The sequence below is a fragment of the Novispirillum itersonii genome (assembly GCF_014205675.1).
In the GTDB taxonomy this organism is placed as follows: Bacteria; Pseudomonadota; Alphaproteobacteria; order Rhodospirillales; family Rhodospirillaceae; genus Novispirillum; species Novispirillum itersonii_A.
In genome coordinates this window covers 336550-393439 of record NZ_JACIIX010000002.1, presented here as the reverse complement: position 1 = coordinate 393439, position 56890 = coordinate 336550, and the positions used below count along the sequence as shown (strand labels likewise).

At 64.6% G+C, this 56890-nt stretch carries 50 protein-coding genes (1 of these 50 cut by a window edge); 14 read left to right on the top strand and 36 right to left on the bottom strand.

Going from position 1 to position 56890, the window contains the following annotated elements; all coding sequences use genetic code 11:
* From FHS48_RS04960 to FHS48_RS04930, 7 genes are all read right to left on the bottom strand, one after another.
* Window positions 1-669 carry the beginning of a formate dehydrogenase beta subunit gene (locus FHS48_RS04960; protein WP_184261971.1) on the bottom strand. Its footprint begins 900 nt before the window's first position, so only the first 669 of its 1569 coding nucleotides appear in the window; the start codon lies at window positions 667-669; its stop codon lies off the left edge, out of view.
* On the bottom strand, window positions 666-1247 hold the full coding sequence (locus FHS48_RS04955; RefSeq protein WP_416046499.1) for a formate dehydrogenase subunit gamma: 582 nt from the start codon (window positions 1245-1247) through the stop codon (window positions 666-668). Before FHS48_RS04955 ends, FHS48_RS04960 begins: the two co-directional genes overlap by 4 nt.
* A 202-nt stretch (window positions 1248-1449) precedes the next feature.
* A complete protein-coding gene (locus FHS48_RS04950; RefSeq protein ID WP_184261970.1) occupies window positions 1450-2388 on the bottom strand; it encodes a LysR family transcriptional regulator in 939 nt (312 codons plus the stop codon).
* A gap of 20 nt (window positions 2389-2408) precedes the next feature.
* A complete protein-coding gene (locus tag FHS48_RS04945; RefSeq protein WP_311769081.1) occupies window positions 2409-3068 on the bottom strand; it encodes a winged helix DNA-binding protein in 660 nt (219 codons plus the stop codon).
* 74 nt (window positions 3069-3142) lie between these two features.
* The gene (locus FHS48_RS04940) at window positions 3143-4444 is read right to left on the bottom strand and encodes a TRAP transporter large permease (protein WP_184261969.1); all 1302 of its coding nucleotides are present in this window, start codon (window positions 4442-4444) and stop codon (window positions 3143-3145) included.
* 1 nt (window position 4445) lies between these two features.
* Window positions 4446-4988 carry a TRAP transporter small permease gene (locus tag FHS48_RS04935; protein WP_184261968.1) on the bottom strand — a complete coding sequence of 181 codons (543 nt, stop codon included), beginning with the start codon at window positions 4986-4988 and terminating at the stop codon, window positions 4446-4448.
* 82 nt (window positions 4989-5070) lie between these two features.
* Complete coding sequence (locus FHS48_RS04930; protein ID WP_184261967.1) at window positions 5071-6045, bottom strand: TRAP transporter substrate-binding protein; 975 nt, start codon at window positions 6043-6045, stop codon at window positions 5071-5073.
* Window positions 6046-6294: 249 nt separating this feature from the next.
* Here FHS48_RS04930 and pxpB point away from each other — a divergent pair, with 249 nt between their 5' ends.
* Genes pxpB through FHS48_RS04915 form a run of 3 tightly spaced genes read left to right on the top strand, consistent with a single transcriptional unit; the run spans window position 6295 to window position 8938 of the window.
* Entirely contained in the window at window positions 6295-7050 is a 756-nt protein-coding gene (gene pxpB, locus FHS48_RS04925) for a 5-oxoprolinase subunit PxpB (protein ID WP_184261966.1), read from the top strand.
* Window positions 7047-8129, top strand: coding sequence for a 5-oxoprolinase subunit C family protein (locus FHS48_RS04920; protein WP_184261964.1), 1083 nt, complete (start codon window positions 7047-7049; stop codon window positions 8127-8129). Before pxpB ends, FHS48_RS04920 begins: the two co-directional genes overlap by 4 nt.
* Window positions 8130-8167: 38 nt before the next feature.
* On the top strand, window positions 8168-8938 hold the full coding sequence (locus tag FHS48_RS04915) for a LamB/YcsF family protein (RefSeq protein ID WP_184261963.1): 771 nt from the start codon (window positions 8168-8170) through the stop codon (window positions 8936-8938).
* A 164-nt stretch (window positions 8939-9102) separates the two neighbouring features.
* Here the strand turns inward: FHS48_RS04915 and FHS48_RS04910 are convergent, their stop codons facing one another.
* From FHS48_RS04910 to FHS48_RS04890, 5 genes are all read right to left on the bottom strand, one after another.
* Window positions 9103-10200, bottom strand: coding sequence for an AbrB family transcriptional regulator (locus tag FHS48_RS04910; RefSeq protein WP_184261962.1), 1098 nt, complete (start codon window positions 10198-10200; stop codon window positions 9103-9105).
* A 208-nt stretch (window positions 10201-10408) separates the two neighbouring features.
* Window positions 10409-11512 carry a DUF1513 domain-containing protein gene (locus FHS48_RS04905; protein WP_184261961.1) on the bottom strand — a complete coding sequence of 368 codons (1104 nt, stop codon included), beginning with the start codon at window positions 11510-11512 and terminating at the stop codon, window positions 10409-10411.
* A 3-nt stretch (window positions 11513-11515) separates the two neighbouring features.
* On the bottom strand, window positions 11516-12670 hold the full coding sequence (locus tag FHS48_RS04900; RefSeq protein WP_184261960.1) for an imelysin family protein: 1155 nt from the start codon (window positions 12668-12670) through the stop codon (window positions 11516-11518).
* A 68-nt stretch (window positions 12671-12738) separates the two neighbouring features.
* Complete coding sequence (locus tag FHS48_RS04895; protein WP_184261959.1) at window positions 12739-14199, bottom strand: di-heme oxidoreductase family protein; 1461 nt, start codon at window positions 14197-14199, stop codon at window positions 12739-12741.
* 92 nt (window positions 14200-14291) lie between these two features.
* Window positions 14292-15560: an imelysin family protein gene (locus FHS48_RS04890; protein ID WP_184261958.1), complete on the bottom strand. Its 1269-nt coding sequence runs from the start codon at window positions 15558-15560 to the stop codon at window positions 14292-14294.
* Between the two features lie 192 nt (window positions 15561-15752).
* On the opposite strand from FHS48_RS04890, the gene FHS48_RS04885 reads away from it, so the two are divergent.
* Window positions 15753-17261: a multicopper oxidase family protein gene (locus FHS48_RS04885; RefSeq protein WP_184261957.1), complete on the top strand. Its 1509-nt coding sequence runs from the start codon at window positions 15753-15755 to the stop codon at window positions 17259-17261.
* A gap of 45 nt (window positions 17262-17306) precedes the next feature.
* Here FHS48_RS04885 and FHS48_RS04880 read toward each other — a convergent pair whose 3' ends face one another.
* Complete coding sequence (locus FHS48_RS04880) at window positions 17307-19001, bottom strand: methyl-accepting chemotaxis protein (protein WP_184261956.1); 1695 nt, start codon at window positions 18999-19001, stop codon at window positions 17307-17309.
* A 270-nt stretch (window positions 19002-19271) separates the two neighbouring features.
* Here FHS48_RS04880 and FHS48_RS04875 point away from each other — a divergent pair, with 270 nt between their 5' ends.
* Both FHS48_RS04875 and FHS48_RS04870 read left to right on the top strand, forming a co-directional pair.
* Window positions 19272-21653 (top strand): Tex family protein, encoded by a 2382-nt coding sequence (locus FHS48_RS04875; RefSeq protein ID WP_184261954.1) that lies wholly within the window; start codon window positions 19272-19274, stop codon window positions 21651-21653.
* Window positions 21654-21665: 12 nt separating this feature from the next.
* Window positions 21666-22424 (top strand): metallophosphoesterase family protein, encoded by a 759-nt coding sequence (locus tag FHS48_RS04870; protein WP_184261952.1) that lies wholly within the window; start codon window positions 21666-21668, stop codon window positions 22422-22424.
* Window positions 22425-22428: 4 nt separating this feature from the next.
* Here FHS48_RS04870 and FHS48_RS04865 read toward each other — a convergent pair whose 3' ends face one another.
* Window positions 22429-23253 carry an alkaline phosphatase family protein gene (locus FHS48_RS04865; RefSeq protein WP_184261950.1) on the bottom strand — a complete coding sequence of 275 codons (825 nt, stop codon included), beginning with the start codon at window positions 23251-23253 and terminating at the stop codon, window positions 22429-22431.
* Between the two features lie 191 nt (window positions 23254-23444).
* Here FHS48_RS04865 and FHS48_RS04860 point away from each other — a divergent pair, with 191 nt between their 5' ends.
* The 4 genes from FHS48_RS04860 to FHS48_RS04845 all read left to right on the top strand — a co-directional run bounded on the left by FHS48_RS04860 (window position 23445) and on the right by FHS48_RS04845 (window position 27670).
* Window positions 23445-24590, top strand: a complete 1146-nt coding sequence (locus tag FHS48_RS04860) for an extracellular solute-binding protein (RefSeq protein WP_184261948.1) — start codon at window positions 23445-23447, stop codon at window positions 24588-24590.
* A 111-nt stretch (window positions 24591-24701) separates the two neighbouring features.
* Complete coding sequence (locus tag FHS48_RS04855; RefSeq protein ID WP_184261946.1) at window positions 24702-25793, top strand: ABC transporter ATP-binding protein; 1092 nt, start codon at window positions 24702-24704, stop codon at window positions 25791-25793.
* Window positions 25794-25802: 9 nt separating this feature from the next.
* Entirely contained in the window at window positions 25803-26852 is a 1050-nt protein-coding gene (locus tag FHS48_RS04850; protein ID WP_184261944.1) for an ABC transporter permease, read from the top strand.
* A complete protein-coding gene (locus FHS48_RS04845) occupies window positions 26849-27670 on the top strand; it encodes an ABC transporter permease (RefSeq protein ID WP_184261943.1) in 822 nt (273 codons plus the stop codon). The genes FHS48_RS04850 and FHS48_RS04845 overlap by 4 nt, the downstream gene beginning before the upstream one ends.
* Window positions 27671-27765: 95 nt before the next feature.
* On the opposite strand, the gene FHS48_RS04840 is transcribed toward FHS48_RS04845, so the two are convergent.
* The 7 genes from FHS48_RS04840 to gstA all read right to left on the bottom strand — a co-directional run bounded on the left by FHS48_RS04840 (window position 27766) and on the right by gstA (window position 36302).
* Window positions 27766-28311, bottom strand: coding sequence for a hypothetical protein (locus tag FHS48_RS04840; protein ID WP_184261941.1), 546 nt, complete (start codon window positions 28309-28311; stop codon window positions 27766-27768).
* A gap of 5 nt (window positions 28312-28316) precedes the next feature.
* On the bottom strand, window positions 28317-30335 hold the full coding sequence (locus tag FHS48_RS04835) for a protein kinase family protein (protein WP_184261939.1): 2019 nt from the start codon (window positions 30333-30335) through the stop codon (window positions 28317-28319).
* A gap of 235 nt (window positions 30336-30570) precedes the next feature.
* Window positions 30571-31860 carry an adenylosuccinate synthase gene (locus FHS48_RS04830; RefSeq protein ID WP_184261937.1) on the bottom strand — a complete coding sequence of 430 codons (1290 nt, stop codon included), beginning with the start codon at window positions 31858-31860 and terminating at the stop codon, window positions 30571-30573.
* A 133-nt stretch (window positions 31861-31993) separates the two neighbouring features.
* Window positions 31994-33136 (bottom strand): ATP phosphoribosyltransferase regulatory subunit, encoded by a 1143-nt coding sequence (locus FHS48_RS04825; protein WP_184261935.1) that lies wholly within the window; start codon window positions 33134-33136, stop codon window positions 31994-31996.
* A gap of 291 nt (window positions 33137-33427) precedes the next feature.
* On the bottom strand, window positions 33428-34765 hold the full coding sequence (locus FHS48_RS04820; RefSeq protein WP_184261933.1) for a methyl-accepting chemotaxis protein: 1338 nt from the start codon (window positions 34763-34765) through the stop codon (window positions 33428-33430).
* Between the two features lie 395 nt (window positions 34766-35160).
* On the bottom strand, window positions 35161-35523 hold the full coding sequence (locus tag FHS48_RS04815) for a hypothetical protein (protein WP_184261932.1): 363 nt from the start codon (window positions 35521-35523) through the stop codon (window positions 35161-35163).
* A gap of 173 nt (window positions 35524-35696) precedes the next feature.
* The gene (gstA, locus tag FHS48_RS04810) at window positions 35697-36302 is read right to left on the bottom strand and encodes a glutathione transferase GstA (protein ID WP_184261931.1); all 606 of its coding nucleotides are present in this window, start codon (window positions 36300-36302) and stop codon (window positions 35697-35699) included.
* A 172-nt stretch (window positions 36303-36474) separates the two neighbouring features.
* On the opposite strand from gstA, the gene FHS48_RS04805 reads away from it, so the two are divergent.
* Complete coding sequence (locus tag FHS48_RS04805; protein WP_184261930.1) at window positions 36475-36858, top strand: winged helix-turn-helix transcriptional regulator; 384 nt, start codon at window positions 36475-36477, stop codon at window positions 36856-36858.
* An 8-nt stretch (window positions 36859-36866) separates the two neighbouring features.
* On the opposite strand, the gene FHS48_RS04800 is transcribed toward FHS48_RS04805, so the two are convergent.
* Window positions 36867-37337 (bottom strand): MarR family winged helix-turn-helix transcriptional regulator, encoded by a 471-nt coding sequence (locus tag FHS48_RS04800; protein ID WP_260402339.1) that lies wholly within the window; start codon window positions 37335-37337, stop codon window positions 36867-36869.
* Window positions 37338-37507: 170 nt separating this feature from the next.
* Between FHS48_RS04800 and FHS48_RS04795 the strand changes: the two genes are divergently transcribed.
* Window positions 37508-37933, top strand: a complete 426-nt coding sequence (locus tag FHS48_RS04795) for an organic hydroperoxide resistance protein (RefSeq protein ID WP_184261929.1) — start codon at window positions 37508-37510, stop codon at window positions 37931-37933.
* A 58-nt stretch (window positions 37934-37991) separates the two neighbouring features.
* Here the strand turns inward: FHS48_RS04795 and FHS48_RS04790 are convergent, their stop codons facing one another.
* From FHS48_RS04790 to FHS48_RS04775, 4 genes are all read right to left on the bottom strand, one after another.
* Complete coding sequence (locus FHS48_RS04790; RefSeq protein ID WP_184261928.1) at window positions 37992-38603, bottom strand: 3'-5' exonuclease; 612 nt, start codon at window positions 38601-38603, stop codon at window positions 37992-37994.
* A gap of 18 nt (window positions 38604-38621) precedes the next feature.
* Window positions 38622-40442, bottom strand: a complete 1821-nt coding sequence (locus FHS48_RS04785) for a putative nucleotidyltransferase substrate binding domain-containing protein (protein WP_184261926.1) — start codon at window positions 40440-40442, stop codon at window positions 38622-38624.
* Between the two features lie 147 nt (window positions 40443-40589).
* Complete coding sequence (locus FHS48_RS04780; RefSeq protein WP_184261924.1) at window positions 40590-42263, bottom strand: cation acetate symporter; 1674 nt, start codon at window positions 42261-42263, stop codon at window positions 40590-40592.
* Entirely contained in the window at window positions 42263-42571 is a 309-nt protein-coding gene (locus FHS48_RS04775; protein WP_184261922.1) for a DUF485 domain-containing protein, read from the bottom strand. The genes FHS48_RS04780 and FHS48_RS04775 overlap by 1 nt, the downstream gene beginning before the upstream one ends.
* A 461-nt stretch (window positions 42572-43032) precedes the next feature.
* Between FHS48_RS04775 and FHS48_RS04770 the strand changes: the two genes are divergently transcribed.
* Window positions 43033-44571: a cryptochrome/photolyase family protein gene (locus tag FHS48_RS04770; protein WP_184261920.1), complete on the top strand. Its 1539-nt coding sequence runs from the start codon at window positions 43033-43035 to the stop codon at window positions 44569-44571.
* A gap of 4 nt (window positions 44572-44575) precedes the next feature.
* Here FHS48_RS04770 and FHS48_RS04765 read toward each other — a convergent pair whose 3' ends face one another.
* The 9 genes from FHS48_RS04765 to argE all read right to left on the bottom strand — a co-directional run bounded on the left by FHS48_RS04765 (window position 44576) and on the right by argE (window position 53903).
* Entirely contained in the window at window positions 44576-45886 is a 1311-nt protein-coding gene (locus FHS48_RS04765; protein ID WP_184261918.1) for an HD-GYP domain-containing protein, read from the bottom strand.
* Between the two features lie 154 nt (window positions 45887-46040).
* The gene (gene cysC, locus FHS48_RS04760; protein WP_184261916.1) at window positions 46041-47942 is read right to left on the bottom strand and encodes an adenylyl-sulfate kinase; all 1902 of its coding nucleotides are present in this window, start codon (window positions 47940-47942) and stop codon (window positions 46041-46043) included.
* Window positions 47943-47969: 27 nt separating this feature from the next.
* Window positions 47970-48764: a sulfate adenylyltransferase subunit CysD gene (gene cysD / locus FHS48_RS04755; protein WP_184261915.1), complete on the bottom strand. Its 795-nt coding sequence runs from the start codon at window positions 48762-48764 to the stop codon at window positions 47970-47972.
* A 10-nt stretch (window positions 48765-48774) separates the two neighbouring features.
* Window positions 48775-49527, bottom strand: a complete 753-nt coding sequence (locus FHS48_RS04750; protein ID WP_184261913.1) for a phosphoadenylyl-sulfate reductase — start codon at window positions 49525-49527, stop codon at window positions 48775-48777.
* Entirely contained in the window at window positions 49524-50060 is a 537-nt protein-coding gene (locus FHS48_RS04745; RefSeq protein WP_184261911.1) for a DUF934 domain-containing protein, read from the bottom strand. Before FHS48_RS04745 ends, FHS48_RS04750 begins: the two co-directional genes overlap by 4 nt.
* Window positions 50047-51702 (bottom strand): nitrite/sulfite reductase, encoded by a 1656-nt coding sequence (locus FHS48_RS04740; RefSeq protein WP_184261909.1) that lies wholly within the window; start codon window positions 51700-51702, stop codon window positions 50047-50049. Before FHS48_RS04740 ends, FHS48_RS04745 begins: the two co-directional genes overlap by 14 nt.
* A 2-nt stretch (window positions 51703-51704) precedes the next feature.
* The gene (locus tag FHS48_RS04735; RefSeq protein ID WP_184261907.1) at window positions 51705-52004 is read right to left on the bottom strand and encodes a DUF2849 domain-containing protein; all 300 of its coding nucleotides are present in this window, start codon (window positions 52002-52004) and stop codon (window positions 51705-51707) included.
* Between the two features lie 66 nt (window positions 52005-52070).
* Entirely contained in the window at window positions 52071-52478 is a 408-nt protein-coding gene (locus FHS48_RS04730) for a hypothetical protein (RefSeq protein ID WP_184261905.1), read from the bottom strand.
* Window positions 52479-52751: 273 nt separating this feature from the next.
* Complete coding sequence (gene argE, locus FHS48_RS04725; RefSeq protein WP_311769080.1) at window positions 52752-53903, bottom strand: acetylornithine deacetylase; 1152 nt, start codon at window positions 53901-53903, stop codon at window positions 52752-52754.
* Between the two features lie 318 nt (window positions 53904-54221).
* Here argE and FHS48_RS04720 point away from each other — a divergent pair, with 318 nt between their 5' ends.
* A complete protein-coding gene (locus FHS48_RS04720) occupies window positions 54222-55145 on the top strand; it encodes a LysR substrate-binding domain-containing protein (protein ID WP_184261903.1) in 924 nt (307 codons plus the stop codon).
* Window positions 55146-55206: 61 nt separating this feature from the next.
* On the opposite strand, the gene glpK is transcribed toward FHS48_RS04720, so the two are convergent.
* Window positions 55207-56712 (bottom strand): glycerol kinase GlpK, encoded by a 1506-nt coding sequence (gene glpK / locus FHS48_RS04715; RefSeq protein WP_184261901.1) that lies wholly within the window; start codon window positions 56710-56712, stop codon window positions 55207-55209.
* Window positions 56713-56890 lie beyond the last annotated feature (178 nt).

Below are 56890 nucleotides of genomic sequence, written 5' to 3'. Positions count from 1 at the left end.
ATAGATGTAGCCCTGCGTCGCCCCGACGGCGAGGGCAGCAATCGTCATGCCCTCGATCAGGCAGAACGGATCCCCTTCCATGATCATCCGGTCGGCGAAGGTGCCGCTGTCGCCTTCATCGGCGTTGCAGCAGATAAACTTCTCGTCCGCCTTCGCATCGAGAACGGTGCGCCATTTGATCCCGGTCGGGAATCCGGCACCGCCGCGTCCGCGCAGGCCGGAGTCCGCCACTTCGGTACAGATGTCCGCCGGGGCCATGGTCAGTGCCCGCTCCAGCCCGGCGAAGCCGCCATGGGCCCGGTAGTCTTCCACCGACAGCGGATCGGTCAGGCCACAGCGGGCAAAGGTCAGGCGCTGCTGGTGATGGAAAAACGGAATCTGCTCCGTCAGGCCATGGCCCAGCGGATGGGCACCACCGGTCAGGAACCCGGCCTCGAACAGCTCCGGCACCTGCTCCGGGGCCACCGGCCCATAGGCGACCCGGCCCTGTGCGGTGGCCACTTCCACCAGCGGTTCCAGCCACAGCATGCCCCGGCTGCCATTGCGCACCACCGTCACCGCCTGATGGCGGCGGGCAGCTTCCGCCACAATGGCGGCGGCAACCTCATCGGCACCGACCGACAGCGCGGCGGCATCGCAGGGTACATAGACCGTGATCATCTCCGTCATGACCGCACCCCCGCCACCAGAGCGTCAAACCGGGCCGGGGTCACCCGCCCCACCAGTTTTTCATCCAGTATCAGCGCCGGAGACAGGGCACAGTTGCCAAGGCAGTAGACTGCCTCCAGCGAGAAAGCGCCGTCTGCCGTGGTTTCGTGGAAATCAACGCTGAGGTGATCCTTGATATGGGCAATCAGCGCATCCGCCCCCATCGCCTGACAGGCTTCCGCCCGGCAGACCTTCAGGATATGGCGGCCGGGACGGCTGCGGCGGAAGTCATGATAGAACGTAACCACCCCATGCACATCGGCCCGCGACAGGTTCAGGCTGCGGGCCAGCAGCGGCAGGGCTGCATCGTCGATACAGCCAAAGCAGCCCTGAAGGGCATGCAGCATCGGCAGCAGCGCCCCGCGCTGCCCGGCGAAACCGTCGATGATCTGCTGGGCCAGCGCCGCATCCCACGGGCGGCTGGAGCCGCCCGCCAAAGGCGCGTCCAACAGGCGGCTGGAGCCGCCCGCCATGGGAATGCTGGCAGACAACGGGGCGTTGCCGCCCGCCTCTGTGCCAGAGTGCCGGGGGTCAGTCATGACTCCTCCCATTTTCTTTTCTTCTCTCTTGATCCGGCGGCGGACGGGGCACCCACCCCGCAGGCAACGCCGGTTGTTACCGCATGCTGCGGTCCGGCGGGGTCCGTCTGCAAATTTTTTTTGCCAATACTGCGATAGCAAAAATCTATCAGAGCACCCTCCAGAAAGGGTTCCAATGCCCAATCTGACCGGTCAGGTAATTTTAAAAACCTATGACACCCGTGGTCCGCAGACGGTTCCGGGTGTATTCGGCAATGCGTGTGGACAGTTTATTCTCCGTGGCGGAGGCGGCCAGCGCCTTGGCCATCGGCAGCGGCGGGTCGCGGTCAGCATAGACCAGCCCGACCACATAGGTGATATCCGGGGTGATCAACGGCAGCGCCACCAACCCCTCATCCGCAGGGGTCAGGGTCAACAGTTGCCCCGGCACCACGCTGGACCAGCGGCCATGGCGGACGTTGACGAACAGATTCATCAGCGAATTGGTTTCCAGCGTCGGCGTCACCGTGCATCCGGCCATGCGGAAGGCCCCTTCGGCAATCCGGCGGTTCTGCATGTCCGGGGTCAGCAGGCACAGCGGCACCTGCGCCGCCTCGGCCCAGCTCACGCCGCTGCGACCATCCCAGTCGCGGCGGCGGGTCAGCAGGAAGTACCGCTCGGAATACAGCGGCACCATCCGCACATGCGACAGCGGCTCGTTATCGAGATAGGTGACGCCGACATCGATTTCGAATTCGTCCAGCCCGCGTTGGATTTCCCGCGAACTCAGCGACACCACCGAAATCCGCACATCCGGATACCGTTCGGCAAAGGGGCCGATGACATGGCCGATGGCGGGCAGCGCGGTCGGGATCACCCCCAGCCGCAGGGTGCCGCTGATCCCCTGCTGCAACGCCCCCAGATCCTGCAACAGGCTGTCCCGCTCGGCGAGAATACGGCGGGCATGTTCCAGCACCTTCAGCCCTTCCGGGGTAAAGCCCTGAAATTTCTGGCCCCGTTCAACAATCGGGACCTGAAGATCGGCCTCCAGCTGGCGGATGGCATTGGACAGCGTTGGTTGCGAAACGTTGCACGCCGCCGCCGCCCGGCCAAAATGCCGTTCCCGCGCCAGCGCCATCAGATAGATGTATTTGCGGAACATGCCGCCCCCGGCCCCTGCACTCAGACCGAGGACACCGACCGTGCCGCCTGATCGTAAAAGCCGGACAGACCGCGCAGCATCGTCGCCATCCGGCGCAGATCCTCGCCATCGCTTTCCAGCGAGCGGATCGCCTCGACCAGACAGCGCTCCCGCAGGTCACGGTAGGCCTTGCAGACCTGCTGGCCTTTCTCGGTGGTGCGGTAGAAGCGTTCCTTGCCCTTCCGTTCCCCTTCGACCAGCTCGGCCTTCAGCAGCTTTTTCATCGAATAATTGACGGTGTGCTGGTCTTCAATGTTCAGCACAAAACAGATGTCAGCCAGACGCTTGGCGCGTTTACGGTGGTTGACGTTGTGCAGAACCAGCACGTCCAGCGGACTGAAGTCGGGATACCCGACCGCCGCCTTGCAACGGGTCATCCAGCGGCTGAAGGCGTTGAACGCCACGATCAGCCCGTATTCGTATTCCGACAGTTGCCAGGCTTCGTCCGAGGCCAGATGCTCCGACGAGACAATCATGGTGGCCGGCATCGCCGAGGCGATCCGCGCCACTTCATCCAGCAGTTTGCGCCGGGGGCGTGCAGCATCCCCTTCAGCCGTGGCTTTCGACTTGGCGGAAGCACGGGGTTTGCGGGCCGGTTTGGCCTCAGGCTTGGGATCGGGAGTGTCGGCGGTGCCGGTCACGGGTCTCTCCTGTCAGATCTGGCCCCGATTACAGCACCGCCACACGGACAGCGCAATGGTTGCGCGCCAGACAGTTACATCTGGTTAGGCAGCCACAGGGCAATGTCGGGGATAATGGTAATCAGCACAAGCGCCCCCGCCATGATCAGGAAGAACGGCAGGGTCGCCATCGCGATCGTAAAGATGTTGCGGTTGGTCAGGGACTGGATGACGAACAGGTTGAAGCCGACCGGCGGCGTGATCTGGGCCATTTCCACCACGAACACCAGATAGATGCCAAACCAGATCGGATCAATTCCGGCGGCCAGCACCATCGGCAGGATCACCGAGGTGGTCAGCACCACCATCGAAATCCCGTCAAGGAAGCAGCCGAGGATGATGAACAGAACGGTCAGGGCCGCCAGCAGGGCATAGGGGGACAGATGCAGCTCGGCCACCCACTGCGCCAGTCCGGCGGGAATACCGGTGTAACCCATGGCGGTGGTCAGGAAGTTGGCACCGGCCAGAATGAAGGCAATCATGCACGACATCTGGGTGGCACCGGTCAGGCCCGCCTTGAAGGTCTTCCAGTTGAGATCCCCGGAGACCCGGGCCAGAACCAGCGCGATGGCAACCCCGACGGCGGCGGCATCGGTCGGCGAGGCAATCCCGCTGTAGATCGACCCGATCACCCCGCCGATCAGGATGAACACCGGCCCCAGCCGCTTGATCGCCAGAATGCGGTCGGCCCAGGTCACCGGCACCGCATCTTCCTGCGGCAGGCGGTGACGGTTGATCAGCGACCACACCACCACATAGCCGACGAACAGGGCCAGCAGCAGCAGCCCGGGGATCACCCCGGCCATGAACAGACGGGCAATCGACTGGTCGGTGGCGACACCGTAGACGATCATGATGATCGACGGCGGAATCAGCAGGCCAAGGGTGGCCGACCCGGCCAGAGTCCCCAGCACCATGTTTTCCGGGTAGCCGCGCTTCAGCAGTTCCGGCAGGGAGATCTTGCCAATGGTGGCGGCGGTGGCAGCGGAGGAACCGGACACCGCGGCAAAGATGCCGCAGCCGAACACGTTGACATGCAGCAGACGCCCCGGCAGGCGGGTCATCCACGGGGCCAGACCGGCGAACATGTCGCTGGACAGGCGGGACCGGAACAGGATTTCCCCCATCCACAGGAACAGCGGCAGCGAGGCCAGAGACCACTGGTTGGCCCCGCCCCACAGGGTAGAGGCCAGACTGGTGCCCAGCGGCGCGTTGGAGAACAGCGCCATACAGACGGCCCCGACACCCAGCAGCGAAAACGCCACCCACGTCCCCAGACCGAGGAACCCAAACAGGGCGACCAGAGAGATGATCGCGGCAAGAAGCATTTCCGACATCTCATTCACCTCCTTCGAGGGAATCAAGGGCCGGATCCGCCGTGCCCAGCAGACCGGCAATCAGGGAATCCACCACGGCAACCCCGAGAATGGTGGTCCCCAGCGCCATCACCGCCTGCGGAATCCACAGCTTCACCGGGATCATCCCGCCGGAGACGTCGCCGAATTCCAGACTGTCGCGCACCAGCTCCCATGCATGCCAGGTGGTGAACAGGGTCAACCCGACCGCAATCACCGCGCACAGCACATTGGCCCAGCGGCGCAGCCACAACGGCAAAGCCTGAAGGATCAGCGAGACGCGGATATGTCCACCGGCCCGGAAGGTGGAGGCCAGAGCGAGGAACGAGGCCCCGACCAGAAAGAAGCCGCTGAAATCGGTATACCCGGGAATCGACAGGCCATAGGCGGTCCCGGTGGTCAGCTTGGCAATAAAATCAATACAGTTGGCGATGACCTGCAACAGAATCAGACCAAAGATGACACACAGGCACAGGGCGGCAACCAGCCCGCTTCCTGCATAAAGACCGTCCAGAGTCCGGCGCATGGGGGAAAGCCCTCCGGCATGAGGTAGATACAAAACGGGCGGAGAGATGCCCAAAATCACCGCTCCGCCCGGATCGCAGACCTTACTTCTTGTAGGCCTTCAGGATGGCTTCACCATCGGCACCGGCCATGGCGCTCCATTCCTTCACCAGCTTGTCACCGGCCTGCAACAGCGCCGCGGTCACTTCCGGCGAGGCTTCGCGGACCGCCATGCCGTTCTTCTCAAGCTCGGCGGTCATCGAGGAGGCTTCGGCGAGGCTCATGTCCCAGCCGCGCTTTTCGGCACGGGCAGCGGCATCGGTCACCGCCTTCTGCACATCAGCCGGCAGGGCATCAAAGGCCTTGGCATTGACCACCACGATGTTCTTCGGCACCCACGCCGCCACATCATAATAGTTCTTCACGAAGTCCCACGCTTTGGAGCCGACGCCGGTGGACGGCGAGGTGATCATCGCTTCCACCTGACCGGTGGCGAAGGCCTGCGGAATATCCGGCACCTGCACCTGAGTCGGCACGCCGCCCAGCAGGGTGGCGAGACGTTCGGTCATCGGGTTGTTCGAGCGCATTTTCATGCCCTTGAAATCCCCCGGAACCTTGACTTCGGTCTTGGTGTACAGGCCCTGCGGCGGCCACGCCACGGCGTACAGCACCTTCAGGCGCTGCTTGCCGAGTTCCTTCTCGATCATCGGGCGCGAGGCCTGCCACAGGCTGTTGGCCTGCGTGTAGCTGGTGGCGAGGAACGGCACCGCATCGGCTTCGAAGATCGGGTTTTCATTGCCCAGCGTGGAGAGGAAGAATTCCCCGGCCTGCGCCTGACCGCTGCGGACGGCATTCTTGATTTCCGGATGCTTGATCAGCGACCCGGCGGAGTGAACGTTGATCACCAGCTTGCCGCCGGTGGCCTGTTCCACATCCTTGGCGAATTCACGGATATTGGCGGTATGGAAAGTCGAATCCGGATAAGGGGTCGGCATGTCCCACTTATCAGCGGCCAGAGCCGGAACGGACAGGCTGACAGCCAGACCGGCAGACAGCAGGATTCCACGCAGTTGCAGCATCACGGGTGCTCCCTGTGTTTAAATTTTGAAAGTTGGATTGTGTGCGCAAGTGACGAAAAGATGTCATCATTACGTTGACAACTTGTCAACGTTTTTGTTAGAACGCTTGCAGGAAACAGAGCCTATAACCGATCAGTCCGGACAGGTTTCCACGGCCGCAAGAATGCCGGTAAACCACGGATTCAGTAAAGAAAACTGCTCTCGCTCCGTCATTCCTCACCACACCACTGCGATACTGAACAGGGAGTCATGCCGGTGGAAATCGAGGCTATCCGTCCCCTTGCCGATACGGCTTTTACCCTGGATCTGGCACCTGCCGTCGGGGAAGACGCCGCCCGCCGGGTCCACACCGCCACCTCCGTTCTCAACGCCGCGATTGCCGAAGGCCAGCTGCCCGGCGTCACCGAAGTTGCGGCGGCGTTCCGGTCCGTGACCGTTCATCATGACCCGCTGCTGTCCGACCGGGCAACGGTGTTGAAGACCGTTCTCGCCCTGCTGGAGCGCACGGAGCCGGTCGCCAGCCTGACCGGCACCCTGTGGAGCCTGCCGGTCTGCCATGATGGTGATTTTGCCCCCGATCTGGAAGATGTGGCGACCCGCACCGGTCTGCGCCCGGATCAGGTGATCGAGCGCCATCTGGCCCCGGTCTATTCCGTCTATTGTATCGGTTTCCTGCCCGGCTTCCCGTTCATGGGTGACATTGACGCCTCGCTGCGCCTGCCGCGCCGGACCAGTCCGCGCACCCGCGTGCCCGCCGGATCGGTGTCGATTGCCCTTGGCATGACGGCCATCTATCCGTGGGAAAGCCCCGGCGGCTGGCATCTGCTCGGCCGTTGCCCGGTGCCGCTGTTTGACAGCACCCGCGCCGCCCCGGCCCTGCTGTCCGCCGGGGACCGTGTCCGGTTCCGCGCCGTCGGGCGGGAAGACTACGACCGTTTCGCCGCCGCCGCTGCGGCCGGAACCCTTGACCTGACCCAGTTCCGTCAGGCGGGAGACACCCCATGAGCCGGTCCCTTCAGATTGTCAGTCCCGGTGCCCTGTCGCTGATTCAGGATGGCGGCGCCATCCGCAGCCGGGCCCTTGGCGTCCCGGTAGCGGGATGCCTTGACCGCACCGCCCTGATCCTGACCAATGCCCTGCTGGGCAACCCGGAAACGGTGGCGGTGATCGAGGTCCGGCTGACCTGCCCAACCCTGCGGGCCAGCGGCGGACCGGTGCGGATTGCCCTGTCCGGCACCCTCTGCGGCCATATTCTGGCTGCGGACGACCCGGAAAACCGTCGCGAGGTCCGGCCATGGACCGCCTTTACGCTGTCGGACGGCGAAACCCTGAAACTGGCGGCCCCGGAGCGGGGCGGAGTCGGTGTGATCGCCGTTGATGGCGGGGTGGCGGTGCCGGAGGTGCTCGGCAGCCGTTCCACCCAGATCAAGGCCGGGTTCGGCGGTTTCAATGGCCGCCCGCTTCAGGCCGGGGACGCCCTGCCGCTGCTGCCGCTGACGGAAGAACTGCCGCGCCAGTCCCTGTCCCTGCCGGAAGGGTTTGACCTTGGTGACGGGCCGATCCGGGTGGTTGCCGGGCCGCAGGAAGAGTATTTCACCGCCGAAGCCTATCAGACCCTGACCTCCACCCCCTTTACCGTCAGCCGCGAGGCCGACCGCATGGGGTTCCGTCTGGAAGGTACGCCGCTGAAGCACGACCCGGCCAAGGGCAGCGACATCATTTCCGACGGGATTGCCCCGGGGGCGATGCAGGTTCCCGGTTCCGGCCTGCCAATCATCCTGATGGCCGATGCCCAGACCACCGGCGGCTACCCGAAGATTGCGACGGTGATCAGCGCTGACCTGCCGCGTCTGGCCAACCGGGTGCCGGGCGACAGTATCACCTTCACGCTGGTGACGGTGGAGGAGGCAGAACGCGCCGCCCGGGCCCTGCGGACCCGGCTGGATGCCGCCATTGCCACCATTGCCCCGGAACGCCGCCCCGGCGAGATTGATCTGGACGCCCTGTACAGCACCAATCTGGTCGACGGGATGGTCGATATGAGGCTGGCCGACCATTTCCCCGGCCACCTTTATGATGAATAAGGCGCGGCCTGTTTCCCTTTTTAAGGAAGGACTCCGTCATGCAGATCAATCTGAACGCTGACCTTGGGGAAAGTTTTGGTCCCTGGGCCATGGGCGATGATCCCGCCCTGCTGGAAATCGTCAACAGCGCCAATGTCGCCTGCGGCTTCCATGCCGGGGATCCGCTGGTGATGCTGCGCACCGTCGAACTGGCCCGTGACCGGGGCGTCAGCATCGGTGCCCATCCCGGTTTCCCGGATCTTCAGGGCTTCGGCCGCCGCCCGATGACCCTGCCCCCGGCGGAGCTGGAAGCTGTCCTGCTCTATCAGATGGCCGCCCTGTCCGGGGTTGCCGCCGCTGCCGGGCACCGGATGACGCATGTGAAGGTCCATGGCGCTCTCAGCAACATGGCCTGTGCCGACCGCACCCTGTCGGAGGTGATCAGCCGGTCGATCAAACGCTTTGATCCGTCGCTGATCCTGCTGGCCCCGGCGCTGTCGCCGCTGGCCGCCGCCGGGGTTGATGACGGGCTGACGGTGGCGCTGGAAGTGTTCGCCGACCGGACCTATCAGGAAGACGGTCAGCTGACCCCGCGCAAGCTGCCGGGATCGGTGCTGCATCACCCGGAAGAGTGCGTCGCCCATGTGCTGAAACTGGTGGAGGCCGGCGGCATCGTCACCACCAGCGGCACGGTTCTGCCCTGCGCCTTCCACTCCATCTGTCTGCATGGAGACGGCCCGGAAGCGGTGGCTTCGGCCCGCGCCATCCGCGCCGCCCTGCTGGAACGCGGCCACACGCTGGCTGCCCTGCCCGACCTGTTCCGCGGTTAAGGTTTTCTCCGCGCCCCAGTTACCGGCTGTCCTCTGTGGCCGGTAGTCCTGCCCGGATCCGTGCGAACGGAACCGGGCAGGCCCGGACGTCAGCGTGTTCCCCGTCTGACGCCCTGTTTATGTGTGTTCTTTATCTGTGTTCTTTTCTGAGACTATACGCACCTTCAGCCGCCCGGCGGATCTTCCGTCCGGGCGGTCTTTTTTCCGGTCCGCAATTCAGGAAACATCACACGCACCACCAGCGGCAGGGCAAAAGCGGTGAACAGCACGCGAAACAGGTGATGCCCGCCGACAAAGGCTGGATCGTAGCCCAGCGCCATTGCCACAAACACCATCGCTTCCAGCCCGCCGGGGGCATAGGCCATCACCATCTGCCCGAAGCCAAAACCGGTCAGCCAGCCGACCAGCGCCGCCAGCCCGGTGGCCAGAACCGCCGCGATCAGGGTGCCGCCGACCGCCGTCGGCAACATCTGCAACAGCTGACGCGGAGGGGTCCCGGCGAAGCGGGTGCCGATCATCGCCCCCAGCACCAGCAGGCAGCCGGACAGAACCGGCTGCGGCAGAGTGGCATGGCTGAGGCCGGTTCCATGCAGCACCGCACTGCCGATCATCCCGCCCACCATCAGCGACGACGGCATCCGGCACAGATGCAGCACGCCACCCAGTGCCAACGATGCCCCGATCAGTACGGCAATCTGCCCCGGATCATGCGACAGCCGGGCGGCGGCGGGAGCAACAGTGGCCATCGCCCCGCCCATGGTCACCACCACCGGCAGAATCAGCACCAGCAGGAACAGGCGGATAGCATGGACCAGCGCCACCTGCCGCACATCAGCCTTAACCTCAATCGCCAGCGCCAGAACAAACCCAAGGCTGCCGGGGACCGAGGCCATAAAAGCGGTGATCCGGTCAGCGCCGCTCAGCTTGCGGTAGTATCCCATCAGGGCGGTCATCACCAGCGGCAGGGTCAGAATCACCCCCAGCAGGGTCCACGGCCAGCGCGGCAATTCCGCCACCACCGCAGGCGTCACCGCAGCCCCCATGGCAATGCCCAGCAGCAGCAGGACCGGCTGCCGCAGCTGCTGCGGCATCACCACCCGCACCCCGCACAGGGCCAGCGCCGCCGTCGCCAGCATCGGTCCGGAGACCCAGGCCGCCGGCAGGGCCAGAAGATCAAACCCCAGCGCCGCCACGGTTGATGCCACAACGGTTACCACCCATCCGGTCAGATCGGCGCGGGTGGGCAAGGCTGGCAGCGGCATCGGGGGATCCTCTCCGGTAAGAGCGTGGTCCGGCCCGGCAGACTCCGGCCCGGCGCAGACACAACTCCTGATTCAAGCAGGGAGAGCGTTCACACCCGTTAAACGGTCGTCCTCTGAGCCGGGAACGCTCCGGTTTCTGAAGAGGTTCCAGCCTATCGGCCCAGACAGCCTGCAACAAGTGCCATTGCGGCCCGGTTTTACGACCCCGTCATGCAAAAAGCGCATGGTTGTCCCATTGCACGGTTTCCCGCGCCAGAAGCTCCACCTGCCCCTCCGCAGAAAGCCGGAGCACGTCACCATAGCCGGTGGTCAGCACCACCCGCCTCCCGTCAACGGCCAGACCACAGACATCGGGACGCCGGATCTGTTCCACCCCACCGTTATGCAGACCGTGCAGGGCCAGCCCACCCGGAGGGCTGGTAACAACGAATCCCCCGTCCGCCGTGGCAACGATACTGCCGCAGTACTGCCGCAGCGCAGCCACCGTTTCGGCAGCCACCGGCAGCCAGTCCAGTTCCCGGCCGCGCTGATGCCGGGCCAGCAGGGGCACCGCATCCGCCGGATTGCCCTGATACTGCCCGGCCACCAGCACCGCCCCGTCCGGGGTTTCCGCCAGATGGCGCAGGCTGACCCGTTGCAGCGTTTCCGGCGGACGCACCTGCTCCAGCAGGCGGCCATCAGCGCCGTCGAGATAGACGAGGGAGGTATCCATCGCCCCGAGATTCAACTTCATCCGCCGGGTATCCGGGCTGGTGAGAATCCCACCGTTGGCCACCACCAGCGTCCGGCCATCGGCCATCAGGCGGATTTCATGCGGTTCAATGCCATGGGTCGGCACCTCGCCCAGACGTTGGCCCGAGGCAACCTCCCACACCCCCAACACCCCGGTTTCCCCGTCTTCCAGACGGTCATCGGCCCGGACTTCGGTGGTGTACAGCAACCGCCCATCGGCGGTGAAGGCGGCATGGCCCTGAAAGCTGCGCCCCTGCGGGGCCTGCCACAGCGCCAGAGTCCGGCCATCCTCCGGATCGACCAGCAGCACCGTGCTGCCGGGACGGCGTCCGGGGAAGGCGGCGGTCCGCCGGTCCGGCGACAGGGCCGGGCCATGCGCCCGGGCCGGAAGTGCCTGCCGCCACAGGATTCCCCCCTCCGGGTGCCAGCCGACCGCATAATCACGGCCATCCGTCCCACGGGCGGAGCTGAGCAGCAGCGGCCAATCGTCGCCCTCCGCCGCTGCATGCCCCCGCCCCGGCACCGCCAGAGCCACCCCGGTTGCCATCAGCCCTTTCAGGAGTCCCCGCCGCGACAGCATCGGTCAGTCCCCGTCCAGCGCGTTGAAGCCGATCCCCAGCCCGAGAATGCCATTCACATCCGTCTGGACCGACACCAGCGCCGTCTGAAGGTTGCCGCGCACCAGTTGCAGGGTCCGGTAACCCTCGGCACTCCCCAGCGTTCCCCGCCAGTCCCCCTTCAGAGTCTCCAGCAGGCGCAGGGCTTCGGTCAGGCCATAGCTGACTGACACATCCACATCCTCGCCGTCCGGGTGGCGGCGCACCAGCGTGCGCAGGCTCAGTTCCCCGGCGCTGCTGCCGTAATAGGCGGTCCGCGCCGCCTCGGCATTGGCGCGCAGGGCAGCAAGGGTCAGGTCCGCCCGCCACGCCTCGCCCTTCTCGGCGCGGGCCTTGTCCGGCCCGCTGCCCAACGGCCCGGACAGCTTCAGGTCGGCCATCACCTGCAACCCGGTACTCAGGCTGCCATGCAGGGCCTTCAGGGCCTCCACTGGGGCACGGAACGCCGGGGTCCCGGTTTCCGCCGCCAGCATCTGCTGCCGGAATCCGTCCGGACGGGTCCAGCCGTCCAGCGTGTCAGCCGCCATCGTTTTCACGGTATCGGCAATCGCCGTCACCACCTGACAGCGGCGCTGCGGCGTTCCGTCGGCAGCATCATCCCACAGCAGACGTTCCAGTGCCGGGAACCCCTGCACGGCAATGCTGCCACCCCGGAAACCCCGACCAGGCTCAACCTCTTTCAGGGCGGGCGGATCGGCCTCAGTCAGCAGGGCCTTCAGATGCTTGCCGCCCAGCCCCTTGGGATCCGGCCAGTATTCAATGCGGTGAAACCGGTCCTGCTCCATCACCGGCCCCAGCCGCAGGTGCTGCACCCGCTGCCAGGCGGTGAAGGCCGCCGCATGCGCCCCCCGTACTGCCGGGATCTCCGCCCCGGACAGGGTGCTGTCAGCGCAGGCCTTTCCCGCCTCCTGCGCCAGTGTCGCCGCCGCGACGGAAAACGCCTGATAGCCGGGGATGATCTGATGATCGATCTGAGCCACCACCAGCGCCATCATATCGGCATCAGAGACCACCCGTGGGTTCTCGGTATCCTTCCCGGCCAGAGCCGGGGAAACGGACAGGCCAGCCGCAACGGCGACCCCGGCCATGACGGTCATAAAAGGGGAAGACTTGCGTCCCATCTTGTCTCTCTCTCCGGCTTCAGCGCACCGTGGCAGGAACAGGATTCAACCACGGCAGACAGGAATCATCACAGGGATTTCAGAAAAGCCAGCAGGGCCTCGCGGTCCGCCGTCGGCAGGGCCTGTACCCGGTCGCGGGCGGCAGCGGCCTCGCCACCATGCCACAGGATGGCTTCCAGAACCGTGCGGGCCCGGCCATCATGCAGATATCCGGCCCGCGGGCTGACCACCCCGGTCAGCCCCAGCCCCCACAGCGGCGGCGTCCGCCACTCCCGGCCATTCGCCTGCCCTTCCGGGCGGCCATCGGCCAACCCATCGCCCATGTCGTGCAGCAGAAGGTCGGTATAAGGCCAGATCGTCTGCCCGGCCACCACCGGATCAACCCCGGCATCCCCCCCGGCGCGGGCGGTGCGCTGCTGCGGGGTGTGGCAGGCGGCACAGCCGGTGGCGGTGAACAGCGCCTTACCGCGCAGCACCTGCGGATCTGTGGCGGCAGCCCGGTCCCGGGCCGGGCCGGACAGGGTGCGGGTGTAAAACAGCACCAGATCGGTGACGGCGTGCGGGGCCTCAAGGTTTTCATACTGCGGGCTGTTGCCGCTGGGGGCGGTCAGGCAGTCCGCCTGCGCCGCCGTACAGTCCCCGGAGGCTTTGGGGAACAGCGGGGTCGACAGGCCGATATCACCGTTGAAGGCGCTCTGGTTCTGCTGGTCCAGCGTCGGCTGCCCGGCTTTCCAGCCAAAGCGCCCGATCCGCACCGCTCCGGCGGCCACATCCCACACCCGGTTGGCCCGGCCGGAGATCCCGTCGCCATCGCGGTCATCCGGATCCTCATGGGCCAGAAGATCGGCCTCCGGCACCGCCTCCAGCAGGCCAAGGCCGATCATCGGCGGGGCAACGCGGGGGGAAACCATGACCTGCGGATCCAACGGCCCATAGGCAAGGCCGGTGATCCGGTAGTGCGGCTGGCGCAGCGGAACCCAGTCCCCATCCGCCAGACGGACCCGCTGCTCGGTCCAGTCAATCTCCACCTTCCCCTCCGCCGGGTGGCCCTGCACCGAAGAGGTCTGAAGCTGGGTTCCGTAAACCGGATCGGGGATCACCGCCTGCCGCCCGGAGGCAAGGACCTGCCGTTCGTCCTCCGTGCGCGGCGGCACCGACAGCCGCAGGAAGAAAGCTTCGGACCCCATGGTGCCATCCGGCAGATGGCCGCGCCCGTCGCCGACGTGGCAGCGCTGGCAGGAGCGGGAATTGAACAGCGGCCCCAGCCCGTCCGCCGCCTGTGTTGACGCCGGGGCCGACACCCACAGGCGCCGGAAGAAACTGTCCCCCAGCCGGAACCGCATCATCTGGTCTGCCGTCAGGGTCGCTGCCGGGCGGGTGAAGGCCTTTCTGTCCCGGAGCTGATGATGGGTCAGGTCCCCCGCCGGACGGTCCTCCCCCGGGGTAAAGGCCACAGGCTCCACCGCCCCCGCCGGGGTGGACAGACCGAGGACCGAACACAGAAGCAACGGCAGAACCGCGTATTTCATAGCAATTCCAGACAGAGGCAACCGGAAGGACCAACGGGGGCCGGAAGACTCTTCCGGCCCCCGCGGGCACAACAGCAACAGATCAGGCGGAATTACTTACCGACCGCCGACGGGTTATCGAGGCTGTCAGAGCCTTCAAAGGCAATCTTTTCCAGCCCCATCACCTTGGTGGTGCGTTCGATCACCTTGGTCTGGGCCAGCAGGGCATCAATCGCCGCCTGCACTGCCGCGTTCCCGGCGGCATTGCCTTCACCGATCATCTGGTCATAGGCCTCGCCGCCGTTGGCGCGGTCCACCAGAACCTGCATCTTGGCCACCGAGGCATCCAGCGCCGCCGCCAGTTCCTGCCCTTCGGCGGCCGGAACGATGTCCTTCAGGGCCGGACCGCTGATGACGCTGCCGTCAAGGCGGGTATAGCTGCCGGTGAAGACGCTGCGGATGCCGACGGCATCGTAGTAGTGGGAGTTATGGGTGTTGTCAGAGAAGCAGTCCTGCTCTTCTTCCGGGTCATGCAGCATCAGGCCCAGCTTCATGCGTTCCCCGGCCAGTTCGCCGTAAGACAGGCTGCCCATGCCGGTCAGCATCGCCACCAGCGCCTTTTCCGGCTTGCCCTTGGTCAGGGCCTTGCCGGCGGCACCCTTGGCCGACCACGCCTTTTCCATTTCCGACAGGTCGTCAATCAGCAGATCAACGGCGGTCTTCAGGTACTGGATCCGGCGCTCGCAGTTGCCGTTGGTGCAGGCCTTGGGGTCAAAGTCGGTGACCTTGCGGTCCCCGGCACCCGGGCCGGTGCCGTTCAGGTCCTGCCCCCACAGCAGGAATTCAATGGCGTGATAGCCGGTGGCGACGTTCGCCTCGATCTCGTCGATGCCATGCAGGGTCTTGCCCAGCAGCTTCCTGTCGATCTTGCTGGCGTTGATGGTCTTGCCACCCAGCTTGACCGACTTGTTGGCGATCACATTGGCCCGGAAATACGGGTTTTCGTCCGACTCCTCGCCATATTTGGCGGTGTCGACATAGTCGATCAGGCCTTCGTCCAGCGGCCAGGAATTGACCTTGCCTTCCCAGTCATCAACGATCGGGTTGCCGAAGCGGTAGACTTCGGTCTGCATGTACGGCACGCGGGCGGCCTTCCATGCGTCCCGGGCCTTGGAAAGGGTTTCCGGGGTCGGGTTGGCGATCATCGCGTCAACCGCCGTCTTCAGGGCCTTGGCGGCAATCACCGTATCCTGAAACTTGGCATGGGCGATGGTGACATAGGTGGCAACCACTTCCTTGTTCGACGGCGCTGCCGCCTGCACCGGAAGGGATGCGCCAACCACCATGGCCAGAACCGACGTTGCCGCCAACAGCGCTTTCATCCTGCTTCTCCCCGCTTCAGAGCGTAAGGTTGCGTATGGTAAGGGGCCGTACCGGCGCAAAGATCCGGGATCTGATCCGGCGCGGCGCCTTTGTGTGGTAACGCCGCCGTCCGGCAGGGTCAATGCAAATTATTTGCAAAATCACTCGCAGGGCCGTAAGGTAAAGCCAGCAAAAGAAAAATGGTTTTCGCCATGACCGGACATCCCTGTATCAGCCGCCGCACCCTGCTGCGCGGTGGCGTTGCCGTTTCTACCGCCGCCACGGTTTCCGCCGCTTTTCCGCCGTTGCTCGGCGGCCGGGTCGCCCGGGCCGCCGGGGTCAGCGCCGCATTCTCGGCACAGCCCCTGCCCCACAGCTTCCGCCCCGGACGGACCGAAACCCTGTGGAGCTACCGGGCCGACGGAGCCGCCGCCCCGGGCACCGCCCCCCAACCGATGATCCTGCGGGCCAGACAGGGGCAGCCGTTCACGGCGGTGTTCACCAACCACCTGCCGGAACCGACCACCGTGCACTGGCACGGGCTGCGGCTGCCGGTGGCGATGGACGGGGTGCCGTTCCTGACCCAGAACCCGGTCAACCCCGGTGACAGCTTCACCTATACCTTCACCCCGCCGGATGCCGGAACCTTCTGGCTGCACCCGCACCTGAACAGCCTGACCCAACTTTCGCGCGGCCTGTCCGCCCTGCTGATCGTCGAGGAAGCCCAGGACCCCGGCTTTGACGCCGATATCCCGCTGTTGCTGCGCGACTGGCGGATCGGCAGCGACGGGGCGTGGCTGGATCTGGTCGATGAACGGGAATCCGGGCGGGCGGGCACCTTCGGCCCGCTGCACACCGCCTCCGGGCAGGAAGCCCCGGTTCTGACCGCCCCCGCCGGAGGGCTGGTGCGCCTGCGGCTGTGCAATGCTGATGTCACCCGCATCCTGCGGATTGTTGCCGATGACCTGCCCAAAGGTGCGGCGGTACAGGTGATCGCCATCGACGGCCATCCGCTGGCAAAGCCGGAGACACTGGACCGCGAAAGCATCGGCCCCGGCATGCGCTGCGACCTGCTGGTGCGGATGCCGGAGCGGGCCGGAGACCGCGTCAGCTTCAGCAACACCTCCAGCAGCAGCCCGTGGACGGTGGTGACCCTGACCGCCGAGGGCCCATCGCGGAAACGGCGGCTGCCGCAACGGAACCCCCTGCCCGCCAATCCGGTGAGCAGGCCGGACCTGAAAACCGCCGAAAGCCTGCGCTTTGACTTCGGGGCCGGGGTTGAGGACGGGGAAAAAAGCAGCACCGCCAAACCGGCACTGTGGTCGATCAACCGCCGGGCGTGGGTGGAGGCCTATGGAGTCACCGGCCCGACGCCGGAGTTGCCGATGCTGCCGGGCCAGAGCTTCGCCGAGGCCAAAGCCGCCATCTGCGGCGACGGCACCCCGCTGGCGACGCTGGAGCGCAACCGCACCTATCTGCTGGAACTGACCAACTACACCCCGCATCCACACCCGATCCACCTGCACGGGCTGGCGGTGCAGATGGTCTCCTCCACCCGCGACGGGCTGCGGATCGGACAGATCGGCGATACCGTGCTGCTCGGCCCCAAGGAACGGGCGGTGGTGGCGGTGGTGGCCGACAACCCCGGCGACTGGATGATGCACTGTCATATCATCGAGCATCAGGCCAGCGGCATGATGGGGGTGGTGCGGGTGACCTGACCCCGCACCGGACGCCCGCCATCAGTGTCTTCAGGCGTCCTGTCCTCAGGCCGCCTGCGGGGTATCCTCCCGGACGGTGACAAGGAAGCTGCTGACCGCCTCATCCAGCACCCGGCGGCGCTGCACCAGACTGTCCGCAGCGGAAAACACCTGCTGGGCCATGGTCCCGGTCTCATCGGCGGCCATCGACACATCGCGGACCCGGTCGCTGACCTCGCGGGTCCGCTCCGACGCCGCCACCACCGAGCGGGAAATCTCCGCCGTCGCGCTGTCCTGCTGTTCCGCCGCCCCGGCGGTGGCGTGGGCGTGTTCACTAATCCGGGCAATGCGGCTGCTGACCGCCTCAATCGCCCCGACCACCGCCGAGGTTTCCACCTGAATGGCCGCAATCAGACCGGTGATGTCCTCTGTTGCCGCCGCCGTCTGCCCGGCCAACCCTTTCACCTCGCCCGCCACCACGGCAAAGCCTTTGCCCAGTGCTCCGGCCCGGGCGGCTTCGATGGTGGCATTCAGGGCCAGCAGATTGGTGCGGGCGGCAATATCACCGATCAGGGTGACGGTCGCGCCGATTTTGCCGGTCACCTCGGCCAACTGGGCAACCCGCTGGCGGACATCGCCGACATCGCCCACCGCATCGTCAGCCAGTTCCGCCGTCTCATGGGCCTGCCGGGACACCTCGGCGATGGAGGCGCTCAACTCCGTGCTGGCGGCGGAAATGGTCTCAAGGCTGCCGACCGCCTGTTCAATCTGCTCCGCCGCGTCATTGGTGCGGGCCTGCGCCTGTCCGGCATTCCGGACCAGACCGTCAGCCGAGGTGCGCATGCTGCCGACCGCCAGCCGCAGCGCTTCCGCCACATCGGCAATCGACTGGTCAAAGCCGTCAATCGCCACCTCCAGCGCCTGCTGGCGCTGCTGTTGCCGGGCCTGCGCCTCCTGCTCCGCCGCCTGCAACGCCCGGGCCTGACGCATCGCCTGACGCCATTCCTCCAGCCCCTGCGCCAGCGGCACAAATTCATTCCCGCGTCCGACCACCGCCGCCGGGGTTTCCAGATCACCGCCCGCCAGACCACTGACGGTCTGTTCCAGCCGCTGCAACGGGCGCTCCACTGAGCGGATCACCGCAAAGCCAACCCCGGCCCCGATCAGACACCCGGCGACACCGCCGCCGATCACCAGCGCCAGAACCAGCGCATAGGTCGCGCCATAGGCATCGTAGGACGCCTTCATTGCCTCCAGATGCTGCCGTTCCAGCCCATCCAACGCCGCTGTCAGCTCGCTGACCGTCGGGTAGAGGTAATCGCGGTTGAAGCGGTTGACCATCTCGGCATCGCCGCTCTGGATCGCCTGCACCAGCCAGTCGACCTTCTGGGCGGCGGTGAAGACCAGCGCCTCGTAGTCGTCGGCGGCCCGGATCTCCTCAGGCGACCGGAAAAAGGGTCGGACCTGCTGCCAGCCGCTACCGGTCTGCGCGCGTAGCGCGGCGATGGTGGCCTCGGCCTCGGCCGCTGAGACCTGCCCGGCATCAAAGCGGTTCACCTGATCGACCAGCCGCTGATAATCCTGCCCGATCTGCTTCAGCAGCTCGATCGGGGCCACCCGGTCCCGCCGGATGCTGTCCAAAGCCTGCCGGGCGGTGGATCCGCCCCAGACCCCGGCCACCCCGACACCGGCGATGACGCCGCAGAGAATGGACACCAGAAGGATCAGGCGCGTCTGAACGCGAATATTCCACAGGATCATGCGCAATTAAACAGGGCGCGTGACCGCCCTGTTCCTCCGTCTATCGCCCCGTTGTCCCCATCCGCAGCGCTACCGGATCCAGAAACCGCGCTCCAGATAATGTTTTATTACATATAGATAAGATTTTTACTTGATCGCCCGCACAGACAGAGCGCGCAGTTGTCTATGGCCTCGCCATGGTTGCCACCTCCCCTGAAAACGCGATAGGGTCAGGGGCGGGCGCCCTTTCCGGGGCCCCTTTGTGTTTTTGAAACGGGAGTCATCCGTTAAATGCTGTCGATTGCTGCCCAGATTGCCCAGGAACTGTCATGCCGCGAAGCACAGGTGAATGCCGCCGTCGAGCTTCTGGATTCCGGCTCGACGGTGCCCTTCATCGCCCGCTACCGTAAGGAAGTGACCGGCGGGCTGGATGATGCGCAGCTGCGCACGCTGGAAGAACGGCTGGTGTACCTGCGGGAACTGGAAGACCGCCGCCAGACGGTGCTGAAAAGCATCGAAGAGCAGGGCAAGATGACCGATGAGCTGCGGAAGCAGATCATCACCGCCGATACCAAGACCCGGCTGGAAGACATCTATCTGCCCTACAAGCCCAAGCGCCGCACCAAGGCGATGATCGCCCGCGAGGCGGGGCTGGAGCCGCTGGCCGACGCCCTGTATGCCGACCCGACGCTGGACCCGCAGACGGAGGCCGCCCGCTTCCTGAACGAAGAGGCCGGGATCACCGATGCCGCCGCCGCGCTGGAAGGGGCCAAGCATATCCTGATCGAACGCTTTGCCGAAAATGCCGAACTGGTCGGCGGGCTGCGTGACATGATGTGGACCGATGGCTTCCTGACCTCCGCCGTGATCGACGGCAAGCAGGAGACAGGATCAAAGTTCGCCGATTACTTCGACCACCGGGAACCGATCCAGAAGGCGCCGAGTCACCGGGCGCTGGCGATGTTCCGGGGCCGCGACGAAGGGGTGCTGCGTCTGGCACTGGTCCACCGCAACGACCCGGAAAACCCGCGTGATCCCGGCCCGGCCGAACGGAAGATTGCCGCCTTCACCGGCATCATCGACAAGGGCCGCGCCGCCGACAAGTGGCTGGTCGAGGTGGTGCGCTGGACGTGGAAGGTCAAGCTGTCCGGCCATATTGAAATGGACCTGATGGGCCGCCTGCGCGACGCCGCCGAGGAAGAGGCGATCCGCGTGTTCGCCGCCAACCTGAAGGACCTGCTGCTGCTGGCCCCGGCCGGGATGCGCCCGACGCTGGGCCTTGATCCGGGTTTCCGCACCGGCGTCAAGGTGGCGGTGGTGGATGCCACCGGTAAGCTGGTGGAAACCGCCACCATCTATCCGCACGAGCCGCAGCGGCAGTGGGATGCGGCACTGGCGGTGCTGGGTGCCCTGACCATGAAGCATAAGGTGGAGCTGGTGGCAATCGGCAACGGCACCGCAGGCCGGGAAACCGAACGGCTGGCGATGGAGCTGATCCGCAAGCTGCCGGATTACCGCCTGACCAAGGTGGTGGTCAACGAAGCCGGGGCCTCGGTCTATTCCGCCTCGGCCTATGCCTCCAAGGAACTGCCGGGGGTGGATGTTTCCCTGCGCGGGGCGGCGTCCATCGGCCGCCGTCTTCAGGATCCGCTGGCCGAACTGGTGAAGATCGAGCCGAAGAGCATCGGCGTCGGCCAGTATCAGCACGATGTGTCGCAGACCAAGCTGGCCCGGGCGCTGGATGGCGTGGTGGAAGACGCGGTGAACGCTGTCGGCGTTGACCTCAACACCGCCTCGGCCCCGCTGCTGTCGCGGGTGGCCGGGCTGTCGGAGCGTCTGGCGGAAAACATCGTCTCGCACCGCGATGCCAACGGCCCGTTCTCCAGCCGCAAGGACCTGCTGAATGTCAGCGGTGTCGGCCCGAAGACCTTCGAGCAGTGCGCCGGGTTTCTGCGCATCCGCAACGGTACTCAGCCGCTGGATACCTCCTCGGTCCACCCGGAAGCCTATCCGGTGGTGCAGCGGATCCTGAAGGCCGCCAACACCAATATCGACGGCCTGATCGGCAATGTCGCCATCCTGCGCCCCCTGCGGCCGGAACAGTTCACCGATGACACCTTCGGGGTGCCGACGGTGGCCGATATTCTGAAGGAACTGGAAAAGCCGGGCCGCGATCCGCGCCCCGAATTCAAGACCGCCACCTTCATGGAAGGGGTGGAAAAGGTCAGCGACCTGAAGCCGGGCATGGTGCTGGAAGGCACCGTGACCAACGTCGCCAATTTCGGGGCCTTTGTTGATATCGGCGTCCATCAGGACGGGCTGATCCACATTTCCGCCCTTGCCGACGGCTTCGTGAAGGATCCGCGCGATGTGGTGAAGGCCGGGGATGTGGTGAAGGTGAAGGTTCTGGAAGTGGACCTGAAGCGCAACCGCATCGCCCTGACCCGCCGCATGAGCGACGAGCCCGGCCCGAAGGAAGACCGGCCACGGTCTGCCGCCCCCAGCGGCGTAGGCCGCGAGAAGACAACAGGCGCAGGCCGTACCGGCGCAGACCGTGCCACAGGCACCGGGAAGCCCGCTATGGCCCCCAAACCTGCCGCCGCCAAACCGCAGAAGCAGGACATGGGCTCTCTGGCTGATGCTTTCGCCCGCGCTGGCTGGAAAACCAAGTAAGGACCACCACCGATGACACGCCTTGCCGTTCTGTCCGACATCCATGGCAACCTGCCCGCCCTTCAGGCGGTGCTGGCCGATGTGGAACGCCGCACCGGACGGCAGGGCGTGCAGATGATCACCCTTGGCGATCATCTCTCCGGCCCGCTGTGGCCGGAAGAGACCGCTGCCCTGCTGCGGCAGCAGACGGACTGGATCCAGATTGCCGGAAACCATGAACGGCAGCTTCTGGACTTTGATCCGGTCCGGCGCGGTCCGTCAGACTGCTACGCCCACGCCTGCATGAGTGCGGAAAGCCGGGACTGGCTGAGCGGCCTGCCCGCCAGCCACTGGCTGACGCCGGAGGTGCTGCTGTGCCATGGCACCCCGGACAGCGACCTGACCTATTGGCTGGAAACCGTGGACGCCACCATCCCGGATAAACTGCGGCCCGCGACGGAAACCGAGATCCGGGAGCGTCTGGGACAGGTGACGGCAGGACTTGTGCTGTGCGGCCATACCCACATCGCCCGGACGGTGCCGCTGCCGGGTGGGCCACTGATCGTCAACCCCGGCAGCGTTGGCCTGCCTGCCTACACCGACGACCATCCAATCCCGCATCGGGTTGCCACCGGCAGCCCGGAGGCACGCTATGCGCTGATCACCGGCACAGCGGACGGTTGGCAGGTGGAGCAGATCCGCCTGCCCTATGATTTCGAGCCCGCCGCCCGGCAGGCCGACCGCAACAACCGCCCCGACTGGGCACAGGCGCTGCGGACAGGAACCCTGTAAAACCTTACCCCAGCACCACGCCGGTCATTCCGGCCGGAACCGGCAGGCCGAGCAGCGACAGCACCGTCGGCGCCACCGACAGCTGATCCGCCGGTGCGGTCTGCGCCCCGCTGACCCGGGCCCCGACCACATAGAACGGCACCTGACGGGCTGCCGGGCGGGTGCCGCCGTGCCAGCCGATGTCATCCATCCCATGGTCCGCCGTCACCACCAGCCGGTAGCCCTGCTCCAGCCAGTCAGTACCATAGCGGGCAATCAGATCCCCGGCCATCGAGGCGGTGCGGCGGTATTCCGCTGACTGCCCGCCGAAGCGGTGCCCGATGGTGTCGCAGGCCGGGGCGTGCAGCAGCAGGAAATCCGGGGCATGACGGCGGATCAGGGATCCGGCGGCGTGAAACACTTCCTCATCCGGGCAGTCGAAGGTGCTGTAATAGCGCCCGTGCTGGATCACCGCCTGCGGGTCATCCACCTCCCGGTGCTCTGCCGGAACGTAAGGATTGGCGTGGTATAGCTCGGCGAACCAGTGCGAAGCGGAGGCCGCCGTTTTCCGCCCGTTGGCCCGGGCAACGGTGAACACGGTTTCCTCCCGCGCCGGAACATTGATCTCGTTGCTGACGATGCCATGTGCCAGCGGCGGCAGACCGCTGAGAACCGTGTGGTACAGCGGCCGCGACAGGCTGGGCAGGCAACAGGTCATGGTCCAGCGGGCGGCGCGACCGCTGACCGTCAGGGCTTCCAGCCAGCCAAATTCGGCAAAAGCGGTCTCGGCCCCCAGACCGTCCAGCACCACCAGAACCACTTTCGGGAAACCGCTGTCTCGTCCGGCCATACCGCTAAACTCCACTTTGAACAGGTGCAGACGTATGCAATCATCATTCGCTGATTGTACAGCGGCATGAAACTTTCATCCGCCCGTCACCAAACTGACGCAGATCCCTTTTACACTGCGCCCTTCGTTTTGCGAGTACCTCTTTCATGTTGATCTGACAACTCTGCATTTATGAAATTTGGGGAACAATCATGGCTGATCTGAAGACCCTGCTGACCGGTGGCCTGAATCGCCGCACCGTCCTGAAGGGTGCCGCCGCCGGTGCCGTTCTGGCCGCGGCCCCGGCCTATGTGCGCAATGCCCGCGCCTCCTCCGGCTCCCTCACCGTCTACAGCTGGGGCGATTACAAGCTGGAAAGCGTGATCGCTGAGTTTGAAAAAGCCACCGGCATCAAGACGACGCTGGCCACCTACGGTGCCAACGACGAGCTGGAAAACAAGCTGCGGGCCTCCGGCGGCAAGGGTTTCGACGTGGTGTTCCCGTCCATCGACACCCGTACCAACTACGACAACGGCAATCTGCTGCTGGCGCTGGACGAAAAGAAGATCAAGGTCGATGCCATCGACGCCGGTCTGTGGCGCGGTTCCATCACCTCCGGCGGGGTCAGCAAGGGCAAGCGCTACCTGATTCCGCACATCTGGGGCACCGAAGCCATCGCCCTTGACTCCACCAAGTTCCCGGGCAAGTACGGCGAGCTGTCCTACGCCCACATGTGGAACGGCGACCTGACCAAGAAGGTCGCGATGCGCCAGAAGTCGGTGCTGATCGGCATTGCCATCTACCTTGACGCCATCGGCGAGGTGAAGAGCAACCGCTCGCTGGATATCTACAAGTCCGAGGCGGAAATGCGCCGGGTGATGGATGGCTGCCTGAAGTTTGCCGCCGCCCACAAGAAGAACGTCGGTGCCTTCTGGAACGATGGCACTCAGGCCCGCACCGCTTTCACTGACGCTGGCTGCACCATCGGTCAGGTGTGGGATTCGACCGGTCTGGAGCTGTATAAGCTCGACAAGAAGTGGAAGTTCCTGATGCCGAAGGAAGGCGGGATCGGCTGGATCGACACCGTCGGCATTCCGTCCGGCTCGCAGAACGTCGAACAGGCCTATGCCTTCATCAACCACCTGCTGAACCCGAAAGTCGGCGGCTACATCGCCAATGTCACCGGCTATAATTCTGCCGTGAAGGGGGCCGAGGCCCACATCAGCGACGTGGCGCGTGAATTCCAGAAGGCGGCCTATACCGGTGACTCGACCGAGAAGCTGGTGTTCTGGCCGCCGCAGCCGCCGTACTTCTCCAAGGTCCGTCAGGAATACGTTGAAAAGCTGACCAACGCCTGAGGCTGATCAGCGGGCGCAGCGGGTGGAAACCCCTGCGCCCGTTTCCTTTTTTCCGGTTTTCCGTTCACCCGGCCCCGTTTCCCGGCAGGCCCCGACTGCGGCAGGATGCGTATGCGCGGTAAAAGCGTCTCTCTTGACTCCGTCTCGATGCGGTTCGGTGATTTCACCGCCGTGCAGCCCACCACCCTGACCATTCAGGCCGGGGAGTTCTTTTCCATCCTCGGGCCGTCCGGCTGTGGCAAGACCACCCTGCTGCGGATGATTTCCGGCTTCATGAGCCCGACCGGCGGCACCATCCGCATCGGTGACGCCGATGTCACCGCCCTTGGCCCCAACCGCCGCCCGACCGCGCTGATTTTTCAGAACCTTGCCCTGTTTCCGCTGATGCCGGTGTGGGAAAACGTCGCCTTCGGTCTGGAGGTACGCGGCGTCTCCAGACGTGACCGCCGGGAAAAGGCCGAGGAACTGCTTGCCCTTGTGGCGCTGGATGGGCAGGGCGACAAACTGCCGACCGCCCTGTCCGGCGGACAGCGCCAGCGCGTTGCCATCGCCCGGGCACTGGCGGTGGAACCGGCGGTGCTGCTGCTTGATGAACCGCTGTCCGCCCTTGACCTGAAGCTGCGCCAGCACATGCGGACGGAGCTGAAAGAGATCCAGCGCAAGACCGGCGTCACCTTCCTGTACATCACCCATGATCAGGGGGAAGCCCTGACCATGTCGGACCGGGTGGCGGTGATGCGCTCCGGGGTGGTCGAACAGGTCGGGCGCGGCGATGACATCTACGACAACCCGGCCACCAGTTTTGTCGCCAGTTTCGTCGGCGAAAGCAACCGCCTGACCGGCACCGTTGACAGCATCAGCGGCGGCTTCGCCACCGTCTCCACCCGCTTCGGCACCCTGACCGCCCGCAGCGGCCCCGGACTGGCGGCCGGAGACAAGACCATCGTCTTCATCCGCCCGGAACGCACCCGCCTGCAGGATACGCCGGACGGCGCCGGTCTGGCCCTGCGCGGCACCTTCCTGCGCCGCGATCTGGAAGGCCCGTTCATCAACCTGTTCTTCGACTGTCAGGGCACGCCGTTCAGCGCCCACATCACCAACGACAGCCGCCACGCTGCCGAAACCGGCACCGATCACTGGCTGCGGATTGCCCCCGAAGATGCCCTTGCCCTGCCCGCCGGGGCGCTGGCCCGTGACGAGTGAGGCCCGCCGATGAACGCTGTTTACCGCAGTTACGGCCCGCTGCTGGGCACCATCATCCTGCTGGGGGTGGCGGTGTGGACGCTGGCGATGATCGTCGGCCCCCAGCTCTTCATGATCGAGCAAAGCCTGTGGCGCATGGAGCAGCCGGATTCCGCCGTCACCGCCGGAATGCGGATTGAGGAGCTGAACAACGCCCTCAGCCTTGCCCAGTATGATCTGGGGGCTCTGGAGGGCACCACCGATCCGGACAAGATGGCAGAGCGGGAAAAACTGGCCCGCTCCGTCAGCGCCATGGAGCAGGAGCTGACCACCCTACAGGGGCAGGACACCGCCCCGGTCAAGGTCTATACCATCAGCAATTACACCGAAATGAGCGGCTATCACGCCGAGATCTTCGTCAAGACCATCGGCGCTTCGCTGATGGTGACGCTGATTGCCTTCGCGGTGTGCTATCCGGTGGCCTATGCCGCCGCCAAACTGGCAAAACCGGAGCGGGCGGCGCTGATCCTGCTGGGTCTGGTGATTCCCTATGCCATCAACGAGCTGCTGCGGGTGTTCGCGTGGCTGATGATCCTCGACTATCAGGGGGTCGCCAACAGCGTGCTGCTGTGGTTCGGCCTGCCGGAACCGGTGCGCTTCCTCGACAGCGGGGCCGGGGTGTTCGTGGCGATGGTCTATGCCTACGTGCTGTTCATGGTGTTCCCGATCTACAACACCATTGAAACACTGGACACCAACCAGATCGAAGCCGCCCGCGACCTTGGGGCCTCGACATGGAAAATCCACAGCCGGGTGGTGCTGCCCCATGCCAAGCCGGGGATCGCCGTCGGCAGCATCATGACCTTTATGCTGTCCGCCGGGTCGTTCTCCGTGCCGCATATCATGACACGCGGCACCGCCCAGCCGTGGTTCTCGCAGCTGATCTATTCCAAATTCTACGACAGCTTCTACTGGAATCAGGGGGCGGCCTATGCCTTCACCCTGCTGCTGGTGTGCGTGGCCTTCATCATCCTGATGATGAAGGTCTTTAAGGTCGGCATCCGGGATATCGCCAAATGAGCAGCACGGCCCCCTCTTCTTCTGTCTCCGCCAGCCGTGTGGTCCTGTCCGTCTACATGGCCCTGTTCTTCGCCTACCTGTTCCTGCCGCTCATCCTGATGGTGGCGGCGGGGTTTAACAGCTACAGCCCGCCATCAGTGACGCAGTGGCAGGGCTTTTCGCTGCGCTGGTTCTCCGAACTGGCCGAGGATCAGCGGATCCTACAGGGGATCGTCAATTCCGTGGTGGTCGCCACCGGGGTGATCCTGCTGTCGCTGCCGCTGGGCCTTTCCGGGGCGCTGCTGCTGTCGCGGCTGGATGCCCGCAGCGGCAGCCTGCTCTATGGGGTGCTGGTGTCACCGGTGCTGACACCGGGGATCATCCTCGGCATTTCCACCCTGATTTTCTGGCGTCAGGTCGATGTCGGGGGTGGGCTTGGCCTGACGGTGATGGCCCAGAGCACCTTCATCGCCGCCTACTGCATGCTGATGTTCATGGCCCGCCTGCAACGGCAGGATACCTCGCTGGAAGAGGCGGCGCTGGATCTCGGGGCCACCCACATGCAGGTGTTCCGGCGGATCACCCTGCCGTTCCTGCGCCCGGCCATGCTGTCCGCCGCCGTGATTGCTTTCCTGCAATCGATCGAAAACTACAACACCACCGTCTTTTCCATCGGGGCCAGCCACACACTGGTGACCGAAATCGGATCACGGATGCGGTTTGGCCTGACGCCGGTGGTGAACATCATCGGCCTGCTGTTCGTTACGGTGACAGTTGCCGTCGCTGTTGCCTACGTTCTGCTGCGCCAGCGGGAACGGGCCCGCACACCGGCCGGGTGAGGCCCTGCCCCTTCTGCCCCTCCTGACAGAAAAGAAGCCGCCGTCCGGTTGGACAGCGGCTTTTTTCTTCACCCCCACAGAGTGGAGGGATGTCTTCAGTCCTCGTCATCATCGGCGCCGGGGCGGCGGCGCTTCTTCATCATGTCCGCACCGTCATCAGCCTTGGCGACATCCGGTCCCCAATGCGCCAGCAGCTCCTGCTGCTTGGTTTTCAGGTTGGAAGTCCGGTTGGAGGACGAAAAGCTCATCGCCCCGGACACCAGCAGCGGGGTCACGATGTACAGCATCCAGCCAAAGGCGGAGGCGCCCAGAATCACCATCAGGTTAAAGACATTGGCCAGCAGCGTCAGGGCATGGGGGACCGAATGGTCCTTCAGCCACAGATCCAGCAGATAGGGCAGAACCCCGGAGAAATTCAGCGCCCCGACAGCAATACCTCCATACCGTCGCCCGGATTTATCGACCATCAGGGCCACCAGCGTCGGGATCATCGTAATTCCGAGAAAGATCACCGTCGGCATGAACACAAAAATCAGGGGGACCACGGCAATCAGAAGGCCGACGTTGCGCAGCAGCGACGGCTTCTTGCCCCCGGCTGACTTGCCTTTAGATCCCAGTGCCTTGGTTGCAGCTTTCGCCATTATCCTCACCAGACCTTCATGAACAGCAGCACCGTCACCGTCAGCAGGGCAATACAGGTTGCCATCACCGCCGCCGCCTGCTGGCCCTGCAACGCTGCCCGCCCGTCAATCACCGTCCGCCCCTGCTCCGCCGCCTTCAGCTGCTGTTCGGCAGCGGCATATTCGGCCCGCGCCCAGGCGAACCCCTCGGCATCCTTCAGGCGTTCTTCCTGATTATCGAGCAGATTATAGAGATCCGGCAGGCTGCCCTTGCGGACCAGCTTGGGGATCTCCTTCTCCAGCTCCTTCCGCTTTTCGCGGCTGTTATAGCTGTTGATCAACGGGCCGAGCTGCCCGCCGACCCAGCCACACAGGCCGTGCAGGGCCGGGGGACCAAGACGCCACTGCAACACCGCCAGCAGGCTGACCATCCCCAGCGTGGCGCGGATCGGATCCTGCTCCGCCATGGTGCGGAACTGAACCTTGGTATCCCGCTGCCATTTGACCCCGATATAGGCGGCGATATGGCGGTCCACCGGTTTGGTCTTGGGGTCCAGTTTCTGCGCCGCCCGATCAAGGGCCGGAAGAAGCTCCCGGATATCGGAGACGAACTCCGCCTCGATCAGCGGGCTCTGGCAATGCAGGGTTTCGTTCAGCTCGTACAGGCAGCGCTCGATACCCCACCCCATCATCGGGGTTGAGAGGTTGCCCGCCAGATCCTTGAACTGGGACTCGTAGTGCGCAAGCTCGGTATTATGATACCCCTGCGCCCCAACCCAGTGCTTGGCCATATCCCGGGCCAGAATCTCGGCATAGGGCCGCAGCGCCTTCTTCTGCATCGATGCGGTGGCCAGTGCCGTCCCGAAGCCATCCAGCGTCACCCGCACCTCGCGGTAGCGGATCGGGGCCCGTGGGTCCAGCACCAGCAGAACCCGGGCCAGCGCCAGATCGCCGACCTGCCGCTGATCCCCCGTCGCCTGCGCCACCCGGATCACCGAGGCGACCACATCGGCCAGCTCGTTATCTTCCAGCCCCCGGCGCAGCCAGATTTCCACCCGGCCATCCATCACCACCGGAATAGCGGCATCCCAGTGGCGGGACATGGCGTTGGCCAGTTCCCGCACCGAGAAATAGTCCTTGCCTTCAAACTTGAAAGCCCGCTGCGACCGTTTCGCCGGTTTGGGCTGAATCGGGGTCACCCGCCGCCCGTTCAGCCACAGATCAAGGTCTTCCAGCTTCCAGCGGTCGCGGGTGTCATCACACAGCAGGCCGCGCAGCAGTTCCAGCAGGTTGAGCGGAACCCGGCTTTCGGTGGCATAGTTGGCGTAAGTTGACTGGGCCAGCTTCGACGCCACCACTTCCGGCGCCGACTGGCCCTGTACCGGAAAATCCCGGCCATTGAGCAGGCCGATGGAGACCATGCCAAGGGCATACAGGTCATCCTTCACACTGGTCTGACCCCGCCCCTCCGGATTGGCCATCGCCAGTTCCAGCGGTTCATACAGGGCCGGATTGTCGTACCCCGGCGGCGAGGTGGTGTAATCGCCCAGCACCACATGATCCTTGCCGGGATCAGACCAATACAGGTTGTCCAGCCGGATGGCGCGGTGGATCACCCCACGCTGTGACATTTCGTTCAGGGCATTGAACAGCGGCCGCAGAACTTTTTTCGGGAACAGGATTTCCGCGACCGGCTCAAACTTTCCGCCGGGCTTCGGCAGCACCTTCGGGCCGCCGGGCCGTTCGTAGACCACAGCCATCACCTTGCGGCCAACCAGCGGCCAGTCGATGATGCCATATTCCACCAGCGTCAGCACACCGGCTGCCTGTACGCCTTTCATCGCCCGCATCGCCCCCATCCGGATCGGCAGATCGTGGCGGCAGATCAGGGCATACAGAGACCGCCCGGCCCCGCGCTTGTCAACGCAGGCAAAGGCCAGGGCCTGAGGCATGCTCAGGTCATTGATCGGCTTGGCCGGATCAATTTCGAACCGCTCACGCAGGATAACCGCGCCGCCAGCCGTGATCGGAGCCTCATTCGACATGCCCGGGGGGAGCCTTTTCTGTCAGCAGGACTATAAACGTCAGGGTCAACAGGACCGGGGAAGGATACGCAAAAAACGATTACAAAACTCTGAAAAAACGGGCAATCCCTGAATTTAGCTGCACCCTGCCCCCATACTTTTCAGGGATACTTCTCAGGGGGGGGCCATAATGACAACAGGCCGGAAGCAGATGCTTCCAGCCTGTTGTCCATCATACAGCCGCTTCGCCCGCCGCTCAGTCGGTGAACGGGTCGCGGACCAGAATGGTGTCTTCCCGTTCCGGGCTGGTCGACAGCAGGGCCACCGGGGCCTCGATCAGCTCCTCGATGCGGCGGACGTACTTAACCGCTGTCGCCGGCAGATCGGCAAAGCTGCGGGCGCCTTCGGTGCTTTCGCTCCAGCCTTCCAGCACTTCGTAGATCGGCTCCACCTTGGCCTGCGCGCTCATCGAGGCCGGAAGGTAGTCGATTTCCTTACCGTCAATGCGATAGCCGACGCAGACCTTCAGCTTTTCAAAGCCGTCCAGCACGTCCAGCTTGGTCAGGGCGATGCCGTCAATGCCACCGGTCTTGACCGCCTGACGGACCAGCACGGCGTCGAACCAGCCGCAGCGGCGCTTGCGGCCGGTGACAGTGCCGAACTCATGGCCCCGGGTGCCCAGACGTTCGCCGACCGCATCAAACAGCTCGGTCGGGAACGGGCCTTCACCGACCCGGGTGGTGTAGGCCTTGGTAATGCCCAGCACGTAGCCGATGCCGCCCGGCCCCATGCCGGAGCCGACAGCCGCCTGACCGCCAAGGGTGTTAGAGGAGGTGACGAACGGATAGGTGCCGTGATCGACGTCGAGCAGCGAACCCTGAGCACCTTCAAACAGGATACGCTTGCCAGCCTTGCGGTAGTCCGACAGCACACGCCACACCGGGCGGGCATACGGCAGGATCTGCGGAGCAATCTCCTTCAGCTCCGCCAGAATCTGGGCCGGGTCCAGTTCCGGCTCGCCCAGACCGCGCAGCAGCGGATTGTGGTGGGCCAGCAGGCGGTCAATCTTGGCGCCCAGCGCCGCTTCATCGGCCAGATCGCAGACGCGGATGGCGCGGCGGCCCACCTTGTCTTCGTAAGCCGGGCCGATGCCACGGCCGGTGGTGCCGATCTTCCCGGCCCCGGCCGCCGCCTCGCGGGCGCGGTCAAGGTTGCCGTGCAGCGGCAGAATCAGGGCAGCGTTTTCCGCCAGCATCAGCACGTCAGGGGTGATCTTCACGCCCTGCTTGGCAATGTTGTCGATCTCGCGCAGCAGCGCCCACGGATCCACCACCACGCCGTTGCCGATGATCGACGGGGTGCCGCGCACCACGCCGGACGGCAGCAGACTGAGCTTGTAGGAAACGCCGTCGACCACCAGCGTATGACCGGCGTTGTGGCCGCCCTGAAAGCGCACCACAACATCCGCCCGCGAGGCGAGCCAGTCGACAACCTTGCCTTTGCCTTCATCGCCCCACTGAGAACCGATGACAACCACATTGGTCATGGGCTTGATCCCTACCTTGACACTGTGAAAGGACCGGTCTGTTCCGGTCGGGGTGAAAGGACCGGTCTTGTTCCGGTCGGGAAGGTCCGGCCGCAGCCGGAAAACCTGTCTGGTCAGGCCAGACCGCCGGGCATCAGCCGACGGTCCGCACCTGTCCGTTGGACACATAATGGGTGCAGCGCTGGCGGCGGGCTTCCGCCTCCGGGTCGGCGATGCCGTCTTCCAGCATGGCGACGGTAATCCAGCCCTTGGACTGCCACGCCGCCGCCTGCGCGCGGTCGCCATAGGGCAACAGCAGGCGCGGGCGGTCGGCAGGCGGGGCAATCACCCCCATCACCGTATCCACATACACCGTACAGCCGACCGCCTTTTCCTTGGCAGTTCCGGCGCGGTAGCGGCCACCCCGGGCCAGTTCTCCGCGCGCACCCGGCGCAAAGATCGAGAAACTGATGCCGGTATGATATTCAAAGCCACGGTTTTCAACCGCATCAACGGTCAGGGACAGCCCCGGCATCAGGCGGCGCACCAGCGCCACCACATCCTTCAGGCGGTCCCGGCGCTGCGCGGCGGCCTGCGGCAGATCAAGACGGCCAAGGCGTTCCATCACCGTATCGACCTCGCCGGAGCAGCGGATCAGCTCGCCGAACAGATCCTGCACCGGATCGCCCATTTCACGGACGGCGGCGGCATCCTTCTGGTCCAGCGCCGCCCGCAGACGCAGCTGGGTTTCCGGCGACAGTTCCAGTTCATCACACAGCACCGGCACCAGCGTCGGCAGGTTGAGATCAACACTCACGCCCTGCACGCCCAGCGCCGCCAGCGCCCCGGCGGCCAGAGCGATCACCTCGGCATCAGCGGCCGGAGAGTCAGACCCGATCAGTTCCAGACCGGCCTGCGTGAACTGGCGTTCCGGGGTCAGCTGGGTGCCCTTCACCCGCAGCACCTGCCCGGAATAGCACAGGCGCAGCGGGCGCGGGGCCTTGGCCAGACGGGTGGTGGCGATACGGGCGACCTGAATGGTCATATCGGCCCGCAGCCCCATCATCCGCTGCGACACCGGATCCATCACCCGGAAGGTATCCTTCGACGTGGCGGCCCCGGCCCCGTCGAGCAGGTTCTCTTCAAATTCGATCAGCGGCGGCTTGACGCGTTCGTATCCATGGGCACCGAAATCCGCCATCAGACCGGAGACAACATGGGCTTCCAGCGCAGCATCCGGCGGAAGAAAATCGCGCAGACCTGCGGGCAACAATGCCTTGCTGACGGTATCGGACATCCGGGTGGGGTTTCCCTGAACTGCGGTGCGGCCAACCCGGCGGACGGGCTGACGCGGTGGACGAAACAGGCATCTCTGCCGGACGGAGCCACTTCCGACGCCCTCCCCGCCGAAGATCCGCACCGGACAGACCGGCAGGAACGGATCAGAACGGAGGAGGCCGAACACGACTCCGCCGGTCACGGGGGATGCCCGGACCGGCGGTAACGCTGTGTACTCCATTCCCCCTGCCGGGGGCAAACGAAAACCGCAGTCCGGCAGCGGATTTGCCACCGGATCCGGCTTTCTCCGTCAGTGCTGGCGGCGGCACAGGTCATCCAGCGCCGCCATCACCCCTTTCGAGGCCTCGGCAACCAGCGCGATCTGTTCCAGTGCGCCATCGACATCCCCGGCGGCATAGCGGCGTGCCGCCTCGATTCCGGCGGCATGGACCTCGCGGTGCGGCTCTTCCAGCCGCCGGAAGGCGGGGTGACCGGTCAGTCCGGCATCCTTGACCGCGGTATACCAACGCCCCAGACGGCAGGAGGTATGGTCCGCCAGCTCCTTCGGATCCAGCTTCTCCCGCCCGGCCACCATTTCCGCCAGCCGCTTCCGCCAGATCATATGATCCGACTTGGCGACATGGATGGTGAAGTCCTCAATCTCGGTTTCCGACAGCGAGGCCACCGCCAGCCGGATCAGGGTATCGGTGTCATCCGAAACGGTCAGGATATTCTCGATGGCCTGCACATTGGCCGCCGTCATCTGGGCGATGGCGGTGACCCCGCCGGAGATTTCCGCCGAGGCCGCCCGCTGCTGATCCAGAATCGCGGCGATTTCAGCAATCCGCAGGCTGACCCGCTCGACATGCGACAGTACGGTATCCATGCCGGTTCCGGCGGCGGCGATCACCTCCTGCCCCCGCCCGACCGCCTCAGCCCCGGCATGCATGGTGTGCATGATCTCCGTCATGCCTTCCTGCAACGCCGCAATCCGGGTGCGGATATCCACCGTCGCCCGCGCCGTCTGCTGCGCCAGCGTTTTGACCTCCGACGCCACCACGGCGAAACCTTTTCCGGCCTCTCCGGCCCGCGCCGCCTCGATAGTGGCATTCAGGGCCAGCAGGTTGGTCTGGCGGGCGATCGCCTCAATCTGCTGGACGATCACACCGATCTGGTCGGACGCCTCATGCAGACGGTCCACCTGCCGCGAGGCATCGTTGACCACATCGGTGATTTCCGCCACCGCCTGCACCGCGCCACGGCCGGTGCGCCGGGCCTCTTCCGCCGCGTAATGGCTTTCCTCCGCTTCCCGCGCCACATCGCCGGTAAAGCGCGAAATCTCGGTCACTCCGGTGGTCATCTCATCCACCGCCGCCGCAATGGAATGGGTGCGGTGGCGCACATCCTCCACCGCCCGCTTCATCTCGGCAGTGGCGGTCACGCTTTCATTGACATTGACCGACATGCTGACGGTGCGGATCAGTTCGCTCTTCGCCCGCTGATGGACCGCCAGCGCCATGTCATACATCATCCGTTCCAGCGGATGGCTTCCCTCCGGAACGGAGAGATAGCGCCCTTCCGTCATCAGCCGGAATCCCTGTTCCAGCCGCTGTGCCACATCGGCGGAAACCGGAGCGGTGCCGGTCATCAAATCTGTCGCATTCTGGCCTGTGATCATCGATGCCCCCTCTGTATTTCTGTCTCTCCCGCACCGGCCCCGACGCCGGTGGTACACCTCCGGATTTTCGAAGGCGGATCCTGATCAGGAAATCCCGTCAGGCGGGTTCTTTCCGCCTTCTGAGGTACATCGGTAAACTTAAAACAACAATATAATTTTGTATAATATCAGCTCTATCGTTTCCGACTGCGCCGGTCCCTTAAGGTTTCGGCCAACACACATTTTTCCTGCCGGAAACACACAACCGGATCTGCCCGCAACACCCTCCATCCCGATACGACAAAAGGCGGATCACGACGATCCGCCTTATATCGAGTCTCGCCGGGCAATCCCGCAGGCGGAAGCAGACCGTCAGTTCTTAACCGTCAGTTCTTTGCCGGAGCCGGTTTCGCCGGAGGCGGCTCCGACGGTGTTCCGCTGTCACCGCCTTCCGTCAGACCCTGAAAAAAGTCGCCGACCGACTGCACCTTCTTCTTCACCCACGGTTTGGCCTGATCGTATCCGGCCCCGGCATCACAGGCGGCCCGGGCCGAAGCGCAGCGGGCCTGACAGCCTGCCTTTCCGGCATCGGACGTATAGCGGGCGGCGCAGGAGGCATCGCACTTGGCCTGCTCCCCGCTGCACGACAGGGCGGTTTCAGCCCGTGCCTCCATCCCTGTGCCGGACAGGCCCAGCATCAGGGCAACCGCACAGGCAGTCAGGCTCCGTTTCAGGGTCAGCAGCATCATCACCTCTTCCATGACGGGGCCAGCGGCCCGGGAATAACGCAGTCCCTGATCAACTGCGGGGTTCCGGGCCATCCGTCAAGGGGGACCATCCGTAAAAAGGGGGGCCATCACAGGAAAACGGCAGGGGATGGTCTTCCCCTGCCGCACAGTCCTCGCAAAACAGGGAACGGACCTCAGGCCAGACCTTCCGCCTTCAGCGCCGCCTGCACGGCCGGGCGGGCCGCAATCTTGCCACGCAGGGCGTTCAGGTGCGGGAAACCGTCCAGCGGCACCGCCACATGCGCCGCCCAGTTGGTGATGACAAACAGATAGAAATCCGCCACCGACACCGCGTCGCCCAGCAGCCACGCCCGGCCATCAGCCAGCTGGCTTTCGATCAGACCAAGACGCTTCAGCACCATGTCCCGCGCCTGCACCTTGCCCTCTTCCGTGGTCCACGGCTTGAACAGCGGGCTGAAGGACTTATGGACTTCGGTGCCCAGATAGTTCAGCGCTTCCTGCACCCGGGCCCGTTCCAGCGGCGTCTTCGGGGCCAGACCGGCCTGCGGATGGGTCTCCGCCGCGTACTGCATGATCGCGACGCCTTCGGTCAGCAGGGCCCCATCGTCCAGCACCAACGCCGGAACATACCCCTTCGGATTGATGGCGGCAAAGTCAGCACCGCTTTCGGTGGTGCGGGTGGCAAGGGCCACCTTCTCCAGTTCCACCGCAGCCCCGACTTCACGCAGCACAATGTGGGAGGCCAGCGAGCAGGCACCGGGAGAATAATAGAGCTTCATCGTCAGACATCTCCTGAAGTCAGCCGGGATCATTCCCGGTCTTGGTCCGGAATGGATCCTAAAACCGGGCATTCCCTTTCGTCATCAGATAACATTAAGTTACCTTCACTTTCCGGTTTCCGTCTGGTAACGTCCTTTTCCTGTGACCGCCGCCCGATGGAAGGTTCCCGCCATGGCCCTGAAGCTGCGCAAAAACAACGCCCCCGCCCCGCCGAACATGTGCCCCCTGAGCCATTGCATGTCACTGCTGGGTGGAGCCTGGACCCCGAACATCATCTGGTATCTCAGTGGCGGCCCCCGCCGCTTCTCGGAACTGCGGCACGATATTCCGGCCATCTCGGCCAAAATGCTGAGTGCCCGGCTGCGGGATCTGGAAGAGCGCGGCGTGGTGATCCGGCAGGTGATGCCGACCTCTCCGCCTTCGGTGGAATACAGCCTGACCCCGCTGGGGCGGGAACTGCTGCCCGCGATCCAGACCATTGCCGAAATCGGCCATAAGCTGAAAGTTCAGGCCCAGCTTCAGGCGACACAGGCCGCCGCCAACGCCGCAGAATAATCCGGCCGTCACCCCGCCGTCCGGTCCAGCCGGTCCAACAGGGTTTCCAGACCGGCCTTCAGGATCTTCAGATCCTCCAGCGACAGCCCCATGGCGCACAGCATCTGCGGGGGAACAGCCTTGGCCTGTTCCCGCAGCGCCTTGCCCTGTGCGGTCAGAGCAATTTCCACCCGGCGCTCATCATCGGCGGCCCGCTGGCGGTTTACCAGCCCGGCGGCCTCCATCCGCTTCAGCAGCGGGGTCAGGGTGCCGCTGTCAAGGCGCAGGCGCTGTCCCAGCTCTCCGACCGACAGCCCGTCCCGCTCCCACAGCACCAGCATCACCAGATACTGCGGATAGGTCAGATCCAGCGGCGCCAGAACCGGGCGATAGGCCCGGGTCAGGGCATTGCTGGCGGCATACAGGGGAAAGCAGACCTGTTGATCAAGCCGCAGAAAGTCGGTGTCGCTGGCGCACAGCGCCGGGTCTGGCGTCATCATCTTCGGGATCTCCCGCACACTCCACATCGCCGCAGGGGCAGAATGCGGCACGTTGTAAACCATAGCCCCAAAACATCAATAAAACAATTATATTGTAAAAAATTTAGTTTTGCACAATATTAATGCCATCGACCCCGGCGCAACAGCGCCCACCCTGACAGGAGATGACCATGTCCTTCACCGATCTTTATAGCACCTCCGCCACGGCCACCGGCGGCCGCTCCGGTTCCGCCAAAAGCAGCGATGACCGCCTGAGCGTTGCCCTGTCGGTGCCGAAGGAAATGGGCGGTGACAGCGGCCCCGGGACCAACCCGGAACAGCTGTTTGCCGCCGGATATGCCGCCTGCTTTGAAGGGGCCCTGCGTCTGGTCGCCCGCACCCGGGGCGTCTCCTTCACCGGCGCCAGTGTCACCGCCGATGTCACCTTCGGTAACGACGGGGCCGGTTATGGCCTGAAGGTGGCCCTGACCGCCCGCGTCAGCGGCGTCACCGCCGACGTCGCCGAAGATCTGGCCGCCGCCGCGCATAACGTCTGCCCCTATTCCAAGGCGACCCGGGGCAACATCCCGGTGACCGTCACCGGCCTTGCCGTCTGATCCCGACACCTCCCTCCTTTGCACAGCCCCCCGCCCGCTCCGCCGGGCGGGGGTTTTGTTACCGGGCCTTCAGCTTCACGTAAGCCAGTGCCGTCATCACCGCATCATTGAAGGCATCATGGGCTTTCAGGCGCGGTAAGTTCAGATCCTCCATGATCGCACTCAGGCGCAGATCGACATTGCCGGTATAGATCCCGCCGCCGCGGCTTGTCCGGTAATCGTAGTACAGGCTGGATACCTCAATCTGCCGCTGCGGCAGCCCGATCCCCAGCCATGGCCGGATCAGGCGGTTAACCATCGCCACATCGAATTCCAGGTAATATCCGACCAGTGGCCGGGACCCGACAAAGCGCAGAAAACGGTCCATCGCCTCCAATGGCTCCAGACCATCGGCCACATCCTGCTGCCGCAGATGATGGATCTTGATCACCCCGGCCGTCATTCCGGCCGGAGGACGGACCATCAGGTTCAGGCGCTGACTGGTCAGCACCCGCCGCCCTTTGATCCGCACCGCCGCAATCTGGACGATACTGTCCGCTTTCCGGTCCAGTCCGGTGGTCTCACAGTCAAAACAGACCGCCTCATCCGGCGGCGGCGGATCGAACAGGAACGTATAATCCGGATTGCGCAGACGGCGGCGGGCCAGAGCCTGCCGAAATGTTGCCAGCATCGCGTGCTTCCTTCCGGCTTAGAAACTGCCAAGCTTGAAATGATGGGCCACCAGCTGCTTGAACGTTTTGACAATCCGCAGGGAATCCCGCAGCCCGTCATGCTGAAGCTTGGTCAGATGCGCCGCCTGCACGTAGTTATCGCTGCCATTGGCATCCAGACGGTTCTGCTGCACCCGGGCCGCCAGCCGCATTTCCATCAGGAACTGTAGCGCTTCCGTCAGATCAGCGGCAAAAGCAGTATCAAACAGCCGCTCCCCGACCAGACCGTCAATCCGCTCGAAGGTGTTGCGGGTGTGCAGGCGTTTTTCCAGCGCCAGCGCCCGGACACCGTGGACCACCGGAAAGATCCCGCCTTTTTTGATGTCGATGGTGCCTTTCCGCTCCCCCCGCTCCAGCACCAGCTGATGGAAAAAGCCGATCGGGGTGTCAAAGCTCAGGGCCGGACGGGCAAAGTTGGCGAGAAAACCGGCATTATCGGTCAGGCGGTCAAACAGATAGGCCCGCAGCCGGTGCAGCAGCAGCGGATCCCCCGCCACCGCTTCGCTATCAAGAAAGGCGGCAAGGTTCAGGAAGGATCGTTCCGACGGGGTCATCACCCAGTGGAAAATCTCATCGCGGAACTGGCTCTCCGTCCGGCACCATTCCGGGTTTGACACCATCATATTCCCCGGACAGCGGGGATAACCGAAGCTGATCATCGCCTCGGTGAACTGATCACACAGGCTGCGCAGACTGTCCGGATCAACCTCATCACTGAGGATCAGGGCGTTGTCCTGATCGGTCTTGGCGATCTGTTCGCCGCGCCCTTCTGACCCCATCACCATCAGGCAGGAATGCTGTTGCAGGTCCGGCGTGGCCAGAAACCCATACAGGCGGCGCTGCATCTTGCGGGACAGATCGGACACCATCTCGGCGATATAGCGGATCTTCACCCCGGAGCCATGCAGCCCGGTCAGCAGCGGATCCAGCGCCTGCGCCGCCTGCGCCAGTTCCGGCAGGGTTCCGGCGCGGTCAATCTGCACGGCCACGAGATGCGAATGACTGGACATGTAAGACAGCAGATCCAGCAGCTCCAGCACGCCGATCACGTGCCCGTCGCGCACCACCGGCAGGCGGCGGATGCTGTGACGGGTCATCAGCACCTGCGCATTGAACAGGAATTCATCGGCATCAATCATGATGGTGCCGAAACTGGCGCAGTCGCCGACTTCGGTTGTCAGCGGCTTTTCCTCAATCAGCGCCGCTTCCCGCAGATCTGACCCCGACAGCACGCCGATCCGGCCATCCGGGCTTTCCACCAGCAGGCTGGTGGCGCGGTGGTGCTTCATCAGTCTGGCGGCATCGCGCAGGGTAGTGCTGGCCGGAACGGTGATCGGCGGGTGCAGGTAGGCCTCGTGAACCCGGGCGACCATAAACGCCGCCATGCCACGGGCGCTTTCCACATTGGCCCGCTCCGCCAGACGTTCGCTGACGGAATGGGTGAAAAACCGCTCAAAGCGGCCATTGACGCGGCACAGGTCGAGAATCAGCTGACGCGGCAACAGATGCAGCAGCGTCTCTTCCTGCGCCTCGCAGTCGGCGGCCTCTGCCCCGTGGATCAGGGCCATCGCCCCGAAACTGTCCCCGGCGCCATGGACGGTGATCACCTCGTCCCCCTGACGCTCCGCCACCAGCCCCTTCATCACCACATACAGAAAGTCCACCGGCTCCCCGGCAACGATCACCTTTTCCTGTGGCCGATAGTAGGCAATATCCGCCACGGCGCGGACCTTGGCGCGCTCGCCGTCGGTCAGCCGGTCAAAGGGCGGTACGGAAAAATCAAAAGCATCTCCAGCCATACTCTGTTTCCCCCTGTTTGAGAGCCTGCGGACTCTTCCGGTCGATCAGGCTGAAATCCTAAAACAAACCCCCCGCCAGCCATCAAGGCCGACGGGGGGATCAGGATACTCCGGAACGGAGCGGTTTTACCCGCTCCGCCTGCCGGATCAATGCTCGGAAGCACCTTCGGCACCGATACCAGTCTGCGACCGGACATACTGCGGACCGTAAGCTTCCTGCTCCTTCGCAGCGTCAGCCGAGGTGTCCATCTTGGAGAACAGCCAGCAGCAGAAGAACGCGAGCGGCATGGAGAAGATCGCCGGGTTGGAGTACGGGAAGATCGCAGCCGGGTGACCGAGGACACTCTTCCAGATCGGCGGGCCGAGGACCACCAGCACCGAGGCGGTGATCAGGCCGATGAAACCGCCGAGGAAGGCACCACGGGTGGTCAGACCCTTCCAGAACATCGACATGAACAGGACCGGGAAGTTGGCGGACGCGGCAATCGCGAAGGCCAGACCGACCATGAAGGCAATGTTCTGATTTTCGAAGGCAATCCCCAGAACGATGGCGATCACGCCAAGGACAAGGGTGGTCAGCTTCGAGACACGGATTTCTTCGGCTTCGTTGGCATGGCCCTGACGGAACACCGAGGCGTACAGGTCGTGGGACACAGCAGACGCACCGGAGAGGGTAAGGCCCGACACCACCGCCAGAATGGTGGCGAAGGCAACCGCAGAGATAAAGCCGAGGAACAGGTCACCGCCGACGGCCTTGGACAGGTGGATCGCCGCCATGTTGGTGCCGCCAAGGATGCCCTTGCCGTCAGCCGCCATGAATTCCGGCACGTTCAGAACCAGCACAATCGCGCCGAAGCCGATGATGAAGGTCAGGATGTAGAAGTAACCGATGAAACCGGTGGCATAGAAGACCGACTTACGGGCTTCCTTGGCATCGGACACGGTGAAGAAGCGCATCAGAATGTGCGGCAGACCGGCGGTCCCGAACATCAGCGCCATGCCGAGGGAGATGGCGTCGATCGGGTCGGACACCAGACCACCCGGGGCCATCAGTTTGATGCCTTTCGGCGACACTTCGGTGGCCTTGGCGAACAGGGCTTCCATGGAGAAGCCGAACTTCACCATCACCATGAAGGCCATAAAGGTTGCACCGGACAGCAGCAGCACCGCCTTGATGATCTGCACCCAGGTGGTGGCCAGCATCCCGCCGAACATCACGTAGGCGACCATCAGCACACCGACCAGAACCACCGCGATGGTGTAATCCAGACCGAACAGCAGCTGGATCAGCTTGCCCGCACCCACCATCTGAGCAATCAGGTACAGGATGACCACGACCAAGGTCCCGGAGGCCGCCATGGAGCGGATCGGGGTCTGGCGGAAGCGGAAGGAGGCAACGTCGGCGAAGGTGAACTTGCCGAGGTTACGCAGACGTTCCGCGATCAGGAACAGGATGATCGGCCAGCCGACGAGGAAGCCGATGGAGTAGATCAGGCCGTCGAACCCGGCGGAGAACACCAGACCGGCAATCCCGAGGAACGACGCGGCGGACATATAGTCACCGGCGATGGCCAGACCGTTCTGGAAGCCGGTGATGCCGCCGCCGGCGGCGTAGAAGTCCTTGGCGGACTTGGTGCGGCGGGCCGCCCAGTAGGTGATGCCCAGCGTGGCCAGCACGAAGGCCACGAACATGATGATGGCCGTCCAGTTGGTGGCCTGCTTCTGCACCGCCCCGTCAATCGAACCGGCAGCCAGCGCCGCGGTCGAGAAACCGCTGACGGCAAGGCCGGTCAGCGCGGCGGAAATACGCGACATCCGCATTATTTGCTCTCCTCGACAATCTGGCGGTTCAGCTCATCGAATTCGCTGTTGGCCCGGCGCACATAGACACCGGTGATCACGAACGCGAAAATGATGACGGCAAGACCGACCGGAATACCGACGGACGTCACGCCGCTGGACGACAGCGGCTTGGCCAGCAGGGCCGGATCGAAGGCGATCACGGCGACGAAGGCGTAATAGACCACCAGCATGGCAATCGACAGGGTCCAGCCAAAGCTGGAACGCTTGCTGCACAGCTCGTGGAATTTGGGGTTCGCCAGAACCCGTTCGTAACTGCTCTTACTCACTTGCACCCTCCCATTTCGTCTTTGGGTCCGGCCTGCGGCAGCGGACCCGCTCCGGGGCGACGTTGATCTTTTTATTTTTGGACTTGTTAAGTATGCAGCAGCCGCATGGCTGCCATGTCTCTCAAACAGTACGCCTCCCGTGTAAAAAGACCAGCACTTTTTCTAAAGCTGATAAGGCCATACTCCGTCCCTGACCGGCCTTTACTGCCGGATCACGGACAATCCGGGCGACAAAACCACATTGACAACACTGATTTACGGAAGCGGTAAATGTTGTGTAAATCTGTAAATACACCCTCTCCCGCCCATCCGGCCTGCGCATAAACGAGTCGCTGCACCGCACCATAAAGCTGAAAGTCCATTCCGGTTCGCCTCCACCGATCCACCCGTGGACAGATCCGCATCCACCCCTGCCCCGTACCATCCTGAAACGTCGTTTTCCGGCCCCCGGAAGGGATATCATGACCTGCCTGCGCCTGATCCTTGGGGATCAACTGTCCGTCCATCACCCGTGGTTCCGGCAGAAAGACCCCGATGTCCTCTATGTGCTGATGGAGCTGCGCAGCGAGACCGATTACGTCCGCCATCACGCCCAGAAGGTGCTGGCGGTTCTTGCTTCCATGCGCCGGTTTGCCGATGCCCTGCGGCGCGGCGGCCACCGGATCCATACCGTCTCCCTGTCCGACCCCGACAATGCCGGAACCTTCGCCGGAACCCTGTCGATCCTGTTCCGGCGGTTTTTCGTCACCCGCTTTGAGCGGATCGAGGCCGATGAATACCGGGTCGAACAGCACTTCATCCACGATGTCGGGCCGCTGTGTCAGGCCTTGGGGATCACGACGGAAACGGTCAGCGCCCACCACTTCCTGATCAGCCGGGACGAGGCCATCGAGACCTTCAGCCGCAGCATCCCCCGGCTGGAAACCTTTTACCGGGGCCTGCGGCGGCGCAGCGGCATCCTGATGACGGCAGACAACCAGCCGGAAGGCGGGCAGTGGAACTATGACCCCGAGAACCGCGACCGTTGGCCGGGATATCCCCCGGCACCGCCGTGGCCAAGCTTCTCCTCCGATCAGTCCGCCCTGTGGGCTGAGGTCACCGCGGCCGGCGTCAAAACCTTCGGGACCCCGGCCGAGACTAATTTCCCCTGGCCGCTGGGGCGGCGGCAGGCTCTGGAGATGCTGGAAGCCTTCATACGGAACGGCCTGCCCCATTTCGGGCAGTTTCAGGATGCCCTCAGTCTGGAAAGTCCGACCCTGTTTCACTCCGGCCTCAGCTTCGCCCTGAACATCAAGATGCTGCACCCGGCGGAGGTGATCGAGGCAGCCCTTGCCGCCTGGCGGGCCGGAACCGCACCGCTGGCGGCAACCGAAGGCTTTATCCGCCAGATTTTGGGATGGCGGGAGTACATGCGGGCGGTCTACTGGGCGCGGATGCCGGACTACGCCAGCCTGAACGCCCTGAACGCCGACCGCCCCCTACCCGGATGGTTCTGGACCGGGGAAACCCGGATGCGCTGCCTGCGCCAGACCATCGGCCAGTCCCTGCGCACCGCCTATGCCCATCACATTCAGCGCCTGATGGTGACCGGATCTTACACCCTGCTGAACGGCTGCGCCCCCGACGCCGTCGATGGCTGGTATCTTGGCATCTACATTGATGCCTTTGAATGGGTACAGCTGCCCAACACCCGGGGCATGAGCCAGTTTGCCGACGGCGGTGTGGTCGGCAGCAAACCTTATTGCGGATCAGCCAGTTACATCCAGCGGCAGGGCGATTACTGCCGGGGCTGTTCCTATGATCCCAAAAAGCGGCACGGCGAGGGAGCCTGCCCGCTGAACAGCCTGTACTGGGATTTTCATGCCCGCAATGCCGACACTCTGTCGCGGAATCCGCGTCTGGGCATGACTTACCGGACGCTGGACCGGATGGCCCCGGCGGAGCGGGACGCCACCCGGCACTGGGCGGCACGGATGCGCGATCAGGCGGACACCCTGTAGCCTGTCAGCTGTCGGCGGTGGCGATCCGGTACATCCGGTCCCGGTGGGCATCCAGCAGGGCGAACAGATCCGGATCCAGCTCCCCACTGTCCCGCATCGCCACCATGATCCGCATGATCTCATCAGCCTTCAGGCGGTTGCGGTAAGGGCGGTTCTGCGACAGGGCCTGAAAGATGTCGCACAGGGTCAGCAGGCGGGTTTCCTCGTCCAGCTCGGCCCCGGACAGTCCATAGGGGTAGCCCTGCCCGTTGATCTTCTCGTGATGGTGCGACACCCAACGGGCCAGCGGCGTATCGGGAAACAGGTCAATCAGGATCAGTTTACTGTCCATCGGGTGGCGGCGCATACAGTCCCGCTCCGTCACCGACAGCGGTCCGCCTTTTTCCAGAATCTCATCCGGCGTCCGCAGCTTGCCGATATCGTGCAGCAGCCCGGCCAGCCGCAGCAGCTCCCGGCGGCGCGGACCGTAGCCCAGCAGGGTCCCCATCGCCTCCACCAGATCCGCCACCCGCAGACTGTGCTGCCGGGTGAACGGGCTTTTGGCATCGACGATCTGCGACAGAAACGCCCCAAGGGACAGAACGTCGTCAAAGCTGACATCCACGGTGCGTTCGTGGACACTCAAAATCTCGAAGATCGCCCGGTCGAGGAAATCGTCCTGAAGCTCCAGCCAGAAACTGTCACGCCGGATCGCCTGCTGCAATCCCGCCAGCGGCACCGGCCCGAACAGCAGACCGGCATGAACATGGAGGCTGTCGAACAGATCAAACCGCGCCTGCAACAGATCCACCGGCGGATGATCGGCCTGAAACACCGCCATCTGCACATCCATGCGGTCACACAGGAACACCAGATTGGTCATCATCCGGGTTTCATTGCTCAACGCCTGCGGCAGGGAGGCCCAGCGGGTATGATGCCAGCGGATTGCCGGAGCATATCCGGCAAACGGGGCAAAATGCCGCAGGGCATCCTGCCCCTTCAGACAGTGGTCCTCCGCTCCCGACCATTCCATGGATTCAGTCAGCTTGCGGTGCATATCGGTGGAGGAAACGCCGCAGTCATGCAGCATGCCGGTGATCAGGGCTTCGGTCTGCTGGGCCGGGGTCCACCCCAGCTCGGCAGCAACCCGGGCACACATCAGGCCGACACGGCGGCCATGGCTGCGGTCATCAATCCCGACATAGTCCAGCGCCCGGGCGACGGTATGGGCCACCTGCCCCAGATCCAGCCGCAGACCGGTCCATCCCGGCGACATGCGGTCAACGGCCCGATCGACGGAGCGGTCAACGGGGACTTCGACAGAGGGCGCGGCCATAATACACCCCGATCCGGTTCATCAGTGTTTCCACCACTATAATGCGATAATGCCCCCACAGGAACCAATAGGCCAGAATCATCACGGCCACCCCCGGTTGCCCGGGCGTGGCCGCAACAGACACACTCTGCCGATCAGACAGGGGCAGACCGGATCAGACCAGATACCGGTCCGACACCAGCGTCAGCAGGCGGTCAAGGGACTGATCCGGGCTTTCGGTCCCGGTATCGACCGTCAGGTCCGGCGTTTCCGGGGCCTCATACGGGGCGGAGACCCCGGTGAAGGCCGGGATCTCTCCGGCGCGGGCGCGGGCATACAGGCCCTTCACATCGCGGCCTTCGCAGACATCCAGCGTGGCGCTGACATAGACCTCGGCAAAGCCTTCGCCGATGGTCTGACGGGCCATGTCACGGTCCGCCGCCAGCGGCGAAATCAGGCTGACGATCACGATATGACCGGACTCGGCCAGCAGCTTCGCCGCCTCCGCCGAACGGCGGATGTTCTCGCGCCGCCCTTCCGGCGAGAAGTCGAGATCCTTGCTCAGGCCGGTGCGCAGGGCGTCGCCGTCCAGCACCGTCACCTGCTTGCCTGCCTCGAACAGGCGGCGTTGCAGGGTCATCGCCAGCGTTGACTTTCCCGACCCCGACAGGCCGGTCAGCCACAGCACCCCGGCCTTGTGGCCGTTAACCACTTCCCGTTCCCGGCGGGTGACGGAGTGGGTCGGGGCCACCAGCACGCTGGTCTTTTCCGCCGTTTCCTTCTCCACCTCATCGGCGCCCTGAATGAGGACACCGCCGACCTGACGGTAATCCTGCACCAACACACCGCGACGGGTGGAGCGCAGACCGGCTTCGGTATCAAAGGCCACCGGCGAGCGGCTTTCGAGGATCACATCGCCGATGCCGCCGACTTCCACCACATCAGCCAGCTTATCTTCCGACACGGTGTGCACGTCGATCACCGACAGCACCCGGGCGACGGTGACGTGGTATTCACCGGTTGCCACCTTCAGCTTCAGGCGCACGCCGACCTTCAGCGGCTCGCGGCCCAGCCAGAACACCCGCACCCGCAGGCGCTTTGCTTCCGACGGCGTGGTGCCATCCAGCGCCGCCACCTGACCGCGCTCAACGAAGATATCCTGATCAAGGGTGATGGCGATCGGTTCCCCGGCCTCGGCCTGACGCGGCACGATGCGGGGGGTGCCCGGACCAGCCCAGGTCTCGAAAGAGGCAACGCGGGCGCGGCGGCCCCCCGGGGTGAACACCAGCTCATCGCCCAGAGTAATGGTCCCGGCTTCCACCCGGCCCACCACCACGCGGCGTTCGTCAAACTTGAACACATCCTGCACCGGCAGGCGCAGCGGCAGGTCCTTGGCCGAGGCCGGAGCCTTGAAGGCATCCAGCGCCTCGACCACGGTCGGGCCCTTGTACCACGGGGTGGCGGCGCTGCGCCCGGCGAGGTTATCGCCCTTCTGCGCCGACACCGGCACCACGGCGGCGGCGGTCAGCCCGATGCTGGCGAGGTAGGCTTCCAGCTCCGCCTTGACCAGATCGTAGCGGGCCTGATCGTAATCGACGAGGTCCATCTTGTTCATCGCCACCGCCACCTGCGACACCCCGAGCAGGTTGAGCAGATAGGCATGGCGGCGGGTCTGTTCCGACACCCCACGGGCGACGTCAACCACCAGCACGGCGGCACGGGCGCTGGCGGCCCCGGTCACCATGTTCTTCAGGAATTCCTTGTGGCCCGGGGCGTCGATGATGACGTAGGACCGCTTCGGGGTCTTGAACCAGATGCGGGTGGTGTCAACGGTGATGCCCTGATCGCGTTCGACCTGAAGGGCATCCATGACGAAGGACCATTCGAACTCGACGCCACGGCGGACGGAGGAGGCCCGCAGTTCTTCAACCTTGCCATTCGGCAGGCTGTCGGTGTCGTTGAGCAGACGGCCGATCAGGGTGGATTTGCCATGGTCGACGTGGCCGACGATGACGATGGGAAAGTCCTGCCCGCGTGACGACGGGGCGCGGACCGGGGTGGTCGCGGAAGCTGCCATAATGCTGATGTCCCGTGTTCGCGTGTCTTACATGTACCCGGCGGCGCGCAGGCGCTCGAAGCTGTCTTCGGAGTCATGGTCCATGGCGCGTCCGGCGCGCTCCGGCTCCTTGGTCGCCATCAGTTCGGCGATGATCTCCGGGATGGTGGTGGCGTGGCTGTCGATCGGGAAGGTGATGCCCTCTTCGCCCAGCGAGCGGAACCGCTTGCCGTCACGGGCAAAATACAGCGGCACCACCGGGATGTTTTCCCGTTCGATGTACTGCCAGATATCCACTTCGGTCCAGTGCAGCAGCGGGTGAACGCGCAGATGCGCCCCCTGCGGGTGATCGAGGTTGTACTGGTCCCAGAATTCGGCGGGCTGATCGCGGAAATCCCAGGCACCATCGTCGGCGCGGGGGCTGAACACCCGTTCCTTGGCGCGGGTGGCCTGCTCATCCCGGCGGATCCCGGCGATGATGCCGGTGAAGCCGTAGCGGCTGAGGGTCTGCTTCAGGCCCAGCGACTTGCGGCTGGCAAAGCGGCTGGCGGGCGGCAGATCCGGATCGGCATCCTCGATCGGCGGGCAGTCATCCGCGATCATGTCGAGGTTCCATTCCTTGTGGTAGCGCTCGCGGAAGGCATAGGTTTCCGGGAATTCGGCACCGGTATCAAGGTGAATGACCGGGAACGGGATGCGGCCGAGAAATGCCTTCTGTGCCAGCCGGATCATGACGTTGGAGTCTTTCCCCAGCGACCACAGCATGCCGAGCTTGTCGATCTTCGCGTAGGCTTCACGGAAGATGTAGATGCTTTCGGCTTCAAGGGCATCGAGATGGTTCATCACTTGATCCTCAGTCCTGCACTGCCACCGGGGAGCGCGTCTGGCTCGGGGTCGGGATGGCACTGCTCAAAACGGTATGAATTCCACATTCGGTCTTGCCGGTTCCGGCCCAGCGGCCGGAGCGGATGTCGCCCCCGGTGGCGACGCGGCTGGTACAGGTGTAGCAGCCGACGGACGGATAACCGTCCTCTTCCAGCGGGTGGCGCGGCAGGCTGTGGGCCCCGAAGTAGGCCGTCACATCCTCCGCCGTCCAGCGCGCCAGCGGGGTAAACTTGATCCGGTCGCCATCGGCTTCCACCACCGGCAGGGCAGACCGGCCGGAGCCATGGTGCCCTTTGCGGCCGTTGATCCACGCCGCGTATCCGGCCAGTCCGGCCGCCAGCGGCTCCACCTTGCGCAGGAAGCAGCAGCGGTCGTAATCGCGGCTGAACAGCATACCGTCAGCATCTTCCACCGCCAGCGGGGCGGCATCGGGCTTCAGGGTCCGCACATTGGTCAGGCCCAGATGTGCCACCAGTGTATCACGGTAACGCAGGGTTTCGCCGAACAGCTTGCCGGTGTTGAGGAACAGCACCGGAAAGGCCGGATCGATCTGCGCCGCCATGTGCAGCAGGACCGCGCTTTCCGTCCCGAAGGAAGACACCAGCGCCAGCCCCTGCCCGTAATCGGCATAGGCCCGGGCGATAATCTCCTGCGGGGTGGCCCCGGTCAGATCCGCCGCCAGCCCGTCAACGCCGGTCAGAGCCTGTGCGGCGGCACTCATCCCTGCCCCCCTGCCGCCAGACGGCGGCGCAGGGCCGACACCGGCGGGCGGGCATCATGGGCAACCTGATACACCAGCGAATACCGGCTGAGGGCGGCCTGAATGGTTTCCACCGTCACCGGCGCGCCGCTGACCGGCGCCTTGACATCCAGCGCATCAAACCCGGTGCGCACCATCTGGATCAGCTGGTCCAGCAGCACATCACCAATCGCCCGCAGCTCGCCCCGGTACCCGAAGCGGTCGCGCAGCAGGCGGGCAGTGCTATAAGCCCGGCCATCACTGAAGGCTGGAAAATCCAGCGCCACCACGGTCAGACGGTCAAGATCGGCGCTGAGGCTGTCTGCGGTTTCCCCGGCGGCCAGCCAGACGCCGACGGCATCGGCACGGGCCAGCAGGGCCTCCTTCTCCGCCTGCCAGCGGGCCAGCGGCACCAGTACGGCCCCGGCGGCGGGAACGGCATCATCAGTGCCCAGACGGGTCCAGACGGTGTCAACCGGCTCAATCCCGGCGGCGGTCAGCTTAACGAGCGGCATTGATCGCCTCCTTGAACGGGGTCAGACCGATCCGGCGGTAGGTGTCGATGAACGGTTCCCCGTTCTGGCGCTGCGCCAGATAGACCCCGATCACGGTTTCGATGGCATCCACCACCCCTTCGGCGGTGAACCCCGGCCCGGCGATGTCGCCGATGGCGGCGGTCTGGGTGGCATCACCGCCCAGCACCAGCTGGTAGGATTCCTCACCCCGCTTATCGACACCGAGAATGCCGATGTTGCCGACATGGTGATGGCCGCAGGCGTTAATGCAGCCGGAGATGTTCAGGGTGACCTCGCCGATGTCATGCTGACGGGCGATGTCGGAGAACCGTTCCGAGATCATCTGCGCCAGCGGGATCGAGCGGGCATTGGCCAGCGCGCAGTAATCCAGCCCCGGGCAGGCGATAATATCGGAAATCAGACCCTTATTGGCGGTGGCCAGCCCTTCCGCCACCAGCGCCTGCCACAGGGCATGCAGCTGATCCTGACGGACATAGGGCAGGACAATGTTCTGTTCCTTGCTGACCCGCAGCGCCCCAAGGCTGTAGCGGTCGGCGAAATCGGCCAGCGCGTCCATCTGGTCGGCGGTGGCATCCCCGGGGATGCCACCGACCGGCTTCAGCGACACGGTGACGGCGGCATAGCCCGGCACCCGGTGCGCCATGACGTTGGCCGACACCCAGCCGTTGAAGGCACTGCTGCGGGAGCGTGCGGCGGCCAGCTCCGGCGGGTTGTCGGCCAGCGCCTGCCAGTCCGGATCGGCGAAGTAAGCGCCGATGCGCTCCACTTCTTCCGCCGGAACCTCGACCACGCTGCCCCGGATCCGCTGCCACTCGGCATCGACCTCGGCCCGGAAGCCTTCCAGCGTCAGCGCATCGACGAGGATCTTGATCCGCGCCTTGTACTTGTTGTCACGGCGGCCATGCAGGTTGTAAACGCGCAGGATCGCTTCAAGGTAGCTGAGGATCTCGGACTTGGCGACGAACCCGTTCAGCACCCGGCCGACGCGCGGGGTCCGGCCCATGCCGCCACCGACGATAATCTGGAACCCGGCATCCCCCGATTCCGCCCGCACCAGCCGGATGCCGATGTCGTGGAAGAAGGTGGCGGCACGGTCCTGTGCCCCGCCGCTGATGGCAATCTTGAACTTGCGCGGCAGATAGGTGAATTCCGGGTGGAAGGTCGACCACTGGCGCAGCACTTCCGCCCACGGGCGCGGATCTTCGATCTCGTCCGCCGCCACCCCGGCAAAGGCATCGGTGGTGACATTGCGGATGCAGTTGCCGCTGGTCTGGATGGCATGCATCTCGACCTCGGCCAGTTCCTTCAGGATCGCCGGAATATCCGACAGCTTCGGCCAGTTGAACTGGATGTTCTGGCGGGTGGTGAAGTGGCCGTAGCCCCGGTCATAGACCCGGGCGATATGGGCCAGCCTGCGCATCTTGCCCGAGGTCAGCTCGCCATAGGGCACGGCAACGCGCAGCATATAGGCATGCAGCTGGAGGTACACCCCGTTCATCAGCCGCAGCGGGCGGAACTGTTCTTCCGACAGGTCGCCGGACAGACGGCGGCTGACCTGATCGCTGAATTCCGCGACGCGTTCACGGACCACCTGATGATCGAATTCGTCGTAGCGGTACATGCTCAGGCTCCTGCGGCGCGGCGGGGAGTGATCACGGCGGCAGGACCATAGGCAATGGTCGGCCCGGTGGCGCGGATCCGTTCCCGCAGGCGGGACGGGGCAGAACCCTGCTCTTCCAGATCCACCGCATAGGCACCGACCACCACGGTGGCCTCGCGGGAGGCAGCGGCAACCTCAATCTCGGCATCTTCAGCGGTGTAGACGCGGGCATCCTCAACCCGTTCGGACCACGTCCCGGCGGCGGTGCGGAACACCACCAGCCCATCGGTCAGGCGATTGGCGGAAACAATCTGGCGGCTCATCGGGATCTCTCTCTGGTGTCCGCCCTGTTTTTTGGCGGCATTTTTTCGCAGGAAACGTCAGGACGGTCAGACAGCAGCGGCGAACAGCGGCGGAAACGCCAGATCCAGCCAGCTGTGCGCCCGGTGCGGCTGCGGCGCGCACGGTGCCCCGGCAACGACGGAGCCAACCGGGATACCGACCGCACGCAGGGCATCGGCTTCGCAGGCCACCCCGGCCGCATCCGCCTGCGACGCCAGCCGCACCACCGTCAGCCCTTCCCGCGCCAGCGCGGCGACCAGACCGGGGATGTCGTCCCACGGCGCGACCTGAAGGACCACCGCCTCGTCGGCCAGACGGGCCAGCGGGCCAAGGGCCGGATCATCGAACACCACGGCGCCAGCCCCTTCCAGCATCCGGGCGGCCTTCACGGTCAGCATCTCGGGATCCGACGACGCGGCGGTGATGATCTGAACCGGACCAAGGGAGCGAGACATGGCAGCCTCCATTTCTATCTTTTCGGCGGGGTCATCCCTGCCCATAGACAGATATGTACTGTGAATATCTCCCACCGTCAACGCTAGATGCGATTTTCTTGTGTAATTTATTTTTTAATATACATTTTTTTGAAGTTAATTTCTCAGTGCATTGTTTTTTCACGATAAAGAAAAACCCTCTCCCGCCCTGACAGCGGAAGAGGGTCTCGGTCACATCAGCATTCCCCACGGATCGGGGTGTAGTTTACGCCCTCTCTCCGGACAGGAGTCGGATCAGGCTGCCTGACGGCGGATCAGGCGGCGCAGGAACGCCTCGCAGGCGGTGACCTGCGAAATCTCAATGAATTCATTGGGCTGATGCGCCTGATCGATCGATCCCGGCCCACACATCACAGTCGACAGCCCGGCCTGAATGAACTGACCGGCCTCCGCACCATAGGGAACGAATCCGGCGGTGTTGTGGCCGCTCAGGCTATAGGCCAGCAGCGCCGCCGGACTGTCCGCCTCGGTGAACATCGACGGCGTATCGGACAGCACCTCGGTGACAATGCCGGTGTGCGGGGCAATCGCCTGCATCGCCGGGGTCAGCGTCGCACAGTATTCTTCAAAACGGGTCAGGTAGCGCCGCCAGTCATCGCCCGGAACCGGACGGATATCCCACAGGAAGGTGCACTCGCGGGAAATGATGTTCAGGGCGGTGCCACCGTTGACCACGCCGCAGTGCAGGGTGGTATAGGGCGGGGTGAACGGGTTTTCCGGATCCGCCGCCGCGCTGTTCTCCGCCATCATGTCAGCGATGAAGGTGATCAGCCGCGCTGCCGTCATCACCGCCGAGACACCGCGGTGTACCTGACTGGAATGGGCCTCGTGCCCGGTGATGGTGGTGCGCAGGGCCACCACCCCCTTGTGGCCGAGGATCGGCTTCATGTCGGTCGGCTCGCCGACCACCACCGCTTCCGGCTTCGGCAGCTCGGCGACGATCCGTTCGATCATCGACGGTGCGCCAAGGCAGCCGACTTCCTCGTCATAGCTCAGGGCCAGATGGATCGGCCGCTTCAGTCCCGCCGCCAGCATCTCCGGCACCAGCGCCAGCGCCACGGCGGAGAAAGCCTTCATGTCGCAGGTGCCCCGCCCATACAGACGGCCATCCTTCTCCACCACGGTGAAGGGGTCGGTGTCCCACGGCTGACCGTCCACCGGCACCACATCGGTGTGGCCGGACAGAACCACCCCACCCTCGACCATCGGGCCGATGGTGGCATAGAGGTTCGCCTTGGTCTGATCGGCGTTGTAGACAAGGTGGCTTTCGATGCCGTAACCGGCCAGATAGGCCTTCACATCATTAATCAGCGGCAGATTGCTGGACCGGGAAACGGTGTCGAACCCGATCAGACGGTCAATCATCGCGCGGGAAGCCTGATCCACGGGTCAGCTCCTGTAAACGGGATTGGGGAGTCGCGGCGGAAAACCGCTGTCATCCCGTGTAACACCCTGATCCGCAGGCGACAACCGCAATAGTCAGGCCGCCCGCCCTCCGTCGGAATTGTATGGATCATAGGGCGGCCGTGCCCCCTCCCCCCCTATCTGTCCGAATAATGCGGCGGCCCTAACAGGGTATACGCTTGCCACATACAGCCCCCGGAGCAGACCGGCTATAGTGCCGGTCACGCTGCTGCCCTATCGGTCAGGCCGGATGGGCAGCCTCCCCGTTTTCCTCCCCCCTTGAAAGGCACGACCGCAGGCATGCGTTTCCGCCAGATTGAAGCCTTCCGCGCCGCCATGCTGACCGGATCGGTCACCGGTGCGGCCTCCCTGCTGCAAATCACCCAGCCCTCCGCCAGCCGCCTGCTGGCCGATCTGGAAGACAGCCTTGAATTCAAACTGTTCCACCGCACCGGCGGCCGCCTGTCGCCGACGCAGGAAGGATTGCAGTTCTACGCCGCTGTCGATCATGCCTTCGTCGGCCTTCAGAAGCTGGAAGCCGCCGCCGAGCGCATCCGCGAAACCCGGGGCGAAACCCTGACCATCTGCGCCCTGCCGGTGCTGGCGGCGACGCTGGTTCCGGCAGCCATCCGGCTGTTTCAGGCCAGCCACCCGGATGTCAACGTCACCATCGACATTCTGCACCCGCCCAGCACACAGGAAGTGGTGCAGTCCGGGCAGGCCGATCTGGCCCTGTCGCAGGAAATGAGCAACGCCCCCGGTGTGGAACAGATTGCCCTCGCCGAGGTCGCCTTCGTCGCCGCCCTGCCCGCCGGTCATCCGCTGACCGCCAAAGAGCAGATTGATCTGGCCGACTTCCACGATCAGGACTTCATCAGCATCCTGCCACTGGGGCCGCTGAGCTGGAACCGTACCGACGAACTGTTCCGCGAACACGGAATCCGTCCGCGCCGCCGGATTGCCACCACCCATTCGATGGTGGCCTACGCCATGGTGGCACAGGGGGTCGGGATTGGCCTGTTTGAGCCCTTCGCCGCCAACACCTATGCCCCGCACGGCGTTGTGCTGCGCCCGGTGTCCACCGAGGTGCGCTACCGCTATTCCGTGCTGCTGCCAACCCGGCAGCGGTCGCCGCATCTGACCGCCGCCTTCACCGACTGCCTGCGGCAGGCCCTGCGCGAGGCCCCACCGGCCCTGAACAGCCCGGACTGCCTTACCGGCTGACCACCACCGGCGGACCGTAACCGGAACAGGGGCCCCTGAGACGGAGCCCCTGTTCTGTTTTTCAGCCTCTGGTCAGGGTGCGGCGCACCGCATCCTGCCATCCGGCGTATTTGCGGGCCCGCAGCCCGTCTTCCATCGCCGGGGTGAACCTGCGGTCCAGCGCCCACGTCGCCGCGAAGCCGTCCTGATCCGGATAGACCCCGGCCTGCATCCCGGCCAGCCACGCCGCCCCGAGGGCGGTGGTCTCCGGCACCCGCGGGCGATCCACCGGAGCCCCGAGAATGTCGGCCAGAAACTGCATGGTCCAGTCCGACGCCGTCATGCCGCCATCCACGCGCAGCACGGTTTCCCCGGCGCTGGCCGCCGCTGCCGCCCAATCCCCCTTCATCGCCTCCAGCAGATCCCGGGTCTGGTAACCGACACTTTCCAGCGCCGCCCGGGCCAGTTCCGCCGGGCCGGTGCCCCGGGTCAGGCCATAAATCGCCCCCCGGGCATCGGCATCCCAATGCGGGGTGCCAAGCCCGGTGAAGGCCGGAACCATGTAGACGCTCTGGGCCGGGTCGGCCTGTTCGGCCAGCGGCTGGGTTTCCGCCGCCGAGCGGATGATCTGCAACCCGTCCCGCAGCCACTGCACCACCGCCCCGGCGACAAAGATTGACCCTTCCAGCGCATAGGCCGGCTTGCCCTTCAGCTGATACGCCACGGTGGTCAGCAGACGGTTCTGCGACCGCACCGGTGTTTCCCCGACGTTGAGCAGGGCAAAACAGCCGGTGCCATAGGTGGATTTCATCATCCCCGGCTTGAAGCAGGCCTGCCCGACGGTGGCCGCCTGCTGGTCCCCGGCGTTGCCGAGGATGGGAATGCTGCGGCCGCCGAACAGATCCGGGCGGGTGACGCCGAAATCGGCGGCGCTGTCCTTGACCTCCGGCAGCATCGACGCCGGGATGTTCAGCAGCTTCAGCAGGTCCTCATCCCAGCAGCCGCGCCGGATATCATACAGCATGGTGCGGGAGGCATTGGTGGCGTCAGTGGCATGAACCGCCCCGCCGGTCATACGCCAGATCAGCCAGCTGTCAACGGTGCCGAACATCAGCTTTCCGGCCTCGGCCCGGGCGCGGGCCCCCTCGACGTTCTCGAGGATCCACGCGATTTTGGTGCCGGAGAAATAGGGGTCCAGCAGCAGGCCGGTCTTTTCCGTCACCATCGGCTCGTTGCCGTCCGCCTTCAGGCGGGCACAGAAATCGGCGGTGCGGCGGTCCTGCCAGACAATGGCGTTGTAGATGGCCTTTCCGGTCTCGCGGTCCCACACCACGGTGGTCTCCCGCTGGTTGGTCACCCCGATGGCGGCAATCTGTTCCGGCAGCGCCCCGGCCCGCTCCAGCGCCGACCGGCACACCGCAGCGGTGGAGGACCACAGATCTTCCGGATCATGCTCCACCCAGCCGGAGTTGGGGAAGTGCTGGGCGAACTCCTCCTGCCCGACCGCAACCACCCGCAGCGCCTGATCGAACAGGATGGCGCGGCTGGAGGTGGTGCCCTGATCAATCGAGAGAACGTAGGTGGTCATAGCGCCGTTTCCTTCCCCTGTAAGCTGCCCGTTCCGGGCCTTCCGGCGGAAGCATAGCGCACGCCCCGCCCGGTCCTGAATTCATAAAAGTAACCGGCCCGCCGGTGTAATCCGCTCAGGTGCCTTAAAAAACCGCCGGATCACCACAGCGATCCGCCCGGGTGCCTTAAAAAAACCG

What these genes read in the sequence shown, in the direction of transcription:
- FHS48_RS04750 (WP_184261913.1), bottom strand. Translation starts at nt 49,527, where the DNA reads ATGAGTGCCGCCGCACAGGCTCTGACCGGCGTTGACGGGCTGGCGGCG.
- FHS48_RS04720 (WP_184261903.1), top strand. Translation starts at nt 54,222, where the DNA reads ATGCGTTTCCGCCAGATTGAAGCCTTCCGCGCCGCCATGCTGACCGGA.
- FHS48_RS04770 (WP_184261920.1), top strand. Translation starts at nt 43,033, where the DNA reads ATGACCTGCCTGCGCCTGATCCTTGGGGATCAACTGTCCGTCCATCAC.
- FHS48_RS04920 (WP_184261964.1), top strand. Translation starts at nt 7,047, where the DNA reads ATGAGCCGGTCCCTTCAGATTGTCAGTCCCGGTGCCCTGTCGCTGATT.
- FHS48_RS04915 (WP_184261963.1), top strand. Translation starts at nt 8,168, where the DNA reads ATGCAGATCAATCTGAACGCTGACCTTGGGGAAAGTTTTGGTCCCTGG.
- FHS48_RS04865 (WP_184261950.1), bottom strand. Translation starts at nt 23,253, where the DNA reads ATGGCCGGACGAGACAGCGGTTTCCCGAAAGTGGTTCTGGTGGTGCTG.
- FHS48_RS04845 (WP_184261943.1), top strand. Translation starts at nt 26,849, where the DNA reads ATGAGCAGCACGGCCCCCTCTTCTTCTGTCTCCGCCAGCCGTGTGGTC.
- FHS48_RS04940 (WP_184261969.1), bottom strand. Translation starts at nt 4,444, where the DNA reads ATGTCGGAAATGCTTCTTGCCGCGATCATCTCTCTGGTCGCCCTGTTT.
- FHS48_RS04890 (WP_184261958.1), bottom strand. Translation starts at nt 15,560, where the DNA reads ATGAAAGCGCTGTTGGCGGCAACGTCGGTTCTGGCCATGGTGGTTGGC.
- FHS48_RS04795 (WP_184261929.1), top strand. Translation starts at nt 37,508, where the DNA reads ATGTCCTTCACCGATCTTTATAGCACCTCCGCCACGGCCACCGGCGGC.
- FHS48_RS04745 (WP_184261911.1), bottom strand. Translation starts at nt 50,060, where the DNA reads ATGCCGCTCGTTAAGCTGACCGCCGCCGGGATTGAGCCGGTTGACACC.
- FHS48_RS04885 (WP_184261957.1), top strand. Translation starts at nt 15,753, where the DNA reads ATGACCGGACATCCCTGTATCAGCCGCCGCACCCTGCTGCGCGGTGGC.
- FHS48_RS04825 (WP_184261935.1), bottom strand. Translation starts at nt 33,136, where the DNA reads ATGTCCGATACCGTCAGCAAGGCATTGTTGCCCGCAGGTCTGCGCGAT.
- FHS48_RS04790 (WP_184261928.1), bottom strand. Translation starts at nt 38,603, where the DNA reads ATGCTGGCAACATTTCGGCAGGCTCTGGCCCGCCGCCGTCTGCGCAAT.
- FHS48_RS04765 (WP_184261918.1), bottom strand. Translation starts at nt 45,886, where the DNA reads ATGGCCGCGCCCTCTGTCGAAGTCCCCGTTGACCGCTCCGTCGATCGG.
- FHS48_RS04880 (WP_184261956.1), bottom strand. Translation starts at nt 19,001, where the DNA reads ATGATCCTGTGGAATATTCGCGTTCAGACGCGCCTGATCCTTCTGGTG.
- FHS48_RS04905 (WP_184261961.1), bottom strand. Translation starts at nt 11,512, where the DNA reads ATGCTGTCGCGGCGGGGACTCCTGAAAGGGCTGATGGCAACCGGGGTG.
- FHS48_RS04805 (WP_184261930.1), top strand. Translation starts at nt 36,475, where the DNA reads ATGGCCCTGAAGCTGCGCAAAAACAACGCCCCCGCCCCGCCGAACATG.
- FHS48_RS04735 (WP_184261907.1), bottom strand. Translation starts at nt 52,004, where the DNA reads ATGAGCCGCCAGATTGTTTCCGCCAATCGCCTGACCGATGGGCTGGTG.
- gstA (WP_184261931.1), bottom strand. Translation starts at nt 36,302, where the DNA reads ATGAAGCTCTATTATTCTCCCGGTGCCTGCTCGCTGGCCTCCCACATT.
- FHS48_RS04955 (WP_416046499.1), bottom strand. Translation starts at nt 1,247, where the DNA reads ATGACTGACCCCCGGCACTCTGGCACAGAGGCGGGCGGCAACGCCCCG.
- FHS48_RS04730 (WP_184261905.1), bottom strand. Translation starts at nt 52,478, where the DNA reads ATGTCTCGCTCCCTTGGTCCGGTTCAGATCATCACCGCCGCGTCGTCG.
- FHS48_RS04900 (WP_184261960.1), bottom strand. Translation starts at nt 12,670, where the DNA reads ATGGGACGCAAGTCTTCCCCTTTTATGACCGTCATGGCCGGGGTCGCC.
- glpK (WP_184261901.1), bottom strand. Translation starts at nt 56,712, where the DNA reads ATGACCACCTACGTTCTCTCGATTGATCAGGGCACCACCTCCAGCCGC.
- pxpB (WP_184261966.1), top strand. Translation starts at nt 6,295, where the DNA reads ATGCCGGTGGAAATCGAGGCTATCCGTCCCCTTGCCGATACGGCTTTT.
- FHS48_RS04860 (WP_184261948.1), top strand. Translation starts at nt 23,445, where the DNA reads ATGGCTGATCTGAAGACCCTGCTGACCGGTGGCCTGAATCGCCGCACC.
- cysC (WP_184261916.1), bottom strand. Translation starts at nt 47,942, where the DNA reads ATGGCAGCTTCCGCGACCACCCCGGTCCGCGCCCCGTCGTCACGCGGG.
- FHS48_RS04870 (WP_184261952.1), top strand. Translation starts at nt 21,666, where the DNA reads ATGACACGCCTTGCCGTTCTGTCCGACATCCATGGCAACCTGCCCGCC.
- FHS48_RS04950 (WP_184261970.1), bottom strand. Translation starts at nt 2,388, where the DNA reads ATGTTCCGCAAATACATCTATCTGATGGCGCTGGCGCGGGAACGGCAT.
- FHS48_RS04785 (WP_184261926.1), bottom strand. Translation starts at nt 40,442, where the DNA reads ATGGCTGGAGATGCTTTTGATTTTTCCGTACCGCCCTTTGACCGGCTG.
- FHS48_RS04840 (WP_184261941.1), bottom strand. Translation starts at nt 28,311, where the DNA reads ATGGCGAAAGCTGCAACCAAGGCACTGGGATCTAAAGGCAAGTCAGCC.
- FHS48_RS04780 (WP_184261924.1), bottom strand. Translation starts at nt 42,263, where the DNA reads ATGCGGATGTCGCGTATTTCCGCCGCGCTGACCGGCCTTGCCGTCAGC.
- cysD (WP_184261915.1), bottom strand. Translation starts at nt 48,764, where the DNA reads ATGAACCATCTCGATGCCCTTGAAGCCGAAAGCATCTACATCTTCCGT.
- FHS48_RS04910 (WP_184261962.1), bottom strand. Translation starts at nt 10,200, where the DNA reads ATGCCGCTGCCAGCCTTGCCCACCCGCGCCGATCTGACCGGATGGGTG.
- FHS48_RS04815 (WP_184261932.1), bottom strand. Translation starts at nt 35,523, where the DNA reads ATGATGCTGCTGACCCTGAAACGGAGCCTGACTGCCTGTGCGGTTGCC.
- FHS48_RS04855 (WP_184261946.1), top strand. Translation starts at nt 24,702, where the DNA reads ATGCGCGGTAAAAGCGTCTCTCTTGACTCCGTCTCGATGCGGTTCGGT.
- FHS48_RS04895 (WP_184261959.1), bottom strand. Translation starts at nt 14,199, where the DNA reads ATGAAATACGCGGTTCTGCCGTTGCTTCTGTGTTCGGTCCTCGGTCTG.
- FHS48_RS04820 (WP_184261933.1), bottom strand. Translation starts at nt 34,765, where the DNA reads ATGACCGGCACCGCTCCGGTTTCCGCCGATGTGGCACAGCGGCTGGAA.
- FHS48_RS04830 (WP_184261937.1), bottom strand. Translation starts at nt 31,860, where the DNA reads ATGACCAATGTGGTTGTCATCGGTTCTCAGTGGGGCGATGAAGGCAAA.
- FHS48_RS04930 (WP_184261967.1), bottom strand. Translation starts at nt 6,045, where the DNA reads ATGCTGCAACTGCGTGGAATCCTGCTGTCTGCCGGTCTGGCTGTCAGC.
- FHS48_RS04850 (WP_184261944.1), top strand. Translation starts at nt 25,803, where the DNA reads ATGAACGCTGTTTACCGCAGTTACGGCCCGCTGCTGGGCACCATCATC.
- FHS48_RS04835 (WP_184261939.1), bottom strand. Translation starts at nt 30,335, where the DNA reads ATGTCGAATGAGGCTCCGATCACGGCTGGCGGCGCGGTTATCCTGCGT.
- FHS48_RS04935 (WP_184261968.1), bottom strand. Translation starts at nt 4,988, where the DNA reads ATGCGCCGGACTCTGGACGGTCTTTATGCAGGAAGCGGGCTGGTTGCC.
- FHS48_RS04800 (WP_260402339.1), bottom strand. Translation starts at nt 37,337, where the DNA reads ATGATGACGCCAGACCCGGCGCTGTGCGCCAGCGACACCGACTTTCTG.
- FHS48_RS04740 (WP_184261909.1), bottom strand. Translation starts at nt 51,702, where the DNA reads ATGTACCGCTACGACGAATTCGATCATCAGGTGGTCCGTGAACGCGTC.
- FHS48_RS04875 (WP_184261954.1), top strand. Translation starts at nt 19,272, where the DNA reads ATGCTGTCGATTGCTGCCCAGATTGCCCAGGAACTGTCATGCCGCGAA.